Source organism: Myroides sp. DF42-4-2, from assembly GCF_030326445.1.
GTDB lineage: Bacteria > Bacteroidota > Bacteroidia > Flavobacteriales > Flavobacteriaceae > Flavobacterium.
This window is the reverse complement of record NZ_JACAKI010000007.1, coordinates 57,672-115,342: the sequence shown is the minus strand read 5'-3', so window position 1 is coordinate 115,342 and position 57,671 is coordinate 57,672. Positions and strand designations below refer to the sequence as shown.

General features: G+C 38.4%; 46 protein-coding genes and 1 other RNA gene (2 of these 47 cut by a window edge). 33 read left to right on the top strand and 14 right to left on the bottom strand.

The features are described from left to right. Both HX062_RS07415 and HX062_RS07410 read left to right on the top strand, forming a co-directional pair. On the top strand, nucleotides 1-1,619 hold the 3' portion of the coding sequence (locus HX062_RS07415; RefSeq protein ID WP_286466983.1) for a YfhO family protein. Its footprint begins 805 nt before the window's first position; the window shows 1,619 of its 2,424 coding nt (coding positions 806-2,424); its start codon lies off the left edge, out of view; it ends in the stop codon at nucleotides 1,617-1,619. Nucleotides 1,620-1,638: 19 nt separating this feature from the next. Further along, nucleotides 1,639-2,940 (top strand): glycosyltransferase family protein, encoded by a 1,302-nt coding sequence (locus HX062_RS07410; RefSeq protein WP_286466982.1) that lies wholly within the window; start codon nucleotides 1,639-1,641, stop codon nucleotides 2,938-2,940. Between the two features lie 111 nt (nucleotides 2,941-3,051). Here the strand turns inward: HX062_RS07410 and uvrA are convergent, their stop codons facing one another. Continuing rightward, nucleotides 3,052-5,862 carry an excinuclease ABC subunit UvrA gene (uvrA, locus tag HX062_RS07405; RefSeq protein WP_286466981.1) on the bottom strand — a complete coding sequence of 937 codons (2,811 nt, stop codon included), beginning with the start codon at nucleotides 5,860-5,862 and terminating at the stop codon, nucleotides 3,052-3,054. Between the two features lie 222 nt (nucleotides 5,863-6,084). On the opposite strand from uvrA, the gene HX062_RS07400 reads away from it, so the two are divergent. Both HX062_RS07400 and HX062_RS07395 read left to right on the top strand, forming a co-directional pair. Next, the gene (locus tag HX062_RS07400) at nucleotides 6,085-6,669 is read left to right on the top strand and encodes a sigma-70 family RNA polymerase sigma factor (protein WP_286466980.1); all 585 of its coding nucleotides are present in this window, start codon (nucleotides 6,085-6,087) and stop codon (nucleotides 6,667-6,669) included. 48 nt (nucleotides 6,670-6,717) lie between these two features. Continuing rightward, complete coding sequence (locus HX062_RS07395; RefSeq protein WP_182627668.1) at nucleotides 6,718-6,873, top strand: hypothetical protein; 156 nt, start codon at nucleotides 6,718-6,720, stop codon at nucleotides 6,871-6,873. A gap of 15 nt (nucleotides 6,874-6,888) precedes the next feature. On the opposite strand, the gene HX062_RS07390 is transcribed toward HX062_RS07395, so the two are convergent. Next, the gene (locus HX062_RS07390; RefSeq protein ID WP_182627666.1) at nucleotides 6,889-7,560 is read right to left on the bottom strand and encodes an endonuclease III domain-containing protein; all 672 of its coding nucleotides are present in this window, start codon (nucleotides 7,558-7,560) and stop codon (nucleotides 6,889-6,891) included. Nucleotides 7,561-7,767: 207 nt separating this feature from the next. On the opposite strand from HX062_RS07390, the gene HX062_RS07385 reads away from it, so the two are divergent. The 8 genes from HX062_RS07385 to HX062_RS07355 all read left to right on the top strand — a co-directional run bounded on the left by HX062_RS07385 (nucleotide 7,768) and on the right by HX062_RS07355 (nucleotide 17,909). Continuing rightward, nucleotides 7,768-9,114 (top strand): sigma-54-dependent transcriptional regulator, encoded by a 1,347-nt coding sequence (locus HX062_RS07385; RefSeq protein ID WP_182627664.1) that lies wholly within the window; start codon nucleotides 7,768-7,770, stop codon nucleotides 9,112-9,114. A gap of 407 nt (nucleotides 9,115-9,521) precedes the next feature. Further along, complete coding sequence (kdpF, locus tag HX062_RS16210; RefSeq protein ID WP_182627740.1) at nucleotides 9,522-9,599, top strand: K(+)-transporting ATPase subunit F; 78 nt, start codon at nucleotides 9,522-9,524, stop codon at nucleotides 9,597-9,599. A 103-nt stretch (nucleotides 9,600-9,702) separates the two neighbouring features. Then, on the top strand, nucleotides 9,703-11,397 hold the full coding sequence (gene kdpA / locus HX062_RS07380; protein WP_286466979.1) for a potassium-transporting ATPase subunit KdpA: 1,695 nt from the start codon (nucleotides 9,703-9,705) through the stop codon (nucleotides 11,395-11,397). Nucleotides 11,398-11,400: 3 nt separating this feature from the next. Further along, nucleotides 11,401-13,416: a potassium-transporting ATPase subunit KdpB gene (gene kdpB / locus HX062_RS07375; RefSeq protein ID WP_182627660.1), complete on the top strand. Its 2,016-nt coding sequence runs from the start codon at nucleotides 11,401-11,403 to the stop codon at nucleotides 13,414-13,416. Nucleotides 13,417-13,421: 5 nt separating this feature from the next. Beyond that, entirely contained in the window at nucleotides 13,422-13,982 is a 561-nt protein-coding gene (gene kdpC / locus HX062_RS07370; protein WP_286466978.1) for a potassium-transporting ATPase subunit KdpC, read from the top strand. Nucleotide 13,983: 1 nt separating this feature from the next. Further along, complete coding sequence (locus tag HX062_RS07365; RefSeq protein WP_220497683.1) at nucleotides 13,984-15,072, top strand: porin; 1,089 nt, start codon at nucleotides 13,984-13,986, stop codon at nucleotides 15,070-15,072. Continuing rightward, nucleotides 15,073-16,203 (top strand): sensor protein KdpD, encoded by a 1,131-nt coding sequence (locus HX062_RS07360; RefSeq protein WP_182627656.1) that lies wholly within the window; start codon nucleotides 15,073-15,075, stop codon nucleotides 16,201-16,203. It begins immediately after the preceding gene. Then, nucleotides 16,200-17,909 carry a sensor histidine kinase gene (locus HX062_RS07355; RefSeq protein WP_286466977.1) on the top strand — a complete coding sequence of 570 codons (1,710 nt, stop codon included), beginning with the start codon at nucleotides 16,200-16,202 and terminating at the stop codon, nucleotides 17,907-17,909. Before HX062_RS07360 ends, HX062_RS07355 begins: the two co-directional genes overlap by 4 nt. A gap of 660 nt (nucleotides 17,910-18,569) precedes the next feature. Here the strand turns inward: HX062_RS07355 and HX062_RS07350 are convergent. After that, the gene (locus HX062_RS07350) at nucleotides 18,570-19,445 is read right to left on the bottom strand and encodes a DMT family transporter (protein WP_182627652.1); all 876 of its coding nucleotides are present in this window, start codon (nucleotides 19,443-19,445) and stop codon (nucleotides 18,570-18,572) included. A gap of 87 nt (nucleotides 19,446-19,532) precedes the next feature. Between HX062_RS07350 and HX062_RS07345 the strand changes: the two genes are divergently transcribed. The 19 genes from HX062_RS07345 (at nucleotide 19,533) to HX062_RS07255 (ending at nucleotide 41,795) form a co-directional block, all read left to right on the top strand. After that, nucleotides 19,533-20,948, top strand: coding sequence for an aminotransferase-like domain-containing protein (locus HX062_RS07345; protein ID WP_182627650.1), 1,416 nt, complete (start codon nucleotides 19,533-19,535; stop codon nucleotides 20,946-20,948). Between the two features lie 243 nt (nucleotides 20,949-21,191). Beyond that, nucleotides 21,192-21,788, top strand: a complete 597-nt coding sequence (pnuC, locus tag HX062_RS07340) for a nicotinamide riboside transporter PnuC (RefSeq protein ID WP_286466974.1) — start codon at nucleotides 21,192-21,194, stop codon at nucleotides 21,786-21,788. Beyond that, entirely contained in the window at nucleotides 21,775-22,791 is a 1,017-nt protein-coding gene (locus tag HX062_RS07335) for an acyl-CoA dehydrogenase family protein (RefSeq protein ID WP_182627646.1), read from the top strand. Before pnuC ends, HX062_RS07335 begins: the two co-directional genes overlap by 14 nt. A 287-nt stretch (nucleotides 22,792-23,078) precedes the next feature. Beyond that, on the top strand, nucleotides 23,079-23,921 hold the full coding sequence (locus HX062_RS07330) for an EamA family transporter (protein ID WP_286466973.1): 843 nt from the start codon (nucleotides 23,079-23,081) through the stop codon (nucleotides 23,919-23,921). A 142-nt stretch (nucleotides 23,922-24,063) separates the two neighbouring features. Beyond that, nucleotides 24,064-25,536: an aminoacyl-histidine dipeptidase gene (locus tag HX062_RS07325; RefSeq protein WP_182627644.1), complete on the top strand. Its 1,473-nt coding sequence runs from the start codon at nucleotides 24,064-24,066 to the stop codon at nucleotides 25,534-25,536. Nucleotides 25,537-26,220: 684 nt separating this feature from the next. Continuing rightward, nucleotides 26,221-26,826 (top strand): YceI family protein, encoded by a 606-nt coding sequence (locus HX062_RS07320; RefSeq protein WP_182627643.1) that lies wholly within the window; start codon nucleotides 26,221-26,223, stop codon nucleotides 26,824-26,826. A gap of 94 nt (nucleotides 26,827-26,920) precedes the next feature. Beyond that, nucleotides 26,921-27,994, top strand: coding sequence for a peptide chain release factor 1 (gene prfA / locus HX062_RS07315; protein WP_182627641.1), 1,074 nt, complete (start codon nucleotides 26,921-26,923; stop codon nucleotides 27,992-27,994). A 60-nt stretch (nucleotides 27,995-28,054) separates the two neighbouring features. After that, the gene (gene pyrF / locus HX062_RS07310) at nucleotides 28,055-28,876 is read left to right on the top strand and encodes an orotidine-5'-phosphate decarboxylase (RefSeq protein ID WP_182627639.1); all 822 of its coding nucleotides are present in this window, start codon (nucleotides 28,055-28,057) and stop codon (nucleotides 28,874-28,876) included. A 3-nt stretch (nucleotides 28,877-28,879) separates the two neighbouring features. Next, nucleotides 28,880-29,677 (top strand): ABC transporter substrate-binding protein, encoded by a 798-nt coding sequence (locus HX062_RS07305; RefSeq protein WP_182627636.1) that lies wholly within the window; start codon nucleotides 28,880-28,882, stop codon nucleotides 29,675-29,677. 278 nt (nucleotides 29,678-29,955) lie between these two features. Beyond that, complete coding sequence (gyrA, locus tag HX062_RS07300; protein ID WP_286466972.1) at nucleotides 29,956-32,499, top strand: DNA gyrase subunit A; 2,544 nt, start codon at nucleotides 29,956-29,958, stop codon at nucleotides 32,497-32,499. 21 nt (nucleotides 32,500-32,520) lie between these two features. After that, the gene (locus HX062_RS07295) at nucleotides 32,521-33,780 is read left to right on the top strand and encodes a tetratricopeptide repeat protein (RefSeq protein ID WP_182627632.1); all 1,260 of its coding nucleotides are present in this window, start codon (nucleotides 32,521-32,523) and stop codon (nucleotides 33,778-33,780) included. A 185-nt stretch (nucleotides 33,781-33,965) separates the two neighbouring features. Beyond that, the gene (locus HX062_RS07290) at nucleotides 33,966-34,328 is read left to right on the top strand and encodes a hypothetical protein (RefSeq protein WP_286466970.1); all 363 of its coding nucleotides are present in this window, start codon (nucleotides 33,966-33,968) and stop codon (nucleotides 34,326-34,328) included. A 253-nt stretch (nucleotides 34,329-34,581) separates the two neighbouring features. Beyond that, nucleotides 34,582-35,493, top strand: coding sequence for a hypothetical protein (locus tag HX062_RS07285; RefSeq protein WP_286466968.1), 912 nt, complete (start codon nucleotides 34,582-34,584; stop codon nucleotides 35,491-35,493). Nucleotides 35,494-35,497: 4 nt separating this feature from the next. Further along, entirely contained in the window at nucleotides 35,498-37,483 is a 1,986-nt protein-coding gene (locus HX062_RS07280) for a TonB-dependent receptor plug domain-containing protein (protein WP_286466966.1), read from the top strand. A gap of 12 nt (nucleotides 37,484-37,495) precedes the next feature. Continuing rightward, nucleotides 37,496-38,365, top strand: coding sequence for an MbnP family protein (locus tag HX062_RS07275; RefSeq protein ID WP_286466965.1), 870 nt, complete (start codon nucleotides 37,496-37,498; stop codon nucleotides 38,363-38,365). Nucleotides 38,366-38,431: 66 nt separating this feature from the next. Then, nucleotides 38,432-39,445, top strand: a complete 1,014-nt coding sequence (locus tag HX062_RS07270; RefSeq protein ID WP_286466963.1) for a cytochrome-c peroxidase — start codon at nucleotides 38,432-38,434, stop codon at nucleotides 39,443-39,445. Between the two features lie 57 nt (nucleotides 39,446-39,502). Beyond that, nucleotides 39,503-40,069, top strand: a complete 567-nt coding sequence (locus tag HX062_RS07265) for a hypothetical protein (RefSeq protein ID WP_286466962.1) — start codon at nucleotides 39,503-39,505, stop codon at nucleotides 40,067-40,069. Nucleotides 40,070-40,167: 98 nt separating this feature from the next. Continuing rightward, nucleotides 40,168-40,743 (top strand): hypothetical protein, encoded by a 576-nt coding sequence (locus tag HX062_RS07260; protein WP_286466960.1) that lies wholly within the window; start codon nucleotides 40,168-40,170, stop codon nucleotides 40,741-40,743. Nucleotides 40,744-40,931: 188 nt separating this feature from the next. Next, nucleotides 40,932-41,795 (top strand): EamA family transporter, encoded by an 864-nt coding sequence (locus HX062_RS07255; RefSeq protein ID WP_182627618.1) that lies wholly within the window; start codon nucleotides 40,932-40,934, stop codon nucleotides 41,793-41,795. Between the two features lie 174 nt (nucleotides 41,796-41,969). Here HX062_RS07255 and HX062_RS07250 read toward each other — a convergent pair whose 3' ends face one another. Both HX062_RS07250 and ribD read right to left on the bottom strand, forming a co-directional pair. After that, nucleotides 41,970-42,596, bottom strand: coding sequence for an IMPACT family protein (locus tag HX062_RS07250; RefSeq protein ID WP_182627616.1), 627 nt, complete (start codon nucleotides 42,594-42,596; stop codon nucleotides 41,970-41,972). Continuing rightward, nucleotides 42,596-43,666 (bottom strand): bifunctional diaminohydroxyphosphoribosylaminopyrimidine deaminase/5-amino-6-(5-phosphoribosylamino)uracil reductase RibD, encoded by a 1,071-nt coding sequence (gene ribD / locus HX062_RS07245; protein ID WP_353620074.1) that lies wholly within the window; start codon nucleotides 43,664-43,666, stop codon nucleotides 42,596-42,598. Before ribD ends, HX062_RS07250 begins: the two co-directional genes overlap by 1 nt. A 46-nt stretch (nucleotides 43,667-43,712) precedes the next feature. Here ribD and prmC point away from each other — a divergent pair, with 46 nt between their 5' ends. Then, complete coding sequence (prmC, locus tag HX062_RS07240) at nucleotides 43,713-44,552, top strand: peptide chain release factor N(5)-glutamine methyltransferase (protein ID WP_286466957.1); 840 nt, start codon at nucleotides 43,713-43,715, stop codon at nucleotides 44,550-44,552. A gap of 142 nt (nucleotides 44,553-44,694) precedes the next feature. Here the strand turns inward: prmC and HX062_RS07235 are convergent, their stop codons facing one another. The 4 genes from HX062_RS07235 to HX062_RS07220 all read right to left on the bottom strand — a co-directional run bounded on the left by HX062_RS07235 (nucleotide 44,695) and on the right by HX062_RS07220 (nucleotide 50,028). Then, the gene (locus HX062_RS07235) at nucleotides 44,695-45,591 is read right to left on the bottom strand and encodes a 3-hydroxyacyl-CoA dehydrogenase (protein WP_286466996.1); all 897 of its coding nucleotides are present in this window, start codon (nucleotides 45,589-45,591) and stop codon (nucleotides 44,695-44,697) included. A 52-nt stretch (nucleotides 45,592-45,643) separates the two neighbouring features. Beyond that, the gene (locus HX062_RS07230) at nucleotides 45,644-47,596 is read right to left on the bottom strand and encodes an oleate hydratase (RefSeq protein WP_286466956.1); all 1,953 of its coding nucleotides are present in this window, start codon (nucleotides 47,594-47,596) and stop codon (nucleotides 45,644-45,646) included. Nucleotides 47,597-47,992: 396 nt separating this feature from the next. After that, on the bottom strand, nucleotides 47,993-48,421 hold the full coding sequence (locus tag HX062_RS07225) for an acyl-CoA thioesterase (RefSeq protein ID WP_182627604.1): 429 nt from the start codon (nucleotides 48,419-48,421) through the stop codon (nucleotides 47,993-47,995). A 401-nt stretch (nucleotides 48,422-48,822) separates the two neighbouring features. Further along, nucleotides 48,823-50,028 carry an NAD(P)-dependent oxidoreductase gene (locus HX062_RS07220; protein WP_286466955.1) on the bottom strand — a complete coding sequence of 402 codons (1,206 nt, stop codon included), beginning with the start codon at nucleotides 50,026-50,028 and terminating at the stop codon, nucleotides 48,823-48,825. Between the two features lie 160 nt (nucleotides 50,029-50,188). On the opposite strand from HX062_RS07220, the gene ssrA reads away from it, so the two are divergent. Beyond that, nucleotides 50,189-50,585: a transfer-messenger RNA gene (gene ssrA / locus HX062_RS07215) on the top strand. A gap of 143 nt (nucleotides 50,586-50,728) precedes the next feature. On the opposite strand, the gene HX062_RS07210 is transcribed toward ssrA, so the two are convergent. From HX062_RS07210 to HX062_RS07190, 5 genes are all read right to left on the bottom strand, one after another. After that, on the bottom strand, nucleotides 50,729-53,566 hold the full coding sequence (locus HX062_RS07210; RefSeq protein WP_286466954.1) for a type I restriction endonuclease subunit R: 2,838 nt from the start codon (nucleotides 53,564-53,566) through the stop codon (nucleotides 50,729-50,731). Nucleotides 53,567-53,578: 12 nt separating this feature from the next. Continuing rightward, entirely contained in the window at nucleotides 53,579-54,805 is a 1,227-nt protein-coding gene (locus HX062_RS07205; RefSeq protein WP_286466953.1) for a restriction endonuclease subunit S, read from the bottom strand. 3 nt (nucleotides 54,806-54,808) lie between these two features. Continuing rightward, nucleotides 54,809-56,395: a type I restriction-modification system subunit M gene (locus HX062_RS07200; protein ID WP_286466952.1), complete on the bottom strand. Its 1,587-nt coding sequence runs from the start codon at nucleotides 56,393-56,395 to the stop codon at nucleotides 54,809-54,811. A gap of 224 nt (nucleotides 56,396-56,619) precedes the next feature. Then, nucleotides 56,620-57,207, bottom strand: a complete 588-nt coding sequence (locus HX062_RS07195; protein WP_286466949.1) for a hypothetical protein — start codon at nucleotides 57,205-57,207, stop codon at nucleotides 56,620-56,622. A 331-nt stretch (nucleotides 57,208-57,538) separates the two neighbouring features. Then, a protein-coding gene (locus HX062_RS07190; protein ID WP_286466946.1) for a primase-helicase family protein crosses the window boundary here: on the bottom strand, nucleotides 57,539-57,671 show its end. It continues 2,270 nt past the right edge of the window; the window shows 133 of its 2,403 coding nt (coding positions 2,271-2,403); its start codon lies beyond the right edge, outside the window — the gene reads right to left on this strand; it ends in the stop codon at nucleotides 57,539-57,541.

The window sequence follows — 57,671 nt, the reverse complement described above, 5'->3', positions numbered from 1 at the left end:
CTAATGCGATGAGCTATGACTATATCACAGAGTATAGCTATGGTATTTTTGAGAGCTTAAACTTGCTATCTCCCCGTTTAACAGGGGGTGCAAATAACGAAACCCTTGAGGAAGATAATGCCATCTATCGCTACCTTACTTCAATTGGTGCTAATCCGCAACAAGCCAAAGAAATGAGTAAGCAAGCTCCTACGTATTGGGGAGATCAACCCATTGTGGCTGCACCTGCTTATATTGGAGCTATTGTATTTTTCTTATTTGTATTGGGTTTGTTTACCGAAAAGCGAAACCTCAAGTATATTTTCTTAGCTGGTGCCTTATTGGCTTTGGTGTTGTCTTGGGGAAAAAACTTTCCAATAGTGACGAATTTCTTCATCGATTATGTGCCCTTGTACAACAAATTTAGAGCGGTTTCCTCTATTCAAGTTATACTAGAGATGTGTGTGCCTGTTCTAGCAGTATTGGGCTTGTACAACTTCTTTAAACTCGAGCAAAAACAACAACTAGATGCCTTAAAGAAAACAAGTCTTATCGCTGGCGGTTTGTTGGTCTTTCTATTTGTAATTAAAGGAACGCTTTCCTTTACAGGTTTAAATGACGATTACTATCGCAGTGCATATGGAGAAATTGGTCCTGGTTTTATCCGCGCATTAATTGAAGAGCGCAAGGCCATGTATACCCACGATTTACTGCGTTCTTTTTTATTAATACTAGCTACCGCTGCCGTGCTTTTCGCTTTCGCAAAAGACAAGTTGAAAGAGCTGTATGCCCTCGTGATTATCGGTGTGCTACTCGTTGGTGACTTAGTTGTGGTAGACCGCAAGTACGTCAATGAAACCTCTTTTGTGTCAGCTAGAAAAATGGAAGATCCCTTTGAAATCACACAAGCAGACAAACAAATTTTAAACGATCCCTCTCACTTTAGAGTCTTTGATGCTCAGGGAGGATTAAATAGCGCAAAAGCGTCCTATTTCCATTATTCACTTGGGGGATATCACGCAGCAAAACCGAGAAGAATCCAACAACTGGTCGACTATCAATTGAATCAAAACCCGATGACGGTTTTCAATATGATGAATGTAAAATACATTATACAACCCGATGAAGAAGGTCGTAGTGTAGCCATGCTAAATAACGAAGCTAATGGCAATGCATGGTTTGTATCTACTGTTGAAAAAGTAACAACAGCAGACCAAGAAATGCAGGCCTTGGGTAAAATAAACACCAAAACAACCGCCGTGTTGAATACACAAGCGTTTCAACAGCCAATTAAAGATAGTTATGTCGTAGATTCTTTAGCTCGTATTCAGTCAACTTCTTATAAAGCCAATAAGCTAACCTATGAATCGACAAACGCACAAGAAGGATTAGCTGTGTTTTCTGAAATATACTATCCACAAGGATGGATGGCGAAGGTTGATGGCAAAGAAGTGCCTATTGTAGCAGTAGACTATGTGTTGCGCGCTATAGTTATTCCAGAAGGAAAGCACACGATTGAATTTACCTTTGAACCTCAAGTGGTAAAAACAGGTAGCCGCATTGCTTTGGCAAGCTCTTTGTTGATTGTAATCCTATCACTTGGAGCCGTTTGGATATGTAGAAAAAGAAAAGAAAAATAAAAGTGATTTATTGCTTGAAATGGAAAAGAAAAAAGAAAAGAAAAAAGTACTCATCCTTTGTTATTACTGGCCTCCTGCAGGGGGACCAGGTGTTCAACGCTGGTTGAAGTTCGTCAAGTATTTACCCGATTTTGATATAGAACCAATAGTATACGTACCTGATGGGGCAAACTATCCCTTGATTGATACCAAACTAGAGCAGGAGGTAAGTCCAGAGGTAACGATTTTGCGCAAAACCATCAAAGAACCGTATTCTTTAGCGAAGAAGTTAATGGGACAACGCGCACAAACGATGAGTTCAGGAATGATTCCCCAAGTTCGAAATCAAACTAAATGGGATAAATTATTGCTGTGGATTCGCGGTAATATGTTTATTCCCGATGCACGCGTTGGATGGGTAAAACCCTCCATCGATTACCTCAACACCTATTTAGAACAACACCCTGAGATCGAAACCATCATCACCACAGGCCCTCCTCATAGCATCCATCTAATTGGATTGGGCTTGAAGAAAAAAAGAAAAATTAAGTGGGTGGCTGACTTTAGAGATCCTTGGACGACAATAGGTTATCATAAAGAACTTAAACTATCGCATAAAGCAAAAGAAAAGCATTTAGCGCTAGAAAAAGAAGTGCTTACAACTGCAGATCAACTAATTGTAACGAGTAAGACAACGAGTAAAGAATTTAGAACTAAAACAGCAAAGCCCATTGCGATTATCACCAATGGATATGATGTGGCACATTTAGGAAAAATTCCACTGGATGAAAAATTTACTTTAGCCCATATCGGCTCATTTCTCTCTAATCGCAACCCACGTGTTTTGTGGAAAGCAATTAGTGAGTTGAGAAGGGAGAACAAAGCATTTAAAGCTGCATTTGAGCTTAAGCTAATCGGAAAGATTAGCGATGAAATACTCCATACCTTGGCAGAATTTAAACTGTTGGAATGTACTGACAACAGAGGCTATGTCGACAATGAAGAAGCATTGAGGCAAATGCGTGCATCTCAAGTGTTGTTGCTTGTTGAAATTGACTCCGATGATACCAAAGCGATTATTCCAGGAAAACTGTTTGAGTATATGGCCGCAGAACGTCCGATTTTAGCCATTGGACCGGAGGAGTCTGACTTCTTTGAAATAGTGCAACAAACCAATGTAGGACGCAATGCCTTATACAGTGAGAAAGATAAAATTAGTGAAATCTTACTGCAATATTTTGAACAGTATCAAAACAATCAACTCCGAGTACACGCCATGGGCTTACAGTATTTTGGTCGCAAGCGATTGACTGAACGCTTGGTGAGTGTTTTAAATGATTAACGGTTTACAGAAATAAAAAAAGCTTGAGGATTACCTCAAGCTTTTTTTATTGGTAATTTTTTCCCATTTCATCTCTACTCTTCACCACTCGCCAAAAAGGAGCTCCTTTTTTTACTTCAATTTATGTTTTAAAAACTGTCCAGTACTGGATTCTTTGCATGCAGCTACTTCCTCAGGAGTGCCAAAAGCAATCAGTTGACCGCCTTTTTCTCCGCCTTCAGGGCCAATATCTACGATATAATCTGCACATTTGATCAAATCTAAATTGTGTTCGATAACCAAGATGGAGTGTCCTTTATCAATCAGTGCATTAAAAGCAGTAAGGAGTTTATTAATGTCGTGAAAGTGTAAGCCCGTTGTCGGTTCATCGAAGACAAAGAGCACTTTTTCTCGCGTTGAACCCGCCAATAAGAAAGACGCTAATTTAATGCGTTGTGCTTCACCACCCGAAAGCGTAGAAGAAGATTGTCCCAATTGGACATACCCCAATCCCACGTCTTGTAGCGGTTGCAAACGCGTAGCGATTTTCGTTTGGTTGTATTGCTTGAAGAAGGCTAATGCATCATCAATAGTCATGCGAAGAATATCGTCTATGTTTTTTCCTTCAAAATTCACTTCGAGCACTTCTTTCTTGAATCGTTTGCCGTGACATGCTTCACACTCTAAGTGCACGTCGGCCATAAATTGCATTTCTACCGTTACACTTCCTTCCCCTTTACACACTTCACATCGTCCACCGTCTACGTTAAACGAAAAATGCTTGGGTTGATACCCCCTTAATTTGGACGTATTTTGCTTGGCGTATAAGTCTCGAATTTCGTCATAGGCTTTGATATAGGTCACGGGATTCGAACGCGAGCTTCGTCCGATTGGATTTTGATCTACGTATTCAATCTGCTTGATGTGATCAAATTTGCCTTCTAATGCGGTAAATTGACCTGGTTTATCACTTAGTCCCGTTAGTTTTTTCTGAAGGGCAGGGTATAATATACGCTTGACTAACGTACTCTTTCCACTTCCCGAAACGCCTGTAATAACCGTTAAGCAATCCAATGGAAAACGAACATCAATATTCTTTAAATTGTGCTCTCTCGCACCAATGATGTCAATATAGTGTTTATACGATCTTCTTTTCTTAGGTATTTCAATAGCTCTCGTTCCATTGAGGTATTGTGCGGTTAGGGAATCTGATTGTAGAATTTCCGCTAAAGTCCCCTGTGCGACTAATTCCCCTCCAAAGGTACCCGCTTCTGGTCCAATATCGATAATCTGATCCGCTGCCTGCATGATTTCCTCATCGTGTTCTACAACAATGACCGTATTGCCTAAAGCCTTTAATTGTTTAAGCACTTGGATTAACTTTTCTCCATCCTTGGGATGTAGACCAATACTCGGTTCGTCGAGAATATACATGGAACCAACCAAACTACTTCCCAACGAAGTAGCTAGGTTAATGCGTTGAGATTCCCCACCCGAAAGTGTAGATGAATTTCGGTTGAGCGTTAAGTAGGATAAACCTACGTTTAACAAAAAGCCTAATCGATTGTTAATCTCGATGAGTAAGCGCTTAGCTACTTGCTGTTCATAGTCTGTTAACCTCAGCTCTTGAAAGAAAACCACTAATTTATCAATGGGCATATCAACCAGATCAGAAACGGTTTTTCCACCAATTTTAACGTAGCCTGCTTCCTTTCTCAAGCGTTTTCCCTTACAAGTTGGGCACTTCGTTTTCCCTCTATAACGCGAGAGTAAAACGCGATTTTGTATTTTGTAATTCTTTTCCTCTAGTTCTTCAAAGAAAGCATTCAGACCCGTAAAATATTCATTTCCTTCCCATAGGAGTGCCTTTTCTTCTGCGGTGAGCTGAAAAATAGGACGATGAATGGGAAAATCAAATTTATACGCATGTTGAACGAGCTGATCGCGATACCATCCCATGGATTCCCCACGCCAAGGAAAAACGGCATTTTCATATACCGAGAGTCCTGTATTAGGGAACACCAACTCTTCATCAATGCCAATTACATTGCCATAGCCATCACAAACAGGACAAGCGCCATAGGGATTATTAAAGCTAAACAGGTGAATATTAGGCTCTAAAAATGTTATGCCATCGAGTTCAAATCGATTGTTGAATTCGTATTGTTTATCTTCATCTAAGCTGCGTACATAACAAGTTCCCTTGCCTTCAAAAAAGGCAGTTTCAACAGCATCACCTAAACGATTGTAAAATTCGTCTGTATCTTTTACCACAATGCGATCAATGATCAGGCGGATATCCTCCAAAGAAAATTGATTAATAAGTGCGGGTTCCAAGCCTAGAAACTCATCCAAACGCACCATTTCACCTTTTACCCATAAACGAGCATACCCCTGTTTGAGTAAAACATCTAAGTGCTCGGCTAACGTTCTTTCTTCCTCAAACAGCAAAGGGGCTAATAACAGCCATTTACTATCTAAAGCAAAGGATTTGATTAAGGTTGTTACATCAGTTACAGTGTCTTTCTTTACTTCCTGTCCCGATATAGGGGAGTAGGTATGCCCAATACGAGCAAAGAGCAATTTGATGTAGTCATATAGTTCCGTAGACGTCCCCACCGTAGATCGCGCATTGGTGGTATTGACCTTTTGTTCAATGGCAATAGCAGGGGCAATACCTTTGATGTATTCCACTTTAGGTTTGTCTATTCGCCCTAAGAATTGACGTGCATACGAAGACAAACTCTCAACATAACGACGCTGTCCCTCCGCATATAGGGTATCAAAAGCCAAAGAAGATTTTCCAGAACCAGAAAGTCCTGTTACGACAACCATCTGATTTCTAGGAATCACCACATCTATATGCTTTAAGTTATGGAGATGTGCTCCTTTAATGATAATGTTTTTCTTGGGATCTAGTTTAGAAAAATCGATTTTAGACATGTGATATTTTGGTGTTTAGTACACAAAAATACGCTTTTATCTTAGTTTATGAAATGCTTTAGCTTCCCAAAAATCAATTATATTGGCCTCCCTTTTTTTATTTCTTTTTTTTAACAAATATTTTTGTATATATTTGTAACACTCAATACATAAAAATCAATTGCCTATATAACAAAAGTACTTTTTAGATCAGAATAGAACAGCTATAAAAAGAATTTTGTTATGGAATTAAGTCAATTACCAGATGCTACCCTTGTACAGCATTATAGAAGGGGCAATGAATATGCGCTAGAAGTTTTAATTAAAAGACATCAAGCCAAGATTTTTGGATTTATTTTTAGTAAATTGGACGATGTTGAATTAACCAATGACATCTTTCAAGATACGTTTATCAAAGTAATCAATACCCTTAAAACAGGAAAGTATAACGAAGAAGGCAAATTCATCTCCTGGGTGATGCGCATTGCACATAACCTAATTATGGATCACTATCGACGTGAAAAGCGCACGGTTATCCACAATGATACCGAACAAACGCCTTTTTTTAGTTTTCTAAAAGACGATAGTGAAACCGTTGAAGAATTGTTAATACAAAATCAGATTACCGAAGATTTACAACAGTTAATTTTAGAATTACCTGAAGATCAGCAAGAGGTGATCCGCATGCGCTTGTATCAAGATCTGAGTTTTAAAGAGATTGCCGAAGCAACGGATGTCAGTATTAATACAGCTTTGGGAAGAATGCGCTACGCTATTATCAATTTGAGACGAATGCTCGAAAAAAAACAAATATCATTAAGTATATAATAAAGTCTCAGATCGCCCGTTATAAAAGAGGAATATAACAGATTTTCTATGAAAAAAAATTACAAGACTCTTTTAACCGTAACGGAAGCAAAGGTACCGAAACCAGAGTTGATTGAAAAGCTATTGACGTATTCTAAATTTTGGTCTCAACTAGCTTTCAGTGAATTTGTGGAAACAAACCTAAAAACGGCTAAAGTAAATTAAAAAAAAAAGCATCGATTATTTCGATGCTTTTTTTTCTTGTTTTTTATAGTATTCATTGAGAACGGTTTTGCGTCCAATAACACTAGTAATGATATCGAGTTCTAATTTCCATCCACGGGCAGGCGAATATTGACGCCCATACCACACCAATTGTAAGTGCAATTTATTCCAGTGTTCTTTAGGAAATAAGCGTTTAGCGTCTTTTTCTGTTTGTTGAACACTTTTGCCGTTGGAGAATCCCCAACGATACAACAAGCGGTGAATATGCGTATCTACAGGAAAAGCGGGAATATCAAAAGCTTGTGCTACTACTACCGAAGCCGTTTTATGTCCCACCGCAGGTAATCGCTCTAAGGCTTCCATATCCGCAGGGACCTCTCCATTGTGTTCCTCAATTAAGATCTTGGACAACCCATAAATCCCCTTACTCTTCATCGGTGATAAGCCACAAGGACGTATAATATCTTGAATCTCCTCAACCGTTAATTTTACCATGTCATAGGGATTATCCGCCTTGGCAAATAAAATAGGCGTTATTTTATTGACGCGTTCATCTGTACACTGTGCGGATAATAATACGGCAATCAGCAACGTATAAGGGTCTTTGTGATCTAAAGGAACCGGAATTTCAGGATATAAAGCATCTAGCGTTTCGAGCACAAAGTTTACTTTCTCAGTTTTAGTCATAACTACTTATTCTATAAAGAAGAATCCTCTTTTGGTGTTTCATACAAAGATCGTTAAAAAAAGTGATTTTTATAAAAATTCTCCTTTACTGTATAACACCCTAGATCATCAAAGCAAAAAATCCTGCTATCATATTGGAGGGATCCATAGTGGAATACCGGATTGTTTTATACCTTTATAAAAATAACCAATCAAAAAAAGCGAAGGATGAAACAAACGGTTTTAGTGGTCGATGATGAGGAAAAATTGAGAAAACTATTGGCTCGCATTATTGAGTTAGAAGGTTTTGACGTTTATCAAGCGCCTGATTTGAAAACAGCAACTAAAAAATTAGAACAACTCACTATAGACGTAGTGGTTTGTGACGTTAAACTACCTGATGGAAATGGCGTTGCTTTTGTGGAGCAAGTCAAGACTAGCTATCCTTGGGTAGAGATGATATTACTAACGGCTTATGGCAATATACCTGATAGTGTACAAGCCATTAAGAGTGGTGCCTTTGACTATATTACCAAAGGCGATGACAACAACAAGATTTTGCCTTTGCTTTACCGCGCTATGGAGCGGGTTCGCGTTAATCGCACTTTAGAGCAAAACCAAATCCGCAGAGAAGAGCCTCTACCGGGTTTCGAATCTGTGTTGGGAGCAGCACCTTTAGTCACCGAAGCGATTCACCTTGCGCAGCGGGTTGCACCAACTAATGCTACGGTATTATTAACTGGAGAAACGGGAACGGGAAAAGAAGTCTTTGCTCAGGCGATTCACCAAGCAAGTACGCGTGCAAAAGCAAATTTTGTAGCGATTAATTGCTCGGCTTTTAGCAAGGATTTACTCGAGAGTGAATTATTTGGTCATAAAGCGGGTTCGTTTACTAATGCGACCAAGGATCAAAAAGGGTTGTTTGAAGAAGCGCACCAAGGAACGCTCTTTTTAGATGAGATAGGAGAGATGCCGATAGGCCTACAAGCCAAACTGCTTCGCGTATTGGAAACAGGAACTTTCTTTAAAATCGGAGAAACGAAGCCCACGCAAGTCAATGTGCGTATTATTGCGGCAACGAACCGAAATTTTGACAAAGAAATAAAAGCAGGACACTTTAGAGAAGATTTGTACTATCGCATTTCAGTATTTGAAATTCGCTTGCCTGCCCTAAGAGAACGCATGGAGGATATTCCTGTATTAGCCGAACACTTCCGAGCACAATTTGCAGCAACATCGCTCAATCCAGTACAATCCATTGCAAGAGAAACCTTAGCTTGTATGCAGCACTATTCTTGGCCGGGAAATATTAGAGAACTGCGCAACACCATGGAACGCGCCCTAATCCTGTGTACGGGAGTTTCCCTGCAAGTAGAAGACTTACCTGGGGAAGTACAACAAAAAAGTGAACAAACAAGACAAGAAACCACAGCACTTGATCTGGCTTCCATTGAAAAGCAACACATCCAAAAAGTATTGGAATACACCAAGGGCAATAAAACCAAAACTGCAGAATTGTTGGGAATTGCCTTGACTACGTTGTATCGGAAAATGGCAGATTACAACCTCAACTAGTCCATATAGCCTACACAAAGCTCCCAATTCGGAGCTTTTTTTTTTATATAAACCCTATCATTATGATAGACACTCATGCGCAAACCCTATCAAAACGATAGGGTTTACTTTTTGCCCTACCTTTCTTTTTTAAAGTAAAATGTTGATTTATAGTCTTATACCTAATTGTAGGCTAAAGTGGTATGCCATTCGCTATAGTATGAGCAAATCAGCTTCTATGAAACCAACAGTTCCTATAGCATGTAGGCATTTCCGAATCATTGACCAAGAGCAGCACAGCGGTGCTATATGTTCCATTTTAAAACTGAATAACCATGATAATTCTAGCTTGTATCGCCCTAGGCGTGGCCTGCTTTGTCGCCTTTTACAAAGCCATTAATTTTTTTGATCAACTTTAAATCTTACTTATGATTGTTTTATTCTTAATCGCTTTGGCTGTATTAGTCTATTTGTGTTATGTCTTATTCAAGCCTGAGCAATTTTAAAAAAAATGTAAAAGATATAGGAATGATCCTATTGATCTTTACGATGGTCTACGGCATCGTCTACCTCATTCACCGAATTTTATTAGTACTTGATTAAATCAATATGAATACAGAAATCACCGGAATCCTAGTCACTTTTTTATTGGCTATTGGAATTTCAATTCCCCTAGGGAACTATATAGCAAAGGTCTATGCAGGCCAGTCGACTTTTTTAGATGGGGTATTAGCACCACTAGAGAAACTACTGTATCGCATCAGTAAAATAAACCCTGCCGAAGGGATGAACTGGAAGCAGCACCTTCTTGCTTTACTCACCATTAATGTTGTTTGGTTTGTCTTGGTATTTGTGCTATTGCTCACCCAGGGGAGTCTACCATTAAACCCAGACCATAACCCTAGTATGTCACCTGATTTGGCATTTAATACGGCTATATCCTTTTTGGTCAACTGTAATTTACAGCACTATGCTGGGGAAACAGGGGTAACCTATTTGACACAAATGGCTTTGATGTTTCTGCAATTCGTTAGTGCTGCCACGGGAATGGCAGCAGCAGCAGTGGTATTTGAAGCTTTTAAAAATAAAACAGCAACCCAATTAGGTAACTTCTACGTGTATTTTACACGATCCATTACGCGTATCTTATTGCCTTTGAGTATAGTTGTGGCGACCATTTTGATTTTTCAGGGTACGCCTATGACCTTTGAGGGAAAGGATAGGATTACCACATTAGAAGGACAACAAGTCGAGGTGTCTCGTGGTCCCGCAGCTGCCTTTATAGCTATTAAGCACGTGGGCACAAACGGCGGTGGATTCTTCGGAACCAATTCGGCTCATCCCTTTGAAAATCCAACCTATTTAACCAATATGACCGAAATGATTGCACAGCTCATTATTCCCATAGCCATGGTATTTGCCTTTGGGTACTATATTCAGCGCAAGCGATTTTCTTGGATGATGTTTGGGGTGATGACGTTTGGATTTTTGTGTTTAGCTGTGCCAACCATACAGGTGGAGCGCAGTGGGAATCCAAATATTACAGCCATGGGTATTGACCATTCCCTAGGTGCTATGGAAGGAAAAGAAGTGCGTATAGGCGCTGCTGCTTCTGGTTTTTGGAGTATTGTGACAACCGTAATCTCCACGGGCTCCGTTAACTCAATGCACGATAGCGCTATGCCTTTATCGGGAATGAATCAATTGCTCGCCATGATGATCAATAGCTTTTATGGCGGTGTAGGGGTTGGCATACTGAATTTCTTCGTTTTTGTCGTTTTAGCGGTATTCATCAGTGGGCTTATGGTGGGGAGAACACCGGAGCTATTTGGCAAAAAAATAGAAGCCAAAGAAATGAAAATCGCGATGATTGTTGCCTTGATTCATCCCTTACTTATTTTGGGTAGTACGGCTATAGGAGTGTCTTTTCCCGAATTTACTAGAGATAGCCTCAACAATCCCTCCTTTCATGGATTTACGGAAGTACTCTATGAATACACCTCTTCAGCTGCAAATAACGGAAGTGGCTTTGAAGGGTTGGGAGATAATACCTTGTGGTGGAATTTCTCCACGAGTATCGTCTTGTTACTCGGGCGCTTTTTGCCCATTATAGGTCCATTGGCTCTTGTAGGGGCCCTTGCACAAAAAAGATATATCCCCCAAAGCGCTGGTACATTGGCTACTGATACGTCCACCTTCGGCCTAATTGTTCTAACGGTAATTCTCATCGTAGCCGCATTGGCCTTCTTTCCTGTCTTAACCCTAGGCCCTCTAGCGGATTATTTTACTCAACTACATATTTAGATCATGGCAACGCAAACCAAACAAACACTTTTTCAAAAAGAAGTGATTCAGAAAGCGCTAGTAGAAGCTTTTATAAAATTAAACCCTAGAACTTTAGTTCGCAATCCCGTAATGTTTACTGTAGAAATAGGAACGGCCATTCTGTTGGTTGTTTGTATCGGAATTTTATTCGGATCAACACAACAAGGGAGTTTTGGCTATACGTTCACGCTTTTTTTGCTGCTATTCGCCACCTTGCTGTTTGCTAATTTCGCCGAAGCCATTGCCGAAGCAAGAGGAAAAGCACAAGCAGATAGCTTGCGCAAAACAAGAGAAGAAACACCAGCTCAATTAGAAGATGGAAGGCAAATTTCCTCTGCTGCTTTGCAAAAAGGGATGATTTATTGCTGTGTTGCAGGGGATATTATTCCCGCAGACGGAGAAATTATCGAAGGGTTAGCTACGATTGACGAAAGTGCAATTACTGGAGAGAGTGCACCTGTAATACGAGAAGCTGGCGGAGATAAAAGTAGCGTTACGGGTGGAACGAAAGTATTATCCGATCGCATCAAGGTGCGCGTTACAGCCCAAGCGGGTGAGAGTTTTTTAGACCAAATGATCGCTTTAGTTGAAGGGGCAAACCGACAAAAATCACCTAATGAAATAGCGTTAACCATTTTACTCGCTGGATTCACTTTGGTGTTTACTCTTGTGATTATCACCCTTAAGCCTTTTGCTGATTTTGCTCATATTACACTGACGATTAGCGCTTTAATTTCGCTCTATGTGTGTTTGATTCCCACCACAATAGGTGGGTTGTTATCGGCGATTGGCATTGCGGGTATGGATCGAGCATTGCGTGCCAATGTCATTACAAAAAGCGGTAAAGCGGTAGAAACTGCAGGAGATATTGATGTATTGTTGTTGGATAAAACGGGAACCATTACCATAGGGAACAGAAAGGCCACTCATTTTCACCCTGCCAATGGGGTAGCTAGCCAAGACTTGATCAAAGCTGCCGTATTGAGTTCCCTACGCGACGATACACCAGAAGGAAAATCCATACTAGAATTGGCTCAGGTCGATCCCACCGCTTTTAGAATCAATCAACCTCGATTTATTTCCTTTACAGCAGAAACAAGGAGCTCAGGAGTGGATTATGACGACATCCGCATCCGCAAAGGAGCCGTTGACGCCATCAAACAACTAAGTGAACAAGCGGGATATCCCTTTCCAGAGGAAATGGATCGCTGCGTCCGCGCAGTAGCCGAGAATGGAGGTACACCTTTAGTTGTGGCTCAAAATGAACAAATTGTCGGGGTGATAGAGCTACAAGATGTTATTAAACCAGGCATTCAAGAGCGCTTTGCGCGTTTGAGAAAAATGGGAATTAAAACGGTAATGGTAACCGGCGACAATCCCATGACGGCAAAATATATTGCAGAAAAAGCTGGAGTAGATGATTTTATTGCCGAGGCTAAACCCGAAGATAAAATGAACTACATCAAAAGAGAACAAGCAGAAGGCCGACTCGTTGCTATGATGGGGGATGGGACCAACGATGCTCCCGCATTAGCACAAGCAGATGTTGGGGTGGCGATGAATAGCGGTACGCAAGCCGCTAAGGAAGCAGGAAATATGGTGGATCTCGACAATGACCCTACCAAACTGATTGAAGTAGTAGAAATCGGAAAGCAACTACTCATGACAAGAGGTACCCTAACTACGTTTAGTATTGCCAATGACGTTGCTAAGTATTTTGCCATTATACCTGCCTTGTTCATCTCGGCTATTCCCGCTCTAGAAGGTTTGAATATTATGAAGTTGTACAGCCCCGAAAGCGCTATCCTCTCTGCGGTTATTTTCAACGCTATTATCATTCCTTGCCTGATACCCTTAGCGTTAAAAGGGGTGGCCTATAAACCCATTGGCGCAAGTGCTTTACTGCGTCGTAATTTATTAATTTATGGATTAGGTGGTGTGCTTGTTCCCTTTGTAGGAATAAAAATTATTGACCTATTTATTTCACTTTTGATGTAAACGATATGAAAACAAATATAATACCCTCTATGCTGCTAACCACTTTATTTTTGATTGTGCTAGGTGGTTTTTACCCTGCTCTTATGTGGGGAATAGCGCAAGTTGCTCCAAACAAAGGAAAAGGCATTACCGTTGAAACCCCAAAGGGGAAACAATATGTCAATATTGGGCAGTCGTTTACCTCCATGGCGTATTTTTGGTCGCGTCCATCGGCAGTAGCTTATAATGCTGCAGGCTCAGGAGCGAGTAATGACGCATCGTCCAAGGCAGAATATTTGGAAGAAGTCCAAGGGCGTATTGACGATTTTATAGAGCGCAATCCAGAAGTACAGCGAGAAGATATTCCCGTAGATCTAGTGACGGCTAGTGGGAGTGGTTTAGATCCGCATATTTCTATTCAAGCCGCTCACGTGCAAATTGCGCGTATTGCCAAAGAAAGAGGACTAGCGCCTAGCCGTATAGAACAACTGATCGCTCAACACACCCAACAGCCTTTGTGGGGGTTTTTAGGTCCACAAACTATTTCTGTGCTGCAACTCAATATCGCTTTAGATCAATTAAAATAAAATGAAAGAGAAAATAATAGTAGGTGTACTTATACTAAGTGCACTTGCTTTTTCATCTGCCTACGCCCAACAAAACAAATGGCTAGACGATGTAAAAGTACAAGCCTATGGAGAAGTTTACTATACATATGATTTTAATCAAACTCCAACTGGAAAATTAAATTCCTTTTTATATTCCTATGACCGGCATAATGAGGTGAATTTGAATTTTGGCATGGTGAAACTAAACTATGAAAAAGCGCGTGTTCGATCGAATTTAGGTTTTATGGCAGGAACGTATGTCACAGCCAATTTAGCTAATGAATCAGAGGGATTAAAGCAAATCTACGAAGCCAATATTGGCGTTAAACTAATGGAGGAACAAAACCTTTGGCTAGATGTGGGGATTATGCCATCTCATATTGGGTTTGAAAGCGCGATAGGCGCTGATGTTATGACGTTGACACGTAGTATCATGGCGGAAAATTCACCTTATTTTTCAGCAGCTGTAAAATTGTCCTATCAAACGCCAAATCAAAAATGGGGAATGGCCTTACATCTTATGAATGGTTGGCAACGCATCAATCGTCCTACTGGAAACTCAACTCCTGCTGTGGGACATCAGCTTACCTATACACCAAATGAACGATGGCTACTGAATAGTAGTTCTTTTGTGGGAAGTGATACACCCGATGAAACGCGTAAAATGCGCTATTTCCACGATTTCTATATGTCCTATCAGCTGAATGAGGCAGTAAAAGTATTGGTTGGATTTGACGCAGGGGTGCAACAAAAAGAAAAATACAGTCGAGCTTATAGTTTTTGGTATGCTCCTTTAGTTATGGGACGTTATGCAGTCAATCAACGCTGGAGTGTGACTGCTAGAGCCGAGTATTATGTAGATCGAGATCAAGTCATAATACAGACGGATACACCCAATGGCTTTCAAACCTGGGGGTATTCTGTTAATGTGGATTGTCAAATTACACCAGCCGTTTTATGGCGATTGGAAGCCCGATCGCTACAGAGTAAAGATGCTATTTTTAGTATAGCAAATAGAGCGGTTTCAGAACAAACCTTCCTCGGAAGTAGTATTTCAATACGATTGTAAATGGAAAGAGAAACACGTCAAAGCGCCGAAGACTTTTTAGCGCTAATTCGCCGGTCCAAACGCGGTAAGTTTAAGATCTATATCGGAATGAGTGCTGGCGTTGGAAAAACCTATCGCATGCTAATGGAAGCGAGAGATTTGCAACGCAACGGCATAGATGTGAAGTTGGGGTATATCGAGACGCATAACCGAAAAGAAACGCAAGCACTAGTAGAAGGGTTGCCTATTATTGGGCGTAAAACTGTTTTTTACAAAGGTAAATTGGTCGAAGAACTCGACGTAGAAGCCATTTTACAAGATCGCCCTGAGATTGTAATCATAGACGAATTGGCACACTCCAATATTGCAGGAAGCAAAAATGAAAAACGTTGGCAAGATGTATTTGAAATACTCGATGCGGGAATCAATGTGATCTCAGCACTGAATATTCAGCACATCGAAAGCCTAAATCAAGCCATACAGGCGATTACTTCCATTGATGTCACGGAGCGCGTGCCAGATAAAGTATTACAAGAAGCTGATGAAGTAGTTAATATCGACCTCACCGCCAATGACTTAATTGAGCGATTGAAAGAAGGCAAGATTTATCCGCAGGAAAAAATTCAAATGGCCCTTCAAAACTTCTTTACAACCTCTAATATTTTACAACTAAGAGAACTGGCATTAAAAGAAGTAGCTTCCTATGTAGAGAACAAAGTAGCGACAGAAGTGAATGTAGCCAATATAGTCAAGCCCAGTCGTTTTCTGGCCTGTATTAGTTCCAATGAGAAAAATGCCAAAAACGTCATTCGAAAGACGGCACGTCTAGCGGGCTATTTAAATTCGAAGTGGTATGTCCTCTATGTACAAACCCCAAAGGAGGATCCCAATAAAATTGCGTTAGACAAACAACGGCATTTAATTAATAATTTTAAATTAGCTACAGAATTAGGCGCCGAAATTATCAAAATCGAGCATGCCAATATAGCCAAAGCAATACGAATACAGGTAGAACAAAGACAAATCACAACGATATGCATTGGCAAACCGCGGTTGCGTCTTTATCAACTTATTTTGGCAACCAATGTATTCAACCAATTAGTGAGGAAATTATCCTTTTTACCAATTGATATTATAATCTTTTCGAAATGAGAATAAAAACAAAATTAACCCTGGGGTTGGGGCTTCTATTTGCGCTTATTGTTTTTTTAGGAGGAATAGCCGCTGTGTATATTCATTTTTTGAAGCTCGATACACGCAATATTCTCCACGACAATTACAACTCTTTGCTCTATGCTAAAAGCATGTTGAGTGCTTTAGATCAAAAAGGCGATAGCCGCTTGATTCACTTTGAAGAACAGTTGAGAAAACAAGAAGGCAATGCTACGGAATTAGGGGAGAAGGAGATGAATAAAACCCTGCGCAATTATTTCGAAAGCTATAAAAATCAAGGACGACAACCAGAAGAGCTCATGCAAATTAGGGTTTGGTTGATTGAGATCATGGAAATAAATATGCAGGCCATTGAGCTCAAAAGCGAATTGGCAAATAAAACAGCGATACAAGCGACGATATGGATTGCCATTGCGGGGCTTGCTTGTTTTGCCATTGCTTTGGGGTTACTAATGAATTTGCCATCCAATATTGCTGATCCGATTCAGAAGCTAACCCAGAGCATCAAACAAATTGCTAGTAGCAATTATAAAGAGCGTGTGTTTTTGGATAAAAATAACGAATTTGGCGAGTTAGCCCAATCGTTTAACACCATGGCGCAAAAGCTAGAAGAGTACAACAGCAGTCATTTAGCAAAGTTAATGCGCCAAAAGAAGAGGATTGAAGCCCTGATCAACAGTATGTCAGATGTTGTGATTGGACTAGATGAAACCATGAAGGTCATCTTCGTCAACCAAGAGGCGTGTAAAGTTTTGGGTTTAGCTGAAGAAGAAATGGTCGGCAAAAGCAGTAAGGACATTGCCATTTACAACGATTTGATGCGTATGTTAGTCAAGGAAATCAATGTAGAGGTGATGGAGAAAGAACCTTTGAAGATCATCCACAACGACAAAGAAAATTACTTCGACAAGCAATTCCTTCACATTGAACTCACCCCAACGGGAGAGGAGCAAAAAGAACTCGTGGGCTATGTGATGATTTTAAAGAATATTACCGAATTTAAAGAATTAGACACTGCAAAAACACGCTTCATAGCCACGGTCTCTCATGAATTTAAAACACCTATAGCTTCGATGAAAATGAGTTTACAACTCTTGAAAGATGAACGCATAGGTCATCTAAATGAAGAGCAAATCATTTTAGTGGATAGCATTCAAGATGATGCAGGGCGACTGTTGAAAATCACCACAGAATTACTCAATTTAACGCAAATAGAAAGTGGGAAAATTGCGCTACACCTCAAGGCATGTGCGTTAGATCAAGTGGTTCAAGATGCCGTTGAAGCGAATCATATTCAGGCTGAACAAAAGAATATTCAACTCAAAGTCGATTTGCCTTTTGCGCTTCAGCCCTTGCAATTAGACCTAGAGAAAACCGTTTGGGTATTGACTAATCTCATTGCTAATGCCATCAATTACTCCCATGAATCTTCGGTTGTGCACATTGAAGTGCTCCAAGATGACCTTGCTACGACGATTCGCATAAAGGATGAGGGCATTGGAATTCCTCCTGAATACCTCGATCGCATTTTTGATCGCTACTTTAGAGTCCCTAGTACACATAGAGAAGGAACAGGTTTAGGCCTAGCTATTAGTAAGGAAATAATTGAAGCTCAGGGTGGAAGGATTTCCGTAAACAGTGAATATGGAGTTGGAAGCACATTTGTTTTAGTTTTTAAACATTAATTTTTGTGTTCTTACTTATTTATCTAAATTTTTATAAATATTACGCAATACTTTAACGTTATTTAAGTCGGTATTTTGTTGTTTTTGAACACTTTAGTGTATTTAGGTATACTATTTTTTCATTTTCTTGCATTTATTTTAATAGTTTTGATTTGTATTAGAAAAAGAGTACTGTGAAAAAGAAAAAGCTACTGACGATAGGTGAGATTCTCGTTTATAGCAAAGGCCGTCCCTTTATTATCCAAGTAAGGAATAATAGGAGGATGGATTGAAAAAAAGAAAAGCGCAAAATTTAAAAGTAAAACGCATAAAAGTGGCCGACTTTTAAGAGATTTGAGTTAGTGTAAATATGAAATAGGAGGATGCAATTTCATCTGTTTGTACTTACGTTTTAGGGGAATATAATTCAAATCAAGCTGGGGCTTTGCGTGCAAAGTCCCAGCTTTTCTTTTTGTAAAAGCACGACTTGTTCTGCACTGTAGAAAATGGAACTAGTTAGCAAGGAAAAAGCAAAAAAGGATATATTCCTTCATCGCTGCTCAGCAATTAAACCTAAACTTTTTATTTACTTGATGTGCTTTATGTTATTCTAAATCAACTAATTGAAATTTGTCTATATTCATCATTCACAGATGCAAGCACTGCGTTTGTCTCCTTAGTTTAGGCAAACTTCTTGCTCGCTGCTACAGATAAAACTACGCCTAGGGTTACGCCAATCATACCTACAGAAACGGATTCATTTAAGAAAAGAGCAGCGAGAGCTAAGCCAAAGAAGGGTTGTAGCAATTGCAGTTGACCTACAGTGGCGATTCCACCTTGAGCTAATCCTTTATACCAAAAGATAAATCCTGTAAACATACTCATTGTGCCCAAGTAAAGTAAACTCACCCAAGTATCAGTTTGTATAGCGTGCAGAGAGGGAGGTAGAAAAAAGAAAAGGCAAGGCAATAAAATAGGCAAAGCATAGATAATAGCCCAAGAAATTACTTGGCTTCCACCCATTGATTTTGTAAGTACAGCACCTTCAGCATAGGCCAATCCGCAGAGTATAATAGCAGCGAGCATTAGTAAATCACCCGTAATCGAGCTAGTTGCTTGCTGGGCATAAGCGAAGGCCACCACGAGCCCACTCCCTAGTAGGGCAAAGAGCCAAAAGAGAGGTTTAGGCTTTTCCTTTCCGCGTAACACAGCAAAAATAGCCGTACTCAGTGGTAAAGTTCCCACAAAAACTAAAGATCGAGCAGCAGTCATATGCTGTAAAGCCAAGGATGATAATAACGGAAATCCTATTACCGCACCCCCAGCAATCAAGATAATTGATTTTGACTCTAGCTTCGTAGGAAAAGACGCTTTGGTGTAATACAGAAATATACCCGCGAGAACAGCTGCAACTAAAGCGCGTACCAAGGTGACAAAAATAGGATCTAAACTCAGTACCGCTACTTTGGTAGCCGGCATAGATCCACTAAATAATAGTACGCCAATGAATCCATTGATCCATCCACTCGAGGTATTGTTTACTGCTGTTGCTTTCATGTATTTCTATTTTTTTTCAAAAGTAAAGCGAAATTAGAAACAAACACAGTCGCAGTTTTGTATCTTTGGATGGGTACAGTATATTTTATGGAAGAAAAATTCATCTATTTGCGCCTAGCGGAAAAGCTGGCCAATCAAATTCGAAACGGCATTTTCAAAAAAGGCGATCGCCTTCCTTCAATACGCGAGTTGTGTAGGACGTACAATATCAGTATGAATACGGCAAAACGCATCTATTTGGAACTCGAATCTCAATCTTTAGTCCTTGCCGTTCCCCAATCGGGTTATTTTGTAAGTCATGTGCATTACCCTCATTTTCCCTTGCCAAAGGCGAGTAATCCAACGCCATTAGCCGATATGGATGTCCCTAAAAAGATCATCAATAAAGTCTATTCCCATATGGGAAATGAAGCCTTGACTTTATTTTCTTTCAACTCACTCTATGGGGAGTTTTTACCTGCTGCTCAGATGAAAAAGGAAATTATTCAGGCGGCGAAAGAAATGAAATACGGGGGAGTGGACTATGAAGGTGTTCAAGGCAATATCAACCTCAGGCGAATGATTGCCGCTCGTTCCATGACGTGGGGAGGTGCGCTTACCGAGGATGAAGTAGTAACGACCAATGGAAGCATACACGCCATATCCCTCTGCTTATTAGCACTGGGAAAAGCGGGCGATACCGTTGCTATCGAGAGTCCGTGTTATCCTGGAATCTTTCAACTGGCAATTGATTTGGGTTTTAAAGTATTAGAACTGCCGACAGATCCCGTTACTGGAGTAAAACTCGACGCCTTAGAACGCGTATGCCCGATGATTGATATTTGTTTGTTGATTACCAATTACAACACACCTTTAGGTAGTTGTATGCCTATCGAAAACAAAAAGAAAGTGGTGGAGCTACTTGCTTCTCATTCTATTCCCTTGATTGAAGATGATGTATATGGAGATTTAAACTTCAGCGGTAAGCGCCCCATGTGTTGTAAAGCGTTTGACACAACAGGTAATGTGCTGTGGTGTAGTGCCGTTTCTAAGACCTTAGCCCCAGGCTATCGCGTGGGTTGGGTTAGTGCAGGAAAATATCAAGACAAAGTCATTGAGCAGAAATTAATTCACTCTATTTCATCCCCCGCCATTGTTCAAGAAGCAGTTGCGAATTTTATTAAGTCGGGAAAATACGAAAAACACTTGCGCAAATTGAGGCAAAGCTTGTTTGCCAACTATCAAAAAATGCTCGCGGTTATCGTGAATGAATTTCCAGCAGGTACAAAAGTTACCCGTCCTGAAGGTGGGTTGTCATTGTGGATTGAATTTGACGAAAAGGTCAATACCCTGAAGTTGTACGACCGTTGTTTGAAAGAAGGTATTAGTATTGCACCAGGGCGAATGTTTACGGTACAAGGACAGTTTCAAAACTGTATTCGAATCAGTATTGGCTTGCCTTGGACCAAAGAAATAGAACAACAACTCAAACGAATAGGAACCCTTAGCCTAGGGTGTGTATAGTTGAAGCAGGAGGAGGGTAGTTGTAAAACGCTGATTAACTGACGGTTGTTTTTTATGCACACACAGCTATTTCCTAAATTTTTTTGTATGAAAAAAAAATGTCACCTTTGTCACTTGAAAGGGGTGCTACACCATGGTGTGGCTGAGATGATACCCTGGAACCAGTTTCCGCACCTGATCTAGGTAATGCTAGCGTAGGGATCAACCATTTATCATCTCATCATTTACTTTAGTTAAGTTAATATGATGCAGGAAATCTTACAACAAACTACGTGGACCGAATGGCTCGGTGTCTTTTTTTCTATGATTCAAGTTGTACTTGCTTCGAGGAATAACTCCAACAATTATCTTTTTGGAATTGCGGGTATCTCCCTAACACTTTACGTGATGATTACCGCCAAGCTATATGCAGAATTTACGCTCAACCTATACTATTTGGGTATGAGCATCTACGGCTGGTTATTCTGGAAATACGGCAAACAAAAAGAAGAAGCAAAAATCTCGCGAACAAATGCAACAGACAAGTGGATTGTTTTGGGCATTGTCAGCTTCACTTTTGGATTATTTTGGCTATTTCTCACCCAATATACCGATTCAGATGTTCCCATTTGGGATTCTTTAGTGACTGCATTTGCATGGGCAGGGATGTGGTTGATGGCCAAACGAAAAATAGAAAACTGGATTTTATTGAATATCAGTAATTTTATTTCTGTGCCGTTGATGTTGCACAAAAATTTATACCTATATGCGGGGTTAACTGTGTTTTTATTTGTTGTTGCAGTATTGGGCTATGTCAAGTGGAATAATATTTTAAAAGAAGAAGAGTATGTTAAACGCTAGTGAATTGAGAAAGGCCATGCAAGGAGCAACGGCCATTTCAGATGAAGTTATTTCCCATATTTACAAAGAGCGATGGCTGCAAATATGGGTACCTCAAGCCTATGGGGGGTTGGGTTGTGATTTTAAAACAGGCTTACTCTACTTATATGATTGGGCCAAAATAGATGGCAGTTTAGGATGGATGTTGACGCTCTGCGCAGGAGCCAATTATTTTTCGCGAAATATGCAACCCAATACAGCAAAAGCCCTGTTTGCTAGTGAGTATACCTGTTTTGGAGGCAGTGGTATGCTAGGCGGAACTGCCGATGAACAAGCCGATGGAACCTTTGTGGTACATGGACAGTGGGAGTATGCCACTGGAGCACCTTATCTCAGCCATTTTACCCTCAATGCCAAGCTGCTCAAGCAAGGTAAACCTGTTGTAGACGATACTGGTACAGCGGTTGTTCACTCCTTTATCATTCCCAAATCACAAGTGAATATTATTCCTAATTGGAAATCCATGGGGATGAAAGCCACGGGAACCTATTCTTTTGTAGTAAAAGAAGCAGTGATTCCTGCAGATTACCGCTTTGTATATGATGTGTTTTATACTGATGATGCAATCACCAAGATTCCCTTTCGCTTATTTGCTGATTTAACCCTCCTCGTTAACTATTTGGGGATGGCCGCTCATTTCATGGAAGAAGCAGCCAATACTTTGGGTTCTGACCGCATATATACCCATCAGCAACGCATACAGATTGCCTTGGAGGGAATTTTAACTTACGCGATTCAACTTGAAGGAATATTAGAGCAGCACCTACCCATTTCTGCAGCATTAGAGGAAGAGATTCACCACTACGGTCGATGCATAGTAGAACAACTAATACCGCAAGTAATCCAAGTATATACCCAATTAGGGATTAAAGGAACGCAGGTTGACCAACCGATACATCAGGTTTTCTGTGATTTCTTTACCGCTACACAACACGCCAATTTTAGAGCGGAAGTAAAGAAGTAGCACCTTTACCCCAGCGTGAGCATTAGCCAAATACTGCAAAGCACTTCTACTTCCTATGTCTTTTATTAGCTCTAAAACCGTACTATAGGATGCTTTAATCACTAATTCCGGGCTATGTTGTACACTTACTTTGTTCATACGTCTATCGCTTAGGCTGGGGTTAATTCGCTCTGCTTCTAAAATAAAAACCACTTTTTCATTGGGATACTACGCTTGAAGCAGTACTTTTGCAGCAAATGGGGGTTTTGTTCACTTTTGATATAAAACGCTCGGTTTAATTGGTTGAAATGAGTGAAAAAAGAACGGCTATTTCGGCTGCCTTGACCTCAATTATGTGTGTACAAGGTGGTGCGTCTTTAGCAAAAAAGCTGTTTCCTGTTTTAGGGCCAGCTGGTGCAAGCTCCTTGCGTATTGGTCTATCTGCTATCTTACTACTAGTAATTAATAGGCCCAATCTAAAAGCTTTAACGAAAAAACAATGGCTGTGCTGCTTGGGATATGGAGTAAGTATCGGTGGAATGAATTTGCTGTTTTACTTTGCCATTGAGCGCGTACCATTGGGCTTGGGAGTAACCGTTGAATTTGTCGGTCCTCTGCTATTGGCCTTGTTTTTATCGCGCCGACTATTGGATGTTCTTTGGGCGATACTCGCGTGTATCGGTATATTGCTCATTGTGCCTTGGAAAAGCAGTAATGTAGATCTAGTGGGATTAGGCATGGCTTTTATGGCAGGTATGTTTTGGGTAGGCTATATCGTAATGGGAACTAAAGTCACCCAACTCATCGACGGACGAACAGCTGTGTCTATCGGAACTGTATTTGCCGCCATGATTATTGTGCCTGTTGGAATTGCCTCTGGCGGTTTAGTGCACCTAACTTGGCCGTTGTTCTTCATAGGACTTGCTGTTGCCATTTTGTCGAGCTCTTTGCCTTTTACCTTAGACCTGGTAGCCATGAAGCGAATTCCCCCAAAGAGCTTTAGCATTTTGACGAGTTTACATCCCGCATTCGCAGCCTTAAGTGGATTAATTTTTTTAGGTGAAGCCCTAAGCCTAGTGCAATGGCTGTCTGTTGCTTGTGTGGTTTTTGCTAGTATCGGAACTACAATTACCTCACCTAGAGTTGCTTAAACTGTACTTGTTTAAGTAAATATTTAAGGTTGTTTTAGCATTGCTGCGGATGAACGTCAACAAAACTAACCAATTCGCCCATTTTTAAAGAGAATAGTTTACCTTTGAAGAACAAGGAATAATACGAATTTATAGTGATATTATGAATCAAGAAATAAGAAACTTAGAGCCAAAACAAGTTTGGAATAAGTTTGCCGATTTGAATGCAGTGCCTCGTCCTTCAAAAAAAGAAGAACGCGTAATTGCTTTTATGGTAGACTTTGGAAAATCGTTGGGGTTGGAAACAATCCAAGATGAAGTAGGAAACGTAATCATTAAAAAACCGGCTACAGCTGGAATGGAGAACAGAAAGACCATTGTGATGCAATCGCATTTGGATATGGTTCACCAAAAAAATAATGATACAGATTTTGATTTCGATACACAGGGAATCGAAATGTATGTAGAAGATGGATGGGTACGCGCTAAGGGAACTACTTTAGGAGCGGACAACGGCCTAGGTGTGGCTACAATTATGGCAATCCTAGAGAGTAAAGATATCCCACATCCGGCAATTGAAGCCTTGTTTACAATTGATGAAGAAACGGGAATGACAGGGGCAAAAGGCCTAAAAGGAGGATTGCTAGAAGGTGAAATCTTACTAAATTTAGATACAGAAGAAGACGATGAAATCGATATCGGATGTGCAGGAGGAATTGATGTAACAGCCGCTGCAGAATACGATGAAGAAGACGCGCCAGAAAATGCAGTGGGATACCGCATTACTGTCAAAGGATTAAACGGAGGACACTCGGGCATGGACATCCACAAAGGTTTGGGGAATGCCAATAAAATCATGAACCGCTTGTTATTTGATTCTTTTGACAACTTTGGCTTGCAAATCGCAACAATCAAAGGAGGAAGCTTGCGCAACGCTATTCCACGTGAAAGTGTAGCAACAGTGGTGATCGCTCAGATGTATGACGAAGCTTTTGTGTATGATATGACGCAAATTGTAGAAGAAATCAAAGCGGAATTACACACCGTAGATCCAGGGTTAGAGGTTATTTTTGAGAAATTAGACGAGGCAGAAACACCGAAAAAAGTAATGCCGTCTATGGCGCAATACTTCTTTGTGCGTTCAATGTACGCAGCACACAATGGCGTATTCCGCATGAGCCCTGATTTTGACGATTTAGTAGAAGCTTCAAACAATATTGCAAAAGTAGAAGTAGGGCAAGGACAGCTAACAGTAAAATGTTTAACACGTTCTTCTGTTGAATCTTCTAAAATGGACGTTGCCAACGGTTTACGTGCAGCATTTGAATTGATGGGATGTGAAGTAGAGTTCTCAGGTTCATACCCAGGATGGAGTCCAAACCCAGATTCTGAAATTCTAGATGTTTTAGTTGATATTTACGAAAAACAACACAGTGAAAAACCAAATGTAGTCGCTTGTCACGCTGGCTTAGAATGTGGAATCTTAGGAACTCATTACCCAGAGATGGACATGATTTCTTTTGGTCCTACGATCAAAGGAGCACACTCTCCTGCAGAACGTGCTAATATTGAATCACTACAAAAATTTTGGAACTTCGTTTTAGAAATCTTAAAGCAAATTCCACTAAAGAAATAAACGTATCTCAAGATCGTTAACCCTATAAAAACAGCAGGCAGCTTTTCGCTCTTGCTGTTTTTTTATATCCAAAAGCGAAGTTCATTCCGTTTCCCCTGTCCAAAATTCTGTCTATACTTTCTGTCATAATCTAGCTGATTTAGTTGTTGTTAGGTCTTGTAGAATCCTTGCTTCCCCTTCAGTCCCTACATGCATGCACTACAAACGTAAACAAATTGAAGTAGTGTAAAAACACCCCTTATCCTTAACTACCACATTTTACCTTACAAGGGTATAAAAGGGCATTATTTTTCACAAGAAATTGAGATAAAGTGCCTGCAATCAGTTTGGTATGTGTTTGTTTTTGTGTTTTCTTCGGTACTTCTTCGAGTCTTGTTCGTGTTTCATTGGGTTAGAAGCCATTTTACCGAAGGAGACTCGAACAAGACTCGAACAAGACCAGAAAAAATCCCCTAGAAATTATGTTACTTGCAGCGCGGCAAACACTATTTCTCTCCCTATACTAAAAGCTGTTAATGGAGGCTGCTTTAGACAGTTGGAAGGAAAACAGAAAATCAAGCTGGCATTTTAGAGCATGTAGGGAGTTCCCAAATATTTTAAGTAAATTTTAATTTTTAAGCAAGTTGAATTGTAAATTGCTTTTTGTACATTAGTTGCTTTAAGACAATAAAACTCAAAAACAGTATGAAAAAATCAATTTTAGCGCTTGCTTTAGTTAGTTTAGTAGCTATTTCATGTGGAGATAAAAAATCAACCGATACAACTGCGCCTGAGCAAGGAGTAGAACAAACAGCGGAAACGCCAAAACAAAAGGAGTTGACGTATACCGTTGAGTGGACAGCATTTAAAACACCAGCTAAAGTTGGCGTAAAGGGAACTTTTGACGAGATCAAATTGTCAGAAGTAAACCGTGAAGCGGCGACCTTAGAAGAGGGGTTAAAAGGAGCTCAATTCGCTATTGTTACGAGTTCAGCTAGTACTGGAGATCCAGCAAGAGACGAGACATTGCGCTTGAATTTCTTTACTAAATTAGTTGGTAATATCAACGGATTTTTTGGAGAGTTTAAAGACGGAAAAGTTACAGTACACTTAACGTTGAATGGCATTACCAAAGAAAAAGAATTTGCTTATGAGGCGACTGAAGCAGGAGTAAAACTAACAGGATCAATCGACATCCTAGAAGACTTCGCAGCAAAAGACGCTTTTACAGCCTTACACGCAGCTTGTAATGCCTTACACGAAGGGAAAACATGGTCTGACGTAGAAATCGCTGTGGAGATTAAAAAATAAAAATACATAAATAAACGAATTGAAGAGGAATATGCGAATATATTCCTCTTTTTTTTTAACTTTGCAATCCAATTAAATTATCTCTTTTAAAGATATGATAGATCGATTACAAATTATTAAACAACGTTTTGATGAAGTATCTGATTTGATTATTCAACCAGATGTTATTGCGGATCAAAAGCGCTATGTTCAATTAAACAAAGAATATAAAGACTTAAAGCAGTTAGTTGAGAAACGAGCGGAATACATAAGTCTAACAGGAAATATAGCAGAAGCGAATGAAATCTTAGCAGATGGAAGCGATGCCGAAATGGTGGAGATGGCCAAGATGCAGCTAGACGAGGCGAAAGATCGTTTGCCAGAACTAGAAGAAGAAATCAAATTCCTTTTAATACCGAAAGATCCAGAAGACGCGAAAAACGTAATGGTTGAAGTTCGCGCGGGAACAGGAGGTGATGAAGCTAGTATTTTCGCAGGTGATTTGTTTAGAATGTACACGAAATACTGTGAGTCAAGAGGGTGGAGAACATCTGTTGTAGACGTGAATGAAGGAACTTCAGGCGGGTACAAAGAGGTTATTTTCGAGGTAACAGGAGAAGATGTTTATGGAACGTTGAAGTTTGAAGCAGGTGTACACCGCGTACAACGTGTTCCTCAAACAGAGACACAAGGACGTGTACACACCTCTGCTGCTACCGTAATGGTATTGCCAGAGGCAGAAGAATTTGATGTACACATTGACATGAACGATGTTCGTATTGATTTGTTCTGTTCGTCAGGACCTGGAGGACAGTCGGTAAATACGACGAAGTCAGCTGTGCGTATGACGCATATTCCAACGGGATTAGTTGCTCAATGTCAGGATGAGAAATCACAGCACAAAAACAAGGATAAAGCCTTGTCTGTATTGCGTTCTCGTTTATATGAAATGGAATTGGCCAAGAAACAAGAAGAAGACGCTAAAAAACGTAACTCTCAGGTAAGTAGTGGTGACCGTTCAGCAAAAATTAGAACCTATAACTATCCACAAGGACGTGTTACAGACCACCGTATCGGATTAACACTTTACGATTTAGATGGTGTAATGAACGGCGGTATTCAGAAAATTATTGATGAATTACAGTTAGTAAGTAATACGGAAAAATTAAAAGAAAGCGAAGTTTATTAAACTGCAAGATAAAGAGAAACCACACTAAGCAGTGTGGTTTTTTTTAAAACTACTTAGACCATGACAACACAACAACTCCTGGAGCAAATTCAGCGTAAAAAATCATTTCTATGTGTGGGATTAGACGTTGATTTAACGAAAATTCCCGCTTTTTTGCTAGAAGAGGAAGACCCTATCTTTAGTTTCAACAAAGCTATTATCGATGCTACGCACGATTTGGCGGTAGCCTATAAACCCAATATTGCTTTTTTTGAGGCCTATGGTATCAAAGGGTGGGAATCTTTGAAAAAGACCATTGCTTATATCAAAGAAAATTACCCGGACCTCTTTACCATTGCCGATGCAAAACGCGGTGATATTGGCAATACAGCTTCGATGTATGCCCAGGCTTTTTTTGAAGATATGGCCTTTGACAGCGTAACCGTAGCACCTTATATGGGGAAAGACTCTGTAGAGCCTTTCTTGGCCTTTGAAAATAAACACACCATTTTATTGGCCTTGACGTCTAATGAAGGGGCTTTTGACTTTCAAACGAAATTAATTGACGGCGAACCCCTGTATAAAAAAGTGATTCAAACCTCACAAACCTATAAAAATGCAGCCAATCTGATGTATGTAGTAGGCGCGACCAAAGCGGAATACTTTAAAGATATTCGCCAAGTAGTGCCAAACAGCTTTTTACTTGTACCAGGAGTTGGCGCACAAGGCGGTAGCTTACGCGATGTTTGCCAATATGGATTAGCGGATAATGTAGGTTTGTTAATCAACTCCTCAAGAGGCATTATATACGCATCCAATCAGGCCGATTTTGCAGCAAGAGCGAGAGAAGAAGCCCTGAAGATGCAAAGTGAAATGCAGGCCATTTTAAACGATAGATTTTAGATTATGATAGTAACAAAGGATCAACTAGGTCGTGAACACGTCTTTGAGCAAATGCCGAAGCGCATTATTTCACTTGTACCTGCTGTAACGGAAACGCTTTTTGACTTAGGCTTAGAAGATGAGTTAGTCGGCATTACAACGGCTTGTATTCACCCTTATCACTTAAAAGTGACGAAGGAGAGTGTAGGAGCACCCAAACAAGTAGCGATCGAACAGATAAAAGCGTTGCATCCAGCTATTATTATTGCAAATGTCGAAGAAAACACCCTAGCGGTTATTGAGCAATTAAAGGGGATTTGTCCGATATGGTTGACTGATGTTCGAACGATGGACCAAAACACCCAACTCATTGAAGCCTTAGGTCAATTGTTCAACAAGCGCACAGAAGCGCGTAAATGGATCGATAAAATTCAGTTTGGACAGCGGGATTTGATGGACTTTGTCTTGCAAAAACAAGGATTTAAAGCCGCCTATTTTGTCGGGAAAGACCCCTTTGTCGTAGCAGGAGAGGGGACGTTTATTCACGAGCTATTAACGCTCAACCAGTTTGAAAATGTCTATGCCAACCGCCTAGAACGTTATCCAGAAGTGGAAATCAAAAAGATTCGCATCCAAGGAGATCCCGAAGTAATTTTCTTGCCTTCCCTTCCTTATGCGTTCCAAGAAGAGGACGCCTTTGAAATTGGGCGATTTACCCATCATGGAAAAACAGTGTTTGTCGAAGGAGAAATGTTTTCTTGGTACGGCACTCATGTGTGTAAAGCCTTTGATTATTTCAAGCAAATTCACAACCGATTATAAAAGGAAATCTCACTATAGGTGAGATTTTTTTATTTTGGTCCCTACCTAGGCCAAACAGGATGTTGGGAAAACAATCCATTTATACCCCTTTAGGGTACATGGGGAGGGCTAAAGTGGCTAATTCCTACCTCAAAATGACTCTATTTAGGTATGTGATGGAAAAAAAACACAAAAAGGGTAAAAAAAACAGCTATTTCCTATGAGTAGCGTATGGAAAAACGCGATAAAATCTGTATATTAGCACGTTTAATAATGAGAATTTAAAATTTAATATACTTATGTCTGAAGGAGAAAAGTTGATTCCTATTAACATTGAGGAACAGATGAAATCAGCCTACATTGACTATTCGATGTCGGTGATTGTATCTCGAGCGCTTCCCGATGTTAGAGATGGCTTAAAACCTGTGCATCGAAGAGTGTTATTTGGTATGTATGAATTAGGCGTTATGTCTAATAGAGCACATAAAAAGTCTGCCAGAATTGTAGGGGAAGTTTTAGGTAAATACCACCCACACGGTGATAGTTCTGTATATGACGCCATGGTGCGTATGGCTCAGGATTGGAGCATGCGATATTTACTTGTAGATGGACAAGGTAACTTTGGATCTGTAGATGGAGATAGCCCGGCAGCGATGCGTTATACTGAGGCTAGAATGAAGAAGATATCCGAAGAAATTCTAGCTGATATCGACAAAGAAACAGTTGACTTCCAATTGAACTTTGACGATACCTTAGAAGAGCCTAGAGTAATGCCTACGCGTATTCCTACGCTATTGGTAAATGGAGCTTCGGGTATTGCCGTTGGTATGGCAACTAATATGGCGCCTCACAACCTTTCGGAGGTTATTGATGGTACCTTGGCCTATATCGACAACAACGAGATTGAAATTGACGAATTGATGAACCACATCAAAGCACCTGATTTCCCTACAGGGGGGGTGATCTACGGTTATGAAGGGGTTAGAGAAGCATTCAAAACAGGGCGCGGTCGCGTTGTTATGCGTGCTAAAGCCAACTTCGAAGAAGTAGATGGAAGAGAGTGCATCGTGGTTACAGAAATTCCGTTCCAAGTCAACAAAGCGGAAATGATCAAAAAAACTGCAGAGGCAGTTAATGAGAAAAAAATCGAAGGTATCGCAACGATACGCGATGAATCCGATCGTAAAGGGATGCGTATCGTTTACGTATTAAAACGCGATGCTATTCCTAATATCGTATTAAATACGCTATATAAGTATACGCAGTTGCAGTCTTCCTTCAGTGTAAATAATATTGCCCTAGTTGATGGACGTCCACAAACCTTAAATTTAAAAGAGCTGATCTACCACTTCGTAGAACACAGACATGATGTTGTGGTTAGACGTACGCAATTTGAATTGAGAAAAGCAGAAGAACGCGCACATATTTTAGAAGGGTTAATTATCGCTTCTGATAATATTGACGAAGTAATCGCTTTGATTCGCTCATCAAGCAATGCAGATGAAGCTAGAGCTAAATTAATCGAGCGCTTTTCTTTATCTGAGATTCAAGCCCGTGCAATTGTTGAAATGCGTCTACGTCAGTTAACTGGACTAGAGCAAGACAAACTACGTGCAGAGTATGAAGAAATCATGAAGTTAATCAATCACTTAAGAGAGTTATTAGCAAGCAAAGACATGCGAATGAACTTGATTAAGGAAGAGTTAATCGAAGTAAAAGAGAAATTCGGTGATGAGCGTCGCTCTGTAATTGAATATGCTGGTGGAGACGTTAGTATAACAGACCTTATTGCAGATGAACAAGTAGTTATTACTATTTCTCACGCAGGTTATATTAAACGTACCCCTCTATCAGAGTACAAAACACAAAATAGAGGAGGCGTAGGACAAAAATCGGCGGGTACACGAGATCAAGATTTCTTAGAGCATATGTATGTGGCTACTAACCACCAATATATGTTGTTCTTTACGCAAAAAGGAAAATGTTTCTGGATGCGCGTTTACGAAATTCCAGAAGGAACTAAAGTAAGCAAAGGGCGTGCGATCCAAAACTTGATTAATATTGAAAATGACGACAAAGTGAAAGCGTTTATCTGTACGCAAGATCTTAAAGATGAAGAGTACATCAACAATCACTTCGTTATCATGGCCACCAAAAAAGGTCAAGTGAAGAAAACGCCATTAGAACAATATTCACGTCCAAGACAAAACGGTATCAACGCTATTACCATTAAAGAAGACGACGAATTACTAGAAGCAAAATTAACAGATGGTAAGAGTAAAGTACTTATTGCCGTTAAATCTGGAAAATTAGTTCGCTTTGACGAGGAGAAAACACGTCCAATGGGAAGAACAGCTTCAGGAGTTCGCGGAATTACCCTAGCAGATGATAAAGACGAGGTAATCGGAATGGTATCGGTTAACGATATGAATAGCGAAATCTTAGTTGTATCTGAAAACGGATATGGTAAGCGTTCAGCCTTAGAGGAGTACAGAGAAACGAACCGCGGTGGAAAAGGAGTGAAAACCATGAATATCAGTGATAAAACTGGATTATTGGTTTCAATTAATGCGGTAACGGATGCGGATGATTTGATGATCATCAACAAATCAGGATTAACAATCCGTATGCGTGTATCTGATTTACGTGTAATGGGACGTGCAACTCAAGGTGTTCGTCTGATCAACATCAAAGGAAACGATTCAATTGCCGCAGTTTGTAAGGTAATGAAGGAAGATGATGAGGAAGATCAAGACCAAGAATTTGTAGAAATTGACGGAACTATCTTAGCGGAAAACGAGGAGATAAACGAACAAACAGAAGAAGATCAAGATCAAGAGTAAAACAATAAAAACAACAGAGTTATGAATAAAAAATATGTTTATTTAGCAGCAGCCCTATTGATCTCTGGGCTTACTATGGCTCAAAAGAAAGAGCTTAAAGATGCTGAAAAAGCGGTAAAGAAAGGAAATGTAGCTGAAGCTACTACTGCGTTAAAAGCAGTAGAAGGTGTTTTAGGTCAAGCTACCAATGATCAGAAAATACAGTACTACTATTTAAAATCGAATTTAGCGTATCAACAAATTGAAAAAAATCAGAATTTTGACGCAAATGTAGACGAAATGGTAGCTGCTTATAAAGCTATTGAGTCAATTGACAAAAACAATAAATTTGCAAAACAAGCAAATGAAGAGTTAGGTATTGTAGCGTCTAAAGTGATCAACAAAGCGATCGAAGATAACAATTCAAAAAACTATATTGGAGCGACTAAAAAGTTTAAACAAGCATTTGACATCAATCCAAAAGATACCTTATACCTATATTACGCAGCTTCAACAGCTATTAGTTCTAAAGACTATAAAACAGCTACGACATATTACAAAGAGTTGATCGACTTAGGGTATAACGGAAATGAATCATACTATACAGCAGTAGATAAAGCGACAGGTGAGGTTCAAAACTTCGGCAAAGATTCTAAAATGAGAGATGTTCTTGTAAAACAAGGATCTCACGTGGATCCTAAATTTGTGAAAGAGGATTCTAAACGCCCTGAAATCATCAAAAACTTAGCTTTGATCTATTACCAAGAAGGACAATACGAAGAAGCTGAAAAAGCGGTTATTGAAGCTAGAAAATCTAATCCAGATGACACCAACTTAATGTTGACACAAATGGATTTGTACTTGAAATCAAACAATATTGGAAAATACGAAGAAGTTGCGAAAGAAGCTTTAGCTAAAAATCCAAATGACGACGTATTATTGTACAACCTAGGGGTAACAAGTTTCCAAGCAGGAAAAGTTGATGACGCTAGAAAATACTACGAGCAAGCAATCCGTATTAACCCTAAAAATGAAAGCGCATACCTAAATATGGCTTTCCTTAAATTGCAACCAGACGAGGAGATTACAAATAAAATGAATAGCCTTGGTATGTCTGCTGCAGATAACAAGAAATACGACCAATTGCAAAAAGAGAAAAAAGCGCTTTACCGCGATGCAATGAATGATTTAGAAAAAGTATTGGCCATTAACCCTTCTAACGAAGAGGCAATCAATACGTTGAAAAACATTTATAGAGCGTTAGAGATGAACGATAAATTAAAAGCATTAGAAAGCAGATAAGCCTTTTTTATGCAACCGATCAAATGAGCCTAATCCCACTGGATTAGGCTCATTTTTTTTGGTAATCAGAAGCCTATCTACTTAAATTTTCTTCTTCAAAGGGCGTAATTTATTTATTCAATCCATTGATTGATACAAACAATTCATAATTTTGTCTTTGTGAAAATATATCAGACCTTTGTAAGGTGAAAATAGCAACACTCATATTATCCCTATTTATGTTTTTCAAACCGGTATTACCGGTTGTGGAATATGTGGTGTTATACGATTATATCAAAAACGAACTTTGTGTAAACAAAGAAAAGCCTGAGCTTGCTTGTAATGGTAAATGTCACCTTGCAAAAGAATTGACTCATGCTGCTGATAACGATACAGACAAAAGCAGATCCCAATTTGCTTCAGCAGAAGTTCAACTCATCTTCTATCAGGCAATTGAAGTGGTTCGCTATGTGTTTTTTAATACCCATAGCGCAAAAACTTTTGTAGGTATTGAAAACAGCTATGCGTTTTCATTTTCCAATTTCTTATTTCGCCCTCCGGTTTACTAGAAAAAGGGGAAAGACGATAGACTTTTATTCTACCTGTGGTTTGAGCGAATGGGCTTAATTAACCACAAGGTATGAATGGTGGATGTCTGTTGTATTCCTGCATTTTCAACACTTATTTGTAAACCGCTGTTAGGAGATCTCGCATCTACTAACACTAGATGCCGTCGGTAATCGAATCGCATTACTCAGTCTATTCACGTCAATGCTATAGGATAGTTGTGCCTCGGTGTACTTGTTGGCGACCTTATGTACTATGAAAACCTTTTTTTGTATCGTATCAACCTTGTTTGTTGTTGCGGCTTGTACTATTGATAAAACAGATTATGAATCTGAATCAACTATCGTAGTGCCTGATAATCAAGCGTTCAAAGAAGTTATTTCTTTTGAACAAGGATCCTATGTGATTCGTGTAGAGGCTTTGGAGGGCAAGCTCTACCAAGGATATAATGAAATTCGCGTGCACCTACTGGATGCAAATAGCAAACAAAGTATGGAGCATGCCACAGTAACGCTTGTTCCTGTATTAACAACAGGGGCGGGAACAAGAGAAAGCTGTCCAACTAGCGATGCTTGGACCTATGTATCCCAAGAAAAATACTACAAAGGATACAGTGTATTCACCAAAGAGAGTTCGGCAGGACAATGGGCACTTGTTTTTGATATTCAAGTTGGAGGGCAACATCTTGAGCACCTTCATCCCATTGAGGTATTCCATCAAACCAATATGAACCTCAATATGACTTCATTTGTTGGAAATGACCAAGAACACTATATCATTGCTTTAGTTGCGCCAGTGAAGCCCAAAGTGGCTGAGAATGATATAGTAGCCGGTATTTTCAAATACAATAGCGCTGCCGATACAAGTACATGGCAAGGGTTGCATCAGGCCTACACCAGTGTTGACCACTATACGTTGCGCCTAGATCCGCGTATGCCAGAACCATCCATGGGCAATCACTCATCGCCTAATAACCGCGATTTGGTACAAAGAGAAGATTCGTTTTACCAAGGTGTGGTGAATTATACGATGACGGGAAATTGGACGCTGAACTTTATTCTCCAAAACAATCAAGGGAGAATTGTAAAGGGAACTAAAGTGCCTACAGATTTCACACCTGGAGTGGCAGGAGTGAAGAGTGAATTGTTTATTGATATACTCTTTTAGCCCTATGCGAATTTTATCATTAGTATGTTGTTTGGCTACACTAAGTGCTGTAGCTCAGCATCCGACAACGCCCACCGATAGTTTAACTACCCTATTGGATGAAATTGCCGTAGTGGCACAGGCGAAAGAGAAAATCCGTACGGATTTAAAAATGTCGGTTTCAGTAGACGAGTTTTTGGCTTCCTCTCAACAAATAAGCTTCATTAAGCGCGGTGCTTATGCGTGGGAACCTTTGCTCAACAATATGAGTACAGAACGCTCCACGTTAACCCTAGATGGGATGCATATTTTTGGCGCCTGTACGGATAAAATGGATCCCATCACTTCTTATGTAGAAAGCAATAATTTAGCCGATGTAGTCATTCAATCCGGTCAAGAAGGAGGAATGCATGGGGCTACAATTGCTGGAAGCATTGATTTGAAGCGAAAAAATACGGCCTTTAGTCCTTATGCTCAATGGAGAGGAAGCTATCAAAGCGGATTTGAATTTAATAATAATCAATGGTATAACTTAGGAAACCTGTCCTTTTCAAGTAACAAATGGGTAACAGATGCGAGTATTGCATACCGTTCTGCCGAGAATTACAAGGATGGAAATCGGGAGGAAGTGCTGCATTCTCAATTTAAGAAGTTCAATAGTTCTTTGGGTATTGCACATAAAACCAGTGCGTTATCTTCTTTGCGTGTCGATGCTATTTTCGATGTGGCTAAGGATGTGGGCTATCCAGCTTTGCCGATGGATTTGTGGTTATCGCGAGCGTTAATCACCTCGCTTTCATACAAACAGCTTTTTGAAAACCAAATGCTTAAAGTATGGGATACCAAAGTGTATTTCAACGCTATTGAGCACTATATGGACGATACGACACGTCCGGAGAATTTGGTACACATGGACATGCCCGGTTGGAGTACAACCTATGGCTTGCTGTCTAAAGCAAATTTTAAAAAGGGGATCTATTCTTCTGAATTGCAGCTCAATGCCTATACCAATCGATCTATTGCAGAAATGCGCATGTATCCGCAAGACCGAGAAAAACAAAGCATGTTTGCCTATACATGGCCCTGGGTAACGACTACCTATAGCGGAGTTTCAATGAACAATAGCATAGCCCTATCGGATAATAGTCAACTTCACCTAGGTGGTGGGTTGGGGATTAATTACAACAAGGCGAAGTACATTGAGTTTAACTGGATTTTTCATCCAGGAGCTGCTCAGGAAAAAACAAGAGTATTGCCAAGCCTACACGCGAGCTATGAAGTAGATATTCAGCGCTTTACTTTAGCAGTAGGTGGAGGCTATGGACATCGTGCGCCCTCTGTTTCCGAAGCGTATGGTTACTATATTTACAATAGCTATGATCGCTATGACTATATTGGAAATCCCGATTTACCCAACGAAGTTTCCCGAGAAATCAATGCGAGCGTTAGCTATAAAGGCGATGGTTATGGCCTCCAAGCTAAAGCCAACTACTTCCACATTAAGGATTATATCATAGGGCGAATTCTGAGCTTAGGAAGTCCGATGAATTATCAATCAGTTGGAGTAAAGGGATATACCGCTTTGGATTATGCGACGTTGTTTAACTTTTCGCTCAGTGGACATTATACAGTTTTGGATGATCTACACTGGAAAGGAAGTCTAACATATGCCCGTGGTCAAGATGATGAAAAGGGGAATTTGCCTTTTATTCGACCACTTAGTTATCAAACCTCCTTGCATTATACGTACCGCGATTTTGACGTTCAAACCACAGTACGAGGCGATGGTAAACAACGGGATTACAGTCCAGAATACGGAGAGAGTCAAACCGCAGCTTATGCCATTTGGGATGCTGCAGTTACCTATACCTTTTACGTAAAAGGAGTGAAGGCGGTCTTCCAAGTAGGTGCTGAAAACTTGCTGGATGAATATTATACCACCTATGCCGATTGGGGCAATATACCAAGAATGGGACGTAATGTATTTACCTCTCTTACTTTTAATTTTTAAACTAAACTAAACATGAAAACACTAAAAAAATACGCCGCTTTATCTTTATTTTCAATTGCTTTATTGTCGTGTTCTAACGATGATAGCCACGTTGCAGCAAACAAAGTAACCCTAGCATTTACTAATACATTTGGAGATCAAACCATTGTACTAGGTGATGCAACTTCCACAACGGCAACTGCGCATACTTCTGCAGCAGGACAACTCCATCATTTTAGCGAATTAAAATACGTCATCAGCAATATTCGCTTGATCAAAAATGACGGAAAAGAAATTCCTTATCACATCAACAATTTAGATCTTGGCGCTGCTGTGATTAACCAAGCGAAAGCGAGTAGCTTAACCTATGTGCTAAACGATATTCCAAAAGGAGAATACAAGCAGCTAAAATTTGGTTTAGGTGTACGCCAGGACTTAAACACTTTAGACGAAGTTAAATTCCCTAATTTCTACGCTTTAGCAGGTGCGAATGATACTGAAATGATGTGGGAATGGGGTACGGGATACCGCTTTACTAAGATTGAAGGATTTTATGACACAGATCACAAAGAGCTGTCTATTCACACCGGTAGTACAATTGACAAAGATGACAATGGAGAAATTAAACAAGGCGTAGATGCGTATCGCGATATTACCTTGGACTTACCAACAATTGCTTCAGTCGGAAAAACTGCACCAACGGTAGTGATTCAGGCGGATTTTCACCATTTGTTAAGCGGTAAAATAAACACCATCACTTTGCAATCAGGAACGGGATCAGAAGACAATGCAACACCAAACGTACACACAGCGGTGCAAATGGTCAAATTTGTTGATAATCTAGGAGGAAATGGGAGCAATGACGTAAGCGGAATGTTTTCGGTTATTGAAGTGAAAAACTAATCGAGTAGACGAGTCATTGAGATGAATGACTCGTCTACTTATTTTGTCAAACAAAATAGTTGTAAGATGAAGAAAATCAGTGTTTTATTTCTGCTACTAGGGTTGTTTTCATGTCAACATGACGACGCCTATGAGCCCCTTGTTGACAATCCCTTGCTCACACTTGAGATACCCGATGATTTTCCTGCCTTAAATCCAGCTTTTTTAAAGAATCCACCCACCGAATTTGGCGTTGAATTAGGTAAAAAATTGTTTTTTGATCCCCGTTTAAGCCGAGATAATAGTGTGTCTTGTGCAACTTGTCACATCCAATCCTCAGCCTATGCAGATCATCAAAAACAAGGCGTTGGAATAGAAGGGAAGGTGGGCTTGCGCAATGTGCCCCCGATTCAAAACCTAGCTTTTATGCAGTTTTACAATTGGGACGGGAGTAAACTAAAACTAGAAGATCAAGTGATTGTCCCAATTATTACACCTGAAGAAATGCATTCTTCCGCAGTACATATCATAAATAAAATTCAAGATGACCCTGTTTATATCGACTTGTTTTTCAAGGCATTTGGCGATCGACAGTTGACTCCTGAACGCATTTTTAAAAGTATTGCACAGTTTGAGTATACCTTGATTTCAGCCAACAGCAAATACGACCAAGTAAAGCGAGGCCAAGCGGTATTTACTGCGCAAGAAAAACAAGGTCACACACTTTTTGCACAACACTGTGGGAGTTGTCATAGCGGTGAATTATTTACAGATCAATCGTTTAGAAATATTGGTTTTCCCATCAACCGCGATTCAAATGAAGCGGGACGTGCACGAGTAACAGGCGATTTAAACGACTATATGAGTTTTAGGGTTCCGTCTCTGAGAAACGTAGCACTTACAGCGCCTTACGGTAGTTTTGGAAAGTTTGAAACCCTTGAGGATGTCTTGGATTATATGGACAAAGGTGTGCTAAACAGCGCTAATTTAGATCCCATTTTTAAGGACAATAACAATAGAATTCCCTTAACCCAAGAAGAAAAAGAAGCCTTGCTAGCCTTTATGCACACTTTGAGTGATGCTGATTTTATCAGGCAGTGAATTTAGTACTAGTAAGACTTTCTTTTTTTATTTAGATTTGTCTGAAAAGAATAACAAATGAAAACGAGAATACTCTTACTTTTATGCTTAGGTTTAACGTTAATCTCTTGTAGTAAAGGAAATCACTTAGAAAATCAACTGATGCCCAATTTGGTTGATTTTTTTGAAGTACAACTGGGAGCAGATTTTAATCGAGATAAAAATAAAATTACGATTACCAAGATTGATACCCTGACGGAAAAAGGGCGATTAGACTTCAAAGCAACGGAATTAAAACGCCAATTAGAAGAAGAGGGGATTCCTAGATATGAAAGGTTGAAAGATGATTTGGCCTTCTTTACACAAGAATATGCACAAGATCCAACTCAAACAAATCAAGACCAAATAAATCTAGTTAAAGAGGCTTGTACTGATATGGAAGAGGATATTCAAGAGTTAAGAGACTTAATAGAAACAACTGAGCAGCTTAGTTTAACAGCAGATTCAATTCAATTTAGGGCGTATCACGTGCATGGTTTTTTTACCTATACATCGAAAAGAAAAGGAAACCAAGACGTCACACTCAACGTCCTAATGGATGATCGATATAAAGTAATTCCAGTAGAAGACATCATAAGTTACTAATAAACAAAGACATAAACTTTTTATTTAATGATTTAAACACTTTGTTTAATCCTTACATTAATTTAAAATAAGTTAGAAACATACGTAATCCATAAAAAATGAAAAGAATTGTTTTGCCCGTGCTAAGTTTTGTTATTTTATCCGCTTTTGCTGTACAGGATAATTTGAAGGACCGTATGTTAGCTGCTGTAAGCCCATATGTTGCATCAGAATTGAAGCTCGATTTCAATAAAAAAGAAAATGCGTTGACGATAATTGAAATTGACACGCTGACTGAAAAGAAGCGATTACAATTAAAAGGTTTAGCTTTGGTAGAAGAACTAGAAATCGATCATCAGCCATTTATTGAATTACAGCGATATGCAGTGAATCAGTATATGCAACTCTATAAAATTCATCCGGTAGCAAGTGTACGCCAGGAAATTGATCAAGCAGTGCGCGAATACGATGAACTTCAGAAAAAGGCTGAACCATTGATGAAAGAATTGCAAACCGTTATTGATAGAGAAAAAAAGGCAGACGATACTAAATTTGTTGCTTATAGTGTAAAAGCGCTGTTGAAACGACCAAGAGTAAATTCAGCAAATACTATTGAAATAAAAACAGATACATTGGGAATTCTTGTCAATAAAGCGTTTGAAGTAATAGAAAAAAAAGATTTCATTAAAGGATAAAAGCATACTAAAACCATCCAGTAGCCAACGGATGGTTTTTTTTTAAGTTAAAGTTAAAGAAGGCTTGTATTTTGCTTAATACACAAATTTACTATAATTAATATTATGTAAAATAGAAAATTAAAACCCCTCCTAATCTTGGTGAACTTCCTATAATTTCTATTTTTGTAGTTCGCTAAACCCATCCTATGATATATTTAATTTGCAGCATTCTCGGTAGCGTTTCTGTCGGTGTATTTTTTAAATACATCAAAAGATTCTCTATCAATATCTTTGAAATAATTATTATCAACTATGTTATAACTTCGTTATTGTCATTTTTTATTTTTGATGTTGATTTTACACAACTTTCAAGTGCTATGCCATGGCTCGTAATTTTGAGCTTGGGAATCTTATTGCCAACGATTTTTGTTGCCCAATTTCGCTCCATTCAATACGCTGGTTTAATTAAGACGGATATCGCACAACGCTTGTCGCTTTTAATTCCCATTTTAGCTGCCATATTCATTTTTCACGAAGAATTAAACGCTATGCGCTATTGGGCTTTAGGTATTGGTTTACTGTCCGTTTACTTTATTTTACAAAAAGCTGAAACTACCCAAACAACCACATCTTCTAAGAGTACTTGGTATTTGTTGAGCACGTTTTTTGGCTTTGGAATTATTGATATTTGCTTTAAACAACTCGCCTTATATTCCGTAATTCCCTATACGCAAAGTTTGTTCTACGTTTTCTTTACTGCTTTGATTTTAAGCTTATTAATCTATACGCTTGTCGTCAAGAAGAATATCTTAAGGCTCTCTAAACTCAATTTGGTTTCTGGTATTTTTATTGGAGGATTGAACTTTGTCAATATTATTTTTTATATGAAAGCCCACCACCACTTCTCCTCTAACCCTACAATTGTGTTTGCAGGAATGAATTTTGGCGTGATCTTCTTGGGAACGCTTTTTGGCTATACCCTATTTAATGAAAAGCTTTCAGTAAAAAACATAATAGGCTTAGGATTAGCCGCTTGCGCAATTACCTTATTGGTATTGTCCTTGGGGTAAGAAAATAAACAAACTATTTTTTAACTGAATTGGAAAATGTAGATACGAATCTTATCGTTTTTCCGTTTTGATTACTAGACAGATATTATTTTTTATTGTATTATTTACTAGAGGGATGTTTGAGTGTAAACATCCCTCTTTTTATAGTTATTACATTCAATTTCAGTAGGTTGTCTAGTAATCTTCAGCCGATGGTTCAATTACTTTGACTTCGTAAAAGGGAACGAATGCAGCTAAAGCCTGTTGATATTCACTTTTGCGGATGGATAGTTCTATTTCACAGGTCATTTCTAACTTTTGTTGGACCAATTGCAAATTGCGTTCTTTGATCACGCGCATCACATTGTTCATGTCTTTGTAGTCAAAGCGCACTTTAAACTTTTTATCTATTGTACATTCGATGATCTCCGCTTCTTCCATCGCCATTTGTGCAGCGGCGCGATAGGCTGTAATCAATCCGCCTACGCCTAGTTTTACTCCGCCAAAATAGCGAACAACAACGATGAGAATATCCGTTACGTCAAAAGACTGAATTTGTCCATAAATTGGGGCTCCTGCTGTATTACTTGGTTCTCCATCGTCGTTTGCACGATAGTAAACAGGATCTGTTCCTAGCTGAAAAGCATAGCACCAATGGCGGGCATTGTAGTGTTGCTTTTTTATTTGGTCTAGCAATTCCTTGACTTCTTCTTCTTTTTTGATGGGAAAGGCATAGCCAAAGAATTTGCTGTTCTTTTCTTTGTATAATACTTCTTCTGTAGGTTGACTGATGGTTTTATAAAAATCTTTCTCTTCCGTCATTATTTGGCGTGTAAAATATGTAATTCATTATTCGCTATAGTATAACGCTCCCTTGTTTCAGCTATAGGCCATTCAGGAGCAGGAATACCTTCTCCTAATCGCACATCACTCGTAAAAATACGAGCTTCATCCCAAAGGTTGGCAGCGATAAAATGTTGAATGGTTTGCGTACCTCCTTCTATAACTACAGACATAATTTGAAGATCATACAAGATTGTACAAATTTGCTGTACTACATTTGCATCAAAATCAGCATAATAGTATTGGGTATGTGCAGTAGATTGCATGCTTCGATTAGCAGTAATACAGATCGCAGGTTTATCTTGTTGGTTAATTGCAAAAGAAGAGCTAATCTTTCCAAGTCGATCCAAATACACGCGCGTAGGGTTTTTGCCATACCAGCTGCGCGTTGTTAAAGATGGATTGTCTGCAAGTACAGTATTGGTGCCAACGAGAAAAGCCATTTCCTCACTTCTCCATTGATGGACCAACTGTTTCGCATAGGCGTTGGATAGCCATACAGGGGCTTGTTCCTCTCGGTCTAAAGGTGCAATAAATCCATCCTGACTCTCGGCCCATTTTAGTATAATGTAGGGGCGTTTTTTTTGGTGATACGTAAAAAAGCGTTGATTACTTGCCCGACATGCTTCTTCTAAGACGCCAACAACTACTTCTATTCCTGCCTCTTTCATCTTTTGAATGCCCCTACCACATACCTGTGCGAATGGATCAATCGTACCAACGACAACCCTAGGGATTTGCTTGGCAATGACTAAATCGCAACATGGAGGTGTTTTTCCAACGTGACTACAGGGTTCTAAACTGACATATAAGGTACTTTCTTTTAATAAATTAGCATCTTTTACGGCTGCTATTGCATTGACTTCCGCATGGGGTCCTCCATAGGCAGAAGTAAATCCTTCGCCTAGTATTCGGTCGTTGTGTACCACAACTGCTCCAACAGAAGGATTCGGAAGCGCAGCAAAAGTTCCTTGTTTTGCCAGTTGCAGGCATCGAGAAATATAGTATTCGTCTTTTTTCAACATTGATAAAACTGTATCTTTGAACAAATTTAATTCTTTTTAGCTAATCAACTAGGGTTTTAGCTTTTAAACTATGCTGATAAAATTACTACAAGACCAGTTTATAGCGGAGTTAACTCCCATTTATGACGAGTTAGAAGCGCGACAGTTGTTCCTTATCTGCTTGGAAGAACTCGAGGGAAAAACACGTATTGATTTACTGATGAATCCCGGGTTAGAAACCACACAATCCGATGCTTGGTTGACGGTTTTAGGTCAACTCCTACAAGAAAAGCCTGTGCAACAAATTTTCGGTAAAGCCCATTTTTACGGCTATACATTTGAAGTCAATGCGCATACCCTTATTCCCCGCCCCGAGACGGAGGAATTAGTAGCGTGGATTATTGCATCTGTTGCTGTAGATCAACCCATTCGCATTTTAGATATTGGTACTGGTAGTGGGTGTATTGGTTTGACATTGGCCAAAGAACTCCCTAAGAGTCAGGTGACCGTATTGGATATTTCTGCGGCTGCTTTGGCCGTTGCCAAGCGAAATGCCAATGCTTTAGGTGTTACAGTTAACTTCTTACAAGAAGATGTACTTGCCTTAAACCAATTGGACGATGCCTATGATATCATTGTGTCTAATCCGCCCTATATACGCGAATTAGAAAAAGTAGAAATCAAAAAGAACGTCATGGATTATGAACCGCATACTGCCTTATTTGTAGCTGATCACGATCCTCTTATCTTCTATCGAAAAATTGGTACATTGGCCAAAGCACAACTAAATCCAGGTGGATTTTTGTTCTATGAAATCAATCAATATTTAGGCAAAGAAATGGTTGAACTACTAGAGGGTATCGGTTTTAAACAGACGGAGTTAGGTCGAGATTTAATGGGTAATGACCGCATGACAAAATCAAGTATTTAACCTATATAAATTACTGAGATTATGTGTTTTACATAATATTAATTAAAGTAAAGGTTTAACAGTAAAAAATCCGTATAATCCCCTGGGTTTATACGGACTTTTTACTGTTTTATAGGGGTGAATACCCAATATGAATATCGTCTTACTTTAAGAAATTCGGGTCTTTAAAAGCAGGGTTTGGATAGGTATAGAATCCTTCCCCTGTTCCCACGCCTAGTTTATTTTGATCCAGAAACGCTGTTTTTAAGTATGTAGCTGTTTTGAGTTTCAGAGGATCTTTTGTTGCATCTGCGCTCATTTTGATGATGTTGTAGGCCGTTGTAATTCCGATGATATCGAGAATTCCGCAGGGTCCTATTGGAGCTCCGGTTGCGACCATCCAGGTCTTGTCTATGGTTGGTGCATCCGCTACCTCTTTTACTAGGAGTTCTGTTGCAGCGTCTAACAAAGGAACTAATAGGGTGTTTAAGATGTATCCTGGTTGTTCCTTGTGCAATGGCAACGGAATCATGCCGATTGCGCTTGCAAATTCGACGATTTGATTAAAAATATGCGGATCCGTTTGCGCGTGCCCCATGATCTCAGCAGTATTGTGCGTGCCAATATCATTGGCAAAATGCAGCGCTAAAAACTGTTTGGGTCTTTTTGTTGCTTCTGCAATTTGACTAGGTAGTAAGGTAGATGAATTGGTTGCAAAAATCGTGTGTGCTGGTGCTACTTCCGCCAATTGGTTGTAAAAGCCAATTTTTATTTTCAGGTTTTCAGGAACAGCTTCAATTAGTAAATCAGCTTGAGCTGTTGCTTGTTTTAAGTCGCTCGAATAAGATAAATTCGCTTTAGTCTGCGCCAATTGTTCGGGTGTGGCAGCTAAATCCTGAGCGTATTTGGCGCTGAGTACGTCAAACTTCTTTTTGGCGTGTTCGATTGCATCTGGACTTAGGTCGTATACCGTTACATTAAATCCCTTAAAGGCCGATTGAAAGGCTATTTGATAACCTAAAACACCGCTTCCCGCAACAGTTACATTTTTAATTTGCATCATTTTTTGTTTTTTTGATATAAAGGTTTACTTAAATGTACAACAAAGACAGTTAATTAACTAACTTTTTGAACCAGTTCGCACTTCTTTTTAATTCGATGCGGAAATGAGCATCAGAAGACTTGTTTTTTTTGTCTTTTTTAAGGAGCAATTGTTCGTAATACGTTCCGTGTAAGAATCGTCTTAAAAGGGGTTCCCCAATAAAGGGTTTGTTGTCGTTGAGGGTATAGGCAGCTTTAATTAAATGGCGGATATCGTACTGCATGGGTGCAATATCAGGTACCTGTTTGTTGAGTTTTAGCAATTGATAGACGGCTTGCCTACCGGTACGCGCTGCACTTTCCATTGTAAAGACGACATCGTTGGGAGTTTCGACAAACTGACCAACTAGGCCGATATTTACAGCGCCTTCTGGTACAATATCAGGACGATCTCCCTGTGCACGAGGCATAAACATAGCGGTGATATAAGGCATATAAGCGATGCGTACAATCGTATTAGCTTGGATCTCTCCTATCCTATCACTCAGAGAGAGATGATGGCATAATTCGGCTAAAATCTCATTTCCGGTGCACTGAGGCATTGCTTTAGGGATAAAATTGCCTGGGGTATACATATTCAAGGCATAGAGCCAAAGTACGAGAACATCTTTTGGTTGGTTTGGAAAATGGGGTTGTCTGTTGCACGTAAAACTCAAAAGCCAATTGGAATCAGTGATGGTAACGATTCCGCCTGTGGCGGTTTTGCCCGAATACGGATCGTTGACGGTATAGGTTTTTAGCTTTTCCACGAGTGGAGAGGGCTTACAGGTTAAGGTGGCAGATTCCCAAGCCGATTGCCTTAGGGAGGAGTAAAATTTAGCAGGCTGACCAAAAACAGGCGATTGTGCGGCTAAGTTTCTCCACAATTGCCATCCCGGACTAGACGTGTTGCTGCTTTTGCTTTCCATGGAGTCATCCGTGTGGATGTTTGGAGGGGTTGTATTGCTGCCATACCGTGTGTCTTCCGTCATGGACCCCACAGTAATTACAACAAAATCCGTTGGATGTAGCGGGATTTCACCTGGGATTCCACCTTGTTCTAGCACTATTTTCTTTGCTGTTTTTTTGTCCTCCTCTATCTCCACCTCTACTGCGGTTACCAGCGTATGGTGTTGAAAGGTTACTCCTTCCTCCTCTAAGTATTTTTTAAGGGGCAGCACAAAGGTGTCGTATTGGTTGTATTTGGGAAATACCAAGGAGGAGAAATCCTTCATTCCGTCTATAGCGTGGATAAAGCGGTGTAGGTAGAGTTTAAACTCCAATAAGCTGTGCCAGGGTTGAAAGGCAAACATGGTGCGCCATAACATCCAGAAGTTGCTTTTAAAAAAGGACGTCTTAAAATAGGAATCAATGGTTTGGTCATCAAGGGTTTCTTTTCTTTGGAGCAGAAGTTTAAGCAGGGCTCTTTGGTCTTTTTTGGTTAATTCCAAGGAAGTAATTGCTTTGACTTGCCCTAGATGATGGAGTAAACGCGAGCGGGAATAATTGGGATCTCCATCGTTTAGCAAGCGGTACTCATCGAGTACGCTATAGGGTTTGGGGAGTTCAAGTGCGGGAATATGTTGGAAAATATCCCATACATTCTCGTAGGTTGCGTCCATTTCACGGCCTCCACGAACGAGATAACCACCTTGGGCATCCCCTGCTCCATCCAGGGATCCGCCGTCTATGCCTCCTTGTTCTAAAAAAACAAGCTGTGCAGGTGGTATTTGTCCATCCCGTATAAAGTAAAAGGCTGCGGATAAGGTGGCGATGCCACTTCCAATGAGGTACACCTTGTGTTTGGAAAAGTCTTGGGGCGGAACCCCTCTGTATTGTTGGTAGCTTCCCAATTGATCGGCAAAAGGTAGACTCTTGCCTGGCTGGTGGTTGGGGTATTCGAAGTAGCTGTTCGGGGCTTGATGTACAACTCGATCTGCACTTACTGAGAAAGGAGGTTTCTCTTTTTTTTGATCTGCTTTCATAAGCTTGCTTTTTGATAGTAAAACAATTAATTATCCCTTTAAATTAGTGAAATAATTACTTGATTTATTTAGCGTTTTCCCATTTTATGCGAATACTTAACGGAATCTCAAATTGTCCTTTGAATTGAATTATAAAAAAATAGGGCAACCTCCTACTACCCATTTCCTAAATAGTCCATTATACGTCAAAAAAGCACAAAAAAAAGTTGAGATCATGGGCTGAGTTCGAATCCCCTTAAACAGCTGTAGATCTGTCAAATTAACCCTGTATTTATATTCAGGTGGACTCGATTGAACGAGGGTAAGAGAATGAGGATAAAAATGTAGGTGAAGTTTAGGAAAAACAAAAAAAGCTACTGTCAATCAGTAGCTTTTTTTGTTTTTATGCGGAAAAATCTAAAATGATTCTATCTCATCCATGACTGGTACAGGGCGTTTACTTTCGTTAATCGCTACCAGGGTAAAAGTACCAGAAATTGCTTTTTCACGGCCTTCTCTGTACATACTTTCAACAAATACGTCTACACGTACATCTAAACTTGTACGTCCCACGCGTACAACTGTTCCGATAAGTTCAACTAGCGTTCCTACGGGAATCGGTTGATTGAAATCGATTTTATCACTGGAAACAGTTACAATTGGTTTACGGCAAAAGCGAGTAGCGGTCATAAAGGCAATTTCATCCATAATGGCTAAAACAGCTCCACCGAACATCGTGCCATGGTGGTTTGTTTGCCCTGGAAATACAGTTCTGAATACGTGAGTTTCAGAATCTTTAATTTTTTTTTGAATACGCAGCTCCTTGCTTGTTAATTCACCTTCCATAGTTTTATTTTGAACAATTAAATTATTGGCTTGTCATTGAAATGCCAATCTCTAGTTGTTGAAGTTTTTTTGGCGTAAAAGAGGAAATACAATAGATTGCATAGGAAGCATCCGCTGTAATTGTCTTTGTACACTTGCTCTTCGTGTGGAAAACAACAGAACCTACGCAATAAAAATAGCCAAATCTTACTTATTTTTCATTCAAATTTACAGATGAAAAAAAAATTCGCAAAAGATGAGAATTATTTCCTTAGTATTCCTAATTCGCCTCCGTTTGAGATTGTAAATTTCGCAACAAATATACGGAGTAAAACTATTTTATTATGAATTTTTCAAACAATATTTGATTTTGGCATACTCTTAACAATTAAGTATTAAGAGTATCCCATAACTTATTGTATTTATTTACCGTCGACGTACTCTTGTAAATACGCAAAACGCTCGGTTAATTTTCCGTTTTGTGTTACGGTTGCACGAGCTAGAATTTGATCTTTATCTCCGTTGAAGAATGCGGGTAAAATGGCGTTTAAGAAGACTTCACCAAACCCTTCACTAGCATCTTTTGGCAATTCGCAAGGTAAATTGTCAATGGCCATTACTGTAATGGCTGCTGGATGATCAAAGGCTACTTCTTCGTGTTTACCTGGATGATACCCATAGATAGGGTCAGCAATTGTAGAAGCGTGTAAGGTGGAGTCGATTGGACCGTGGTCAACATCGCAAGAAACATCGCCAACTACTTTAATTTTGTTGTCGATGGCATTGAGCATATCTCTAGTTAAGATCTTTGGTGATCCGTGTTTGAAGAAATGACCGGTTATCAATACATCGGTCACTTTAGTAAAGCGCTCGAAATTGCTTTCATATTGCTCAGGATTCGCGTAAAAATCGGCTTTGGATGCTTCTTGACCGTCTTTGCGCTTGTAGTAATCCATGACTTCTAGTTGGGTATAAACAGGTAGGTCATACTTTTGAGTTAGGAAGTGATCAATCGATACTTTTTTGGCTTTCATTCCATTTAAGATCTCCATGATTCCGTGACTTACCTTTCCATTTCCTGTTACAGCGATTTTAATGGGTGGGAAAAATTGCTTTTTTAATTGGGCAATCAGATCCTCTGTGTGCAACATATGTTCGGCTTTTTTCAGATTAAATAACTCGTATTTTAATCCAAAAGCTCTCAGGGTGTTATAAGCACCTACAATACCCGCATAACGTCCAAAGCCAATGAGTCTTTTGTTGTTTTCATCCACTAAAGTTTCGTGATCAATCAGGCGAATATTTTTAGCCAAACACGTTTGGAGAATATTTCGGTTATACTCTTGTTCTTTAATGGTATGCGAGAAGAAAAAGTATGTTTTGTTTGGGATCAAAGCCTCTACGGGAACCTCCTTTACACCTACTAAAACATCACAATCCGTCAAATCGTCACTTAGGCTAATGTTTTTATCAGCATAGGCTTGGTCAGGAAAGATTCTGATGTCAGAGGGTTCCACTACTGCTTCTAGGGTATCAAAAGTTTGTAAGGCTTTTGCTAGAATATCAGGAGGAAACACAACGCGTCTATCAGGAGGACTTTTTCTTTCCTTTATAATTCCAATTTTCATAATATATATAAATTAGTTGTTTCTTTAAATTGAGGCTGGTTGTGGCAAATATAGTTGTATTTCTCTGGTAATCCAAAAAAGTCAACTTTTTAAACATTTAAAAGTTGTAATGTTTAATATTAAGTTGTAATTTTGCAATCTCTGAAAACAAAGTCTACAAGGGGTCGATCGGTTTTGACAGCGAGTGGAATTAGTCAGTAAGCACGTCGAGCGTGGTTGTTTAGCTCGTAAATATCAGGCAACGAACTTTTTAAACGGCGAAAATAATTACGCTTTAGCTGCATAATCTGAATCATAGTAAGATTGCCTTAGTTTCCACCAGGTGGAAGAGCTAGATTCTCCTTAAGAGCCTTGGTTTATGGCGCTTTGTTGAGGGGAACCGTAAAATAGACCTAGGGAGGTTAGTGTCTCGGACATCTTCCGAAATCTTAGAGGCTAAGTTAGTAGTGGTTGTTTCAAACCAAGCTACTGATCGAAAATTCAAGTTGAAACTAAGCGTGTAGAAAGCTCTCTGATTGCTTGTTTGGACCCGAGTTCGATTCTCGGCGACTCCACAGATAAAAAAGCCTATCTATTGATAATTAAATAGTTAGGCTTTTTCAGTTTTATTTTTGCACACAATTTGCACACTAAATGTTTTTAAAGTTACTTTTATCAAATAAAAAGAAGGCTTTTAAACCTTCTTTTAAACTTTAAAATATTATCCTCTCAAAAATCTATCAGCAAAGTAATTTACTTTAGAAATTAATCGTTCGCCTATTGTTCTACGTTCTCTAAACGATGGTTTTTCTTTAAGCGTTTCAACTAATTCATTGTTAGTTGGAAATCTTCCTGTAAACATATAGCTTTCTAAAGCTTCTTTTAATTTACTTTCATTTATATTTTCTTCTAATACAAGATAGTTAAACTCTTTTACCTTCTCTGTATTCGTAAAGTTTTCAAAAGCTTCTGTAACATCTTCTTTTGAGCTTATTACAGGCAATTGTTCAACTATAAACTTTTCTATTAAATCTCTTTTATTTCTTAAAACAGGGTCGTTATCAACCATTGATAAAATTTCTGACTGACGTTTTTTCTTGGTTTCTATTTCAATTTCTTCTTCTTCTAAGTTGGCTAACAAACGTAAAATATAATCTACGTTTACAATATCCTTATGAATCAACTCTAAATGAAAATCAACTTCGTTTAAAATTGAATCTTTATTAGGTGCGTTTTCTGCTTCACGTTTTAAATCTTGGTACTTAGAACTGTAGTTATTAAACGCTTGTTCATCTATAACTAAATCTGCAAAGTTAAAATCTGCATAAGTATCCATACGGTTTTTTAACCTCAATAATTCTCTAAACGCTTTTACAAATTGTAATTTTTGAGTTTCTGAATAAAAATCATCAACGCTTTGATAAGTTGGAGCAATTACTAAAAGTGTTGCTACTGCTTCATTAAATTGGTCAATATAATCTTCTAAAGGTGGTACAATAATAACTTCTTTAGCTTCTCTATTAGAAAACAATTCAATTGCATCATCAGTTGCTTTTTTAAGGTTTCTAAAAACAACAATTTGCCCGTAGGGTTTATTCTCTCCTTTTAATCGGTTTGTACGTGAATAAGCCTGAATTAAGCCATGATATTTTAAATTCTTATCAACATACAAGGTATTTAAGTTTGGCGAATCAAAACCCGTTAAAAACATATTTACAACAAATAAAATATCAATTTCTTTTTCTCTTACTCGTTTTGCTACGTTCTTGTAATAATCGTTAAACGATTTGCTGTCTTTTGTTGAATAGCTTGTACCAAACTCCTTATTGTATTCTTCTATGTATTTATCTAAAACATCTCTTGTATGAATATCAACTTTTGCATTGCTGAAGTCTAAATTTTCTTCAGGAATTTCTCCTGATTTATCTTCATTGGCATCTTCATTTGCTGTATAACTAAAGATGGTTGCAATTTTTAAATTATGTTTTCCTTCGTTTTTTAGCTTTCTGAATAAATCAAAATACTTAATTAATGTTTTGGTATTGCTAATGCAAAACATCGCTGTAAAGCCTTTGTTTTTTGCTTTACTTGCATGGTTGTTTATAATGTAATCGGCTATTTTCTCAATACGTTCATCACTTTCAAAAAGTTCTTTGGTATCAATAGCTTCTACTTCAATATCTAAATTGTTTTTAGATGTTTCTTTGTATTTATATCTTCCAACATATTCTATAGCAAACGGCAGTACATTATTATCATTGATTGCATCGGTAATAACGTAATCGTGCAAACGTTCGCCAAATAAATCGGTTGTTAATTTCTTAACTCCGTTTCTTGAATGTGCATTTTCAGTTAAAATTGGTGTTCCTGTAAAACCAAACATTTGATGATTTTTAAAGAACTGAACAATTCTTTTATGTGTTTCTCCGAATTGTGAACGGTGGCATTCATCAAAAATAAAAACCACTTTTTTATCCGCTAAATCGTTCATTACTTTCGTATGCTTTTCTTTGCTGATAGCGGTGTTTAATTTCTGAATGGTGGTTACAATTAGTTTAGTATTTACATCGGCAAATTGTTGTACTAATTTCCTAGTATTATCTGTAGAATCTACAGAACCAGGACTAAACTCGTTAAATTCTCTTGATGTTTGATAATCTAAATCGGTTCTATCTACACAAAAAACAACCTTATCTACCTTTGGTAGTTTAGATAAAATTTGACTTGCTTTAAATGAAGTCAGCGTTTTCCCTGAACCCGTTGTATGCCATATATAACCGTTGGTAGTGCTGTTTTTTACTTTATCAATTATCTTTTCTACCGCATAATATTGGTACGGACGTAAAACCATAATTTGTTTATTGCCTTCGTGTAAAACAATATAACGCGTTATCATTTTACTTACATGGCATTTATCTAAAAATGTATTGGTAAAATCTTCTAAATCAGAAATACGTTTGTTTTTCTCGTCTGTCCAATAGAACGTAAATTTAAAATCTTGGTCTTTGCTGTAGGTGTAATATTTTGTATTTGTTCCGTTACTTATCACATACAATTGCACATACTGAAACAACCCTAAACCAGCACCGTAACTATGTTTATGATACCTCAACACTTGGTTAAAGGCTTCTTTAATTTCTAAACCACGTTTTTTTAATTCGATTTGTACCAATGGCAAACCGTTGATTAAAATAGTAACATCGTAACGGTTTTCGTACTTGCCGTGCATGGTTACTTGGTGAGTTACTTGGTATTCGTTTTGACACCAATGCTCCATGTTTAAGAAATCGACGTAAACAGTTTCATTATCATCGTTTTTAAACGAAAACTTATCTCGTAAAACCTTTGCTTTATCAAACGGATTTAATGCTTTGGTTAAATGATTTAAGATTTGCTTAAATTCTGAATCTGAGTATGTAGTATGATTAAACTTTTCTAGTTGTTTTTTTAGGTTTACAACTAAATCATCTTCGTTAGTAATGGTTACACGCTCGTAACCATTGCTAACCAATTGTTGAATCATTTTATTTTCTAGTGCTTGTTCTGATTGGGTAGTCATAAGTTGTATTATTTACACAAACATTTGTTGCAACAATCCTTTTTTATAGGTTTCGGTTTTGGTTATTTGGTTTTCTACGGCTTCTATTTGTGTATCTATTGCTGATAAAAAGTTAGCGATTTTGGTTTGTTCTTCTATTGATGGTAATTTAAACACAAATCTTTCAAAAAGATTTTTCTTACTAATTCTGATTCTTCCACTTCCTGAAGATAAGCTAACAAATATTTCTTGTGATTTTTCCCATGAAAATAAACTTTTCAAAAAATAATTATTAAAATAAATATTTTCTCTAATCCAACAAACATCAACACTTGTTATATAATCTCCATTATATGGAAAAAGACAAGAATGTAATTTATAATTATTCAACATTCTATTTATCAATAAATCTCCTTTTTTAATAGGAGTACCTTTTATCTCATTAAATGTTTCTATCGTTATTTTTTTGTAATCTTTATCAATAAAATTACCTTTTCCAATATTCCCTAATTGAATAACATTAATATTTCCTTCTGAATCTATATCTTTAGCTAGAATCCAATCACCATCTCCATGAATTAGATTTTCGAAATCAAGTAATCTTTTCTCTTCCCAATCAGGGAAATCGTTTCCGTTATCGTCTTTAAAGCGGATTTGTTGAGCAAACAATTGTTGCATTGTTCCTTTTTTGTAAAGGTTTAGTTTTTCTTTCTTTTGGTTAAGAATATCCAACTGTTTATCTACTGCTCCTAAAAAATCAGCGATTTTGGTTTGTTCTTGTAGGGTTGGGTAAGATATTTTAATTTTTGAAAATTCTGTTTTATTAATTTGAGGTACAGTTTGTACTCCTGCCATCAATTTAATTTTAGAACTCTCTTTTAATAAAGTATAATAACTAAAATCTTCATTAAAATCATTTTTAAACTCTATCGAATTTATTTGTTGATTAGTTGAAAATTCCTTTTTTACTTGTGCTATTTTTCCAATTGTTGACCCAATACATACAAAAGCGATTGAGTTAGGTTTTAATTTTCTTGTTTTACTAAATCCTAAATCTGATAAAGTAGTTTTTGTATTATAAACAAATCTATTATCATCAATATCAGCAGGACTTAAAAATAAATTACTACCGTTATAGTACTCTTTTACAGAAGTTGAAGGTGTTGTACCTGTAATTACTAAACCAACATCATTAATTTTAAATAATTTCCAATCCTCTCTAAACTCAGGAAATCTCAATTTTGGTTGTAAATTTTCCATTGCTTAAAAAGGTGTTTTTATATTAAGTTGGTTACAAAAATCTATAATGGTTTGTTGGTTGGTTTGTAAATCTATATCCAACTGTTTTATATCTTCTGCAACTGCATTTATATCTATCGCTTCTTCTTCCTCAAACGTATCTACATAACGAGGTATGTTTAAGTTGTACTCGTTACTGCGTACCTCATCAAGCGTTGCTAAGTACGAAAACTTATCTACCGTTGTTCTGTTCTTGTATGTTTCTACAATAGCATTAATATGCTCGGGCAATAAAACGTTTTGGTTGCCTTGTTTTTCAAAACCTTTGCTTGCATCTATAAACAAAATATTTTCGCTGTCTTTTCGGCATTTTTTTAATACCAAAATACAAGTGGCTATACCTGTACCAAAAAAGATATTGGCTGGCAAACCAATTACGGCATCAATAGCGTTTAATTCTTCAATAAAATGTTTACGAATTTTTTCTTCTGTACTTCCTCTAAACAAAACACCATGCGGTAACACAGTTGCCATTGTTCCGTTTTCGGTTAAATGATGATACATATGTTGCACAAAGGCAAAATCTGCTTTTCCTTTTGGTGCTAATGCTCCGAACTGCGAAAAACGTTCGTCGTCCATAAACAACGGATTGGCACTCCAATTGGCAGAAAATGGTGGGTTGGCAACAATGGCTTCAAATTGTTGTTCTGCGTGCTGAGGTCGCTCTAATGTATCATCGTTTTTAATATCAAATTTTAAATACGATACATCGTGCAGAATCATGTTCATTCGAGCCAAGTTGTACGTTGTTCTGTTCATTTCTTGCCCGTAAAACTGCCCAACCTCATCTACTTGTTTTGCTACACGCAAAAGCAAAGAACCCGAACCACAGGTTGGGTCATAAACCGATTTTAGTTTGGTTTTATCGGCAGTTACAATTTTTGCTAAAATGGTAGAAACTTGTTGAGGTGTATAAAATTCGCCTGCTTTTTGTCCAGCACCTTCGGCAAATTTACCAATCAAATATTCGTACGCATCGCCTAAAACATCAGATTCTGTATTGGCTAAATCAAAATCAATTTCGTTTAAGGCATTCATTATTTTAGATATGGTTTGATTACGCTCTAACGGTGTTTTACCTATTTTTTGCGAGTTTAAATCAATATCATAAAATAAGTTATCAAAATCATCTTGCGATTCTGTTCCAAGTGTAGAACGTTCTATATTACGCAAAACCTTTTCTAAATCTTCTAAGATAAAAACATCAATGCTTTCTTCGTTGTCATCTTCTGCTTTTGCATTTCCTTTCTTAGCTAAAGACGAAAACAATTCAGAAGGTTTTAAGAAATAACCAACCTTTTCTACTAAAATTGCTTTTAGTTCTTCTAAATCAGCATCGCCTTGCGTTGTTCCTTCTTCTATATCAAAATAGGTAATTCCATCAGGTGCTAATACTTCGTTTACTTCTGTTAATATTTTTTCTGAAAGGTATTTGTAAAAAATAAATCCCAAGATATAATCTTGAAATTGATTCGCATTCATTTTACCACGTAGTATATTGGCAATATCCCAAAGTTTGCCTTCTAGGATTCGTTTTTGTTCTTCTGACATTGTTTAGTTTTTTAAAATGGAAAGATAAGTAAAAAGGGAACATTAGTCAAAAAAACTAAAACCATTAGATAAACTGTATTATAGCTAATAATTAAAAGCAATAAAAAACTCCTGATTATTACTTCAGGAGTTTTAAAATAAATTACAAACATTAGATACGGCTAAGTATAAATGGTTTTCAGGTAGTATTAAGGTACAAAAAAATAATGAATTAACCCAATAAACTAGCTAAAATAACATTTTTCAATTTCTTCATAAGGTATGCTTTCACCTTCTTGTATTTGTTCCATTAAACGCAAATACTTTTTTGTTGGTTTACCCGCATACGTTTTTTTAAAATGCTTTTTATTCAACTCGCTGTATAATTTATCTAATTTAAAATGCGTACTGAGTATTTTATTAATTTGCCTATTCTTTTTACTATAGGTTTGTATTTCATACATACAACCTTTAAACGCTTCACGCTGTATAAAATATCCATTTACTAAATACATTTTTCGGCATCGCTTATTTGTTCTTGGACAAAGAAAATACCAAACAAAGCCATTACCTAAATTTGAGGGTACGCAAACTAAATTGATTCTATAATTTTGAGGTTCATTTTTATAATTATAATTTAACTCAACATAAGGCTGTTCTTCTTTTGTGTTTACTGTTACTATTATAGCATCTCTTTTCTTTCCTTTGCTACTCCAAGTGAATATACCACTTTTTATTTGGTTAGGGTTGAGGTAATTCCATTCTTTGAGCTTAGTGATTTTTAGCTGTATAACCTCATCATATAATGTTGGAAATGTGTTTTTTTTAGGCATATTATTCTTTTTTTGAAACCTAAATGTTTAGAGAACTTTGGTTTTCTATCATTCGTAAACAATGTAATAGGTTTACAATTGATGTTACAATCATTTTTACTATAACATATTGTTATTTAGCACTTTATTTTTAGATTTACGGTAATGACAGTTAAATCTGTATCTTTATATTTATAAATTAAGTACATTGTTTTTTCAGTACATTATTTTTCTTCACACGATACATTATTATTTACTGTCATTACCGTAATAGTTACCTAAATCTGAGAGTTGTCATCGTTTTTAAGTGTCATTTTTATTGTAATTAAACTGTCCTAATTACATTTAACTCTTAAAAATCGGATTTATTAAACCACTTTCTTTTTGTTAGATTATATTCAAAGTTTAATTTTTTATACTTTACATAGGCATCAACGAATTTTTTGATATTTTTATGATGAAAATAACTTTCATTTCGCAATGGA

Coding starts and splice junctions, on each gene's coding strand:
- HX062_RS07330 (WP_286466973.1), top strand. CDS start 23,079: ATGAGTGAAAAAAGAACGGCTATTTCGGCTGCCTTGACCTCAATTATG.
- HX062_RS07220 (WP_286466955.1), bottom strand. CDS start 50,028: ATGAAAATTGGAATTATAAAGGAAAGAAAAAGTCCTCCTGATAGACGC.
- HX062_RS07210 (WP_286466954.1), bottom strand. CDS start 53,566: ATGACTACCCAATCAGAACAAGCACTAGAAAATAAAATGATTCAACAA.
- HX062_RS07255 (WP_182627618.1), top strand. CDS start 40,932: ATGATATATTTAATTTGCAGCATTCTCGGTAGCGTTTCTGTCGGTGTA.
- HX062_RS07395 (WP_182627668.1), top strand. CDS start 6,718: ATGAAAAAAAATTACAAGACTCTTTTAACCGTAACGGAAGCAAAGGTA.
- prmC (WP_286466957.1), top strand. CDS start 43,713: ATGCTGATAAAATTACTACAAGACCAGTTTATAGCGGAGTTAACTCCC.
- HX062_RS07345 (WP_182627650.1), top strand. CDS start 19,533: ATGGAAGAAAAATTCATCTATTTGCGCCTAGCGGAAAAGCTGGCCAAT.
- kdpC (WP_286466978.1), top strand. CDS start 13,422: ATGAAAACAAATATAATACCCTCTATGCTGCTAACCACTTTATTTTTG.
- HX062_RS07280 (WP_286466966.1), top strand. CDS start 35,498: ATGCGAATTTTATCATTAGTATGTTGTTTGGCTACACTAAGTGCTGTA.
- HX062_RS07335 (WP_182627646.1), top strand. CDS start 21,775: ATGTTAAACGCTAGTGAATTGAGAAAGGCCATGCAAGGAGCAACGGCC.
- HX062_RS07195 (WP_286466949.1), bottom strand. CDS start 57,207: ATGCCTAAAAAAAACACATTTCCAACATTATATGATGAGGTTATACAG.
- HX062_RS07250 (WP_182627616.1), bottom strand. CDS start 42,596: ATGACGGAAGAGAAAGATTTTTATAAAACCATCAGTCAACCTACAGAA.
- HX062_RS07360 (WP_182627656.1), top strand. CDS start 15,073: ATGGAAAGAGAAACACGTCAAAGCGCCGAAGACTTTTTAGCGCTAATT.
- HX062_RS07285 (WP_286466968.1), top strand. CDS start 34,582: ATGAAAACCTTTTTTTGTATCGTATCAACCTTGTTTGTTGTTGCGGCT.
- pyrF (WP_182627639.1), top strand. CDS start 28,055: ATGACAACACAACAACTCCTGGAGCAAATTCAGCGTAAAAAATCATTT.
- HX062_RS07400 (WP_286466980.1), top strand. CDS start 6,085: ATGGAATTAAGTCAATTACCAGATGCTACCCTTGTACAGCATTATAGA.
- prfA (WP_182627641.1), top strand. CDS start 26,921: ATGATAGATCGATTACAAATTATTAAACAACGTTTTGATGAAGTATCT.
- uvrA (WP_286466981.1), bottom strand. CDS start 5,862: ATGTCTAAAATCGATTTTTCTAAACTAGATCCCAAGAAAAACATTATC.
- HX062_RS07230 (WP_286466956.1), bottom strand. CDS start 47,596: ATGAAAGCAGATCAAAAAAAAGAGAAACCTCCTTTCTCAGTAAGTGCA.
- HX062_RS07385 (WP_182627664.1), top strand. CDS start 7,768: ATGAAACAAACGGTTTTAGTGGTCGATGATGAGGAAAAATTGAGAAAA.
- kdpA (WP_286466979.1), top strand. CDS start 9,703: ATGAATACAGAAATCACCGGAATCCTAGTCACTTTTTTATTGGCTATT.
- HX062_RS07365 (WP_220497683.1), top strand. CDS start 13,984: ATGAAAGAGAAAATAATAGTAGGTGTACTTATACTAAGTGCACTTGCT.
- HX062_RS07225 (WP_182627604.1), bottom strand. CDS start 48,421: ATGGAAGGTGAATTAACAAGCAAGGAGCTGCGTATTCAAAAAAAAATT.
- HX062_RS07275 (WP_286466965.1), top strand. CDS start 37,496: ATGAAAACACTAAAAAAATACGCCGCTTTATCTTTATTTTCAATTGCT.
- gyrA (WP_286466972.1), top strand. CDS start 29,956: ATGTCTGAAGGAGAAAAGTTGATTCCTATTAACATTGAGGAACAGATG.
- kdpB (WP_182627660.1), top strand. CDS start 11,401: ATGGCAACGCAAACCAAACAAACACTTTTTCAAAAAGAAGTGATTCAG.
- pnuC (WP_286466974.1), top strand. CDS start 21,192: ATGATGCAGGAAATCTTACAACAAACTACGTGGACCGAATGGCTCGGT.
- HX062_RS07235 (WP_286466996.1), bottom strand. CDS start 45,591: ATGCAAATTAAAAATGTAACTGTTGCGGGAAGCGGTGTTTTAGGTTAT.
- HX062_RS07200 (WP_286466952.1), bottom strand. CDS start 56,395: ATGTCAGAAGAACAAAAACGAATCCTAGAAGGCAAACTTTGGGATATT.
- HX062_RS07295 (WP_182627632.1), top strand. CDS start 32,521: ATGAATAAAAAATATGTTTATTTAGCAGCAGCCCTATTGATCTCTGGG.
- kdpF (WP_182627740.1), top strand. CDS start 9,522: ATGATTGTTTTATTCTTAATCGCTTTGGCTGTATTAGTCTATTTGTGT.
- HX062_RS07270 (WP_286466963.1), top strand. CDS start 38,432: ATGAAGAAAATCAGTGTTTTATTTCTGCTACTAGGGTTGTTTTCATGT.
- HX062_RS07350 (WP_182627652.1), bottom strand. CDS start 19,445: ATGAAAGCAACAGCAGTAAACAATACCTCGAGTGGATGGATCAATGGA.
- HX062_RS07390 (WP_182627666.1), bottom strand. CDS start 7,560: ATGACTAAAACTGAGAAAGTAAACTTTGTGCTCGAAACGCTAGATGCT.
- HX062_RS07410 (WP_286466982.1), top strand. CDS start 1,639: ATGGAAAAGAAAAAAGAAAAGAAAAAAGTACTCATCCTTTGTTATTAC.
- HX062_RS07325 (WP_182627644.1), top strand. CDS start 24,064: ATGAATCAAGAAATAAGAAACTTAGAGCCAAAACAAGTTTGGAATAAG.
- HX062_RS07320 (WP_182627643.1), top strand. CDS start 26,221: ATGAAAAAATCAATTTTAGCGCTTGCTTTAGTTAGTTTAGTAGCTATT.
- HX062_RS07260 (WP_286466960.1), top strand. CDS start 40,168: ATGAAAAGAATTGTTTTGCCCGTGCTAAGTTTTGTTATTTTATCCGCT.
- HX062_RS07205 (WP_286466953.1), bottom strand. CDS start 54,805: ATGGAAAATTTACAACCAAAATTGAGATTTCCTGAGTTTAGAGAGGAT.
- HX062_RS07355 (WP_286466977.1), top strand. CDS start 16,200: ATGAGAATAAAAACAAAATTAACCCTGGGGTTGGGGCTTCTATTTGCG.
- HX062_RS07305 (WP_182627636.1), top strand. CDS start 28,880: ATGATAGTAACAAAGGATCAACTAGGTCGTGAACACGTCTTTGAGCAA.
- HX062_RS07265 (WP_286466962.1), top strand. CDS start 39,503: ATGAAAACGAGAATACTCTTACTTTTATGCTTAGGTTTAACGTTAATC.